This is a genomic window from Vibrio sp. 397 (assembly GCF_033339395.1).
GTDB classification, from domain to species: Bacteria; Pseudomonadota; Gammaproteobacteria; order Enterobacterales; family Vibrionaceae; genus Vibrio; species Vibrio alginolyticus.
Genome location: NZ_JAWOUN010000002.1, coordinates 114,574 through 172,244 on the forward strand (window position 1 = coordinate 114,574; position 57,671 = coordinate 172,244).

The window sequence follows — 57,671 nt, forward strand, 5'->3', positions numbered from 1 at the left end:
TAAGTAAGTTTAAGTCGAGATCTTTGTTCACGTGCGACACCAGATGTAAGGTCGAGAATAAATAGAGCAATCACTATTTGTTGACTGCTCTAATATAAAAGACCACTCATTCTGTTTGGTCAAATTAATCAAACAGTTATGTCATGGTTATGTTCCGTAACTTAACATTGAGTCAATACCAGACCTGCTTAATGGGACTTTTGTCTGTGTTTTTTCATCTCATAGAGATCTTCATCTGCACGTACAATAACGTCCTGAAGCGTTTCGTGTAATTCATTCGCCGCGATACCAGTACTCACACTAACCTCGATATCCAAGGTCTTTAGTCGGTTATCTTTAACGACACTACGAAGCTTCTTCGCCAATATTGAAGATTGACTGATACTGCAACCCGGCAGAATCGCAACAAACTCATCACCACCAGTTCGAACTAGATAATCACTATTTCGAAACACTTTAGACATAGCATCAGCAATAATTCCAATAACTTCGTCCCCTACATGGTGACCGTAATGGTCATTGATTCGCTTGATCCTATCGCCATCTATTGCAATGACGGAATATGGCGCGGTTTCCAAACGACGTTTGAACTCGCTATCTTGAAAAACTCTGCGGTTAAACAATCCCGTTAAATCATCTTTCGTCACGTTCGTCAGTGCTTTCGCGAGGCGAAGTTTGCTCTCTTTAGATTCATAAGCTTTGTTGTAATACGCTAAGGTTACGAAAAAGAAGATGATAAACAAGAACACGTAATCCAATACAATTTTACTGAATGGGTACATGTAAACGATAAGATTGTTGTTGTCTGCGACATATGATTGGGTGTACGCGAATGATGGAAAGGGGTAGCCAGCGAAATAAATCACCATTTGTTTGTTCCCATTCGCTATTTGAACATCCACCGCTTTCCCATCATTATAAAGCGGCGAGAGGTATAATTGTTCCGAGAACTCTCCCACTAACTCACCTTGAAAGTAAACCGGACTCATGATGCTTATCGCCATGTCATCGGAGTATGTCGTTTTAAATGGTAGGGAAAACAATACCCGGTCCGTTAGTTGCTCTTTCCACGCGGCTAACACACAAGAATAGTTACTTTTACACCAATCAACATCAAATGTGGCTTTCACTCCCTCTAGCGCTTCAATCGGTCTCTCTAAGATGAGTTTGTTTCCAGTATAAGAACGAAAATACATAACGGCATTTTGTCGATTGAACGCATTTGATAAATACGCTTCAGCCTGATGAAGCGATTTCCGTGCAACAGCTTCAACGTAATTGAGTTTTTCATAAGGTGACAGGGAGTAAATCGCATCTTGAAAGCTCAGCTCTGTTTGCGCTTCTACTTCACTCACGCTCATGCCTTTGTATTGCTCGAGCTGCGCTTCCGTCAATAGCCCCATGAGAATTACTTTTTGTTTTATTTTGGCTAAATTATTCGCGTAAGTGTTGAACTGCTTTACTTCATAAGAAATTAACACCGCACCAATCATTGTGACAGAAGTGACGAATAGTAATGTTGCGATGAAAAGAGACAACGCGATACTTTTAAGTGTCATGATGCGGTCTTACGCCCCCGCCACTCTTGTTAGCTCAACAATGTTCTTTACGTTAAATTTATCCAATAGACGGCGTTTGTATGTGCTGACTGTTTTGTCACTTATTGATAGCACTGAAGCGATTTCTCTATTGGACTTTCCTTGTAGTAAATACTTCATTACTGCACTTTCTCTGCTTGAAAGTTGTGGCATTTCTCGAACGCTGTTAACAACTTGCTTAAATTTGAAGAAGGTATACCCCTTCTCTACCGCTTCTATCGCGTCTTTAAGAATGTCGTGATTTTCCGATTTACACACATAGCCATCAGCGCCAGAACGAAAAGCCATTTGGCTGTACATTTGGCTAGTTTCAGCGGAGAAGAAAATGACTTTGCCTTCATAACCATGGGATTTGATACGTTTGTAGAAATCAAACCCATCGCAATCTGCCAAGTTCACATCTAAGATCAACAGTTGAATTTCTTCCTTTTTCAATATTTGTAATGCCATCTTCGCTGATGTTGCAGTAAATACCCCATTTGTTTTCCCTAACTCTTCCAACAACGACTTGATTGCAACACAAACGAGAGGATGATCGTCAAAGATCAAGTAATTCAATTTATTCATATCTTTCATTTAGTATGGTTATGGCTTCTAGTGGCATGGGTTTATCAATGTAGAAGCCTTGGCAAAGATCAATCCCATACTCACGTATCGCTTGCAGTGTGACTTCGTCTTCAATACCTTCCGCGACCAGTCGTATATTCAAACTTTTCGCTAACGCGCAAATAGCAACAACGATGTTGCGTTTTTTGATGTCGCATTCGACACCTTGTACAAACGAACGATCGATTTTTAACTCGTTGAATGGCAGTTGAGCCAGTTTTTCAAACGTTGATGAACCCGTGCCAAAATCATCTATTGAGACAGTGACACCGTTCATCCTCAACTTGAGTAAATTCTTGTACAGGGACGCGCTAGTCTGAAATGTATCTCGCTCTGTAATTTCAATGGTGATTTGTGATGGGTCAATCTCGCTCTCTAAACATTGCTGTAAAAAGTAATGAGAGAACGCCGTATCTTCTAAATTTTCATGGTCTACATTGATGGATACGTTTTGCGTCAATCCGCGGTGTTTCATGTCATAGATAACATTACTCAATACAGCTTGAAACAACTCTCCAGAAAGGCGGCAACGCTCTACAATTGGCAAAAAATAATGAGGGGGTAACACACCATAAATAGGATGATTCCAACGCGCGAGCGCTTCATACCCAAGCACTTCCCCACTTTGCACATCGACTAAAGGCTGGTAATAATTTTTCACTCGCCCTTCAGCCAGAGCAAACAGGAATTCTTGATCTTCCACTTCAATAGGTTGAGCAAAGCTGACTTGTTTCGCTTTTTCATCTTTTATTTTACCCAACAAATCAACGACTTCATTTTCATCGTATGGCTTAGGCAGCTTCCCTAATACTTCAAAGCTAAATCCCTCGCACATGGCTCTTACCGCAGAAATAATGGTCAATTCCATTGCACTGACCAGTACAACTTGCCCCTGGTACTGGACTTTATCGAGCATTTCCATCATATCGATGCCGTCTTTTCCGGGCATTTGGATATCACAAAAAATTACGTCAAAATGTTGTTCCTGCACACTCTGAATAGCGGCATCCACACAGTTAAAAGGGATGACTTGCGCGCAATAGCGATCCAATATTTGCGTAAGTATTGTGGTTTGTAGCGGATGGTCATCAATCACCATCACATTAAATTGTGTATTCATTTGTCTCTACCCAATAGTTTATGTTTTCGATCTCCTGCTCGATTCGTAAAATTAGCTCCGCTGTTCGCCTGTCAAACTCCGCAGCAGTAACTCGTTCTGCCTCAATGCAAAGCTCAGTCAGCATGCTTACCCCTATCGCCCCAACCGCTCCTTTGATGCCATGAATGACCCGTTTTTTGTCTCGCTCAGTCGATGCGGCGTTTAAGTTTTTTATATCTGTAGACATTGATTGACTAAACACGCGCGCAATCTCTTTTGCGTCCTGTGCTTTGAACCGTTTAATCCAGCCGGGCAGCCTACCCCTCTCTTTTTCGCCAATAAATGGAATCAAAACGGTTTTTAATTGATTAAGGTCATAGGGCTTGTAGAGCACATCATCAATGCCGATATCCTGTGTACGTTCAATGGCAAGACGAGCATCTTCTGCTGTCACACCGATGATTGGAATTGCTTTAAATTCGGAGTTTTTCACGTGCCTAACAAGCTCATAGCCATCCATTTCTGGCATATGAAAATCGGTCAGCAGCAACACAACGTTTTCATCTTGGTTGATGTATTCCCATGCTTCGCGGCCGTTATTCACAATGACAGGTTCGATTCCAAGTTCATGAAGCTGCATTGCTATCACACTTTGGTTAATGGGATTATCTTCTGCGACCAGTACCGTGCCGAGAACCCAAGAAACCACTTCTTGATTTGCGTCACTAAGCTTGGTTTCTTGCTGCGTTTGGCTGAGCAAATTGAACAATGTATCTGGATATTGAAGCTCTCTTAGCGTAAGACTGCCAAGTACCCTTTGTTCGTCACGCAGCATTAGGCCATTAAAACTGGCATCGCTGTCGTGTATAGGGTGAAGGTTCGCCACCATTGTTTTTAACGTCGCTGGACGCATTTTCCACGCGTCACACCACTGGCGAATATTAAGTGGTAAGCTCTCGCTATACGTCCAGTTCAAACAAACGTCTGGCTCAGAGTCGCAATGCTCAATTGGCAGTTTGACGGTAATCGTCGTGCCTAAGCCAAATTGTGAATCGATGCAGAGCACGCCGCCCATGCAGTCGATCAATCGGTCAACAATGCTCAGCCCCAATCCAGTGCCGCCATATTTACGCGTAATAGTGTCATCCGCTTGAACAAAAGGATTGAGAATACCTTCGAGTTGGTCATCCGTCATGCCGATACCTGAATCCGCCACTTTCAAAATAAGCTGCTTTTCATGAAGAATGACACTGATTCCAACCTCGCCTTCCGCAGTGAATTTCACCGCATTGGAGAGTAGATTGGTGGTAATTTGCACCAATCGCAGCGCGTCGATTTCAATGAAAGCATTCGAAAATGGTTTGATTGTCACTTTGTAATCCAAACCTTTCGCGAGCGCTCGTGGTTCAAAGCTTCGAAACACATCGCACAAGGTTTTAAGCAAGTCGGTCTTAACTGGGGCGACGGTTAAGTGCCCTGCCTCTAACTTTGAATAATCCAGTACTTCGTCTACTAGCGTATTCAAATGATTGAGCGAGCGTATGGCTTGGGCAATTAACTCGCGATTTGAATCTGCCGTCACTTGGCGATTTAGCAAATCGAGGATGCCGTGTGCTGCCGACAATGGCGTTCTTAATTCGTGACTCATGGTTGCCAAAAAGTTTTCACGCGCACGTACCGCGGTTTGCGCTTCTTTTTGCGCATCGATTAACGCCTGCTCACGTTCTTTTTGCTGGGTAATATCTTGAATAACAGTCAGTACAAACTTGTTCTTACCGCTAGGAGAAGCGATGACTTTGCGTTCTCGATATACATGTTTAATATCAAGTTCACAGCCCGACGAGGCAACCTCTTCTGAAATACGCTTTCCAGCAATAACAGTGGTTAGTTCATCAAAATTATTCACCAGAGGAGCGTGCGCAGAATCACTTTTCAACTTACATTGTTGGCACTGTTTACTGTTGTAGTTGGCACAATTGCTCATCTCCATATGGTTATTTTCACTATGGATAAAAACCAAGCTATTGATCTCTTTGATGATGTCCATCAGCCATTGCTTTTCCGCTTCCTCATTGTCAGCATTAAATTCGGCTAACCTCACTTTAAGTCGCATGTGAGATAAGATGAAATACGCCGCAATTAACATGAGACAGAATATGAATGAACCAGCAACAACAAATGTAGCGATCTGCTCCGCGTCATAGCCATAAGTCAGTTTGAAGCTTCGGTGAGAACGCAGCAGTTTTTCGATCTCGTTAGAATCAATGGTTTCGATGATGCTGTTCAACATGTGTTGCAGTTGTGTATTGTGGTTTGCAACCGCAAATGCATTAGAGAACGTCAAAACGTCCTCCGCATTGATCACCAAGCCATCGACTTGATCTTGTGCAATCATGTTGTGAACGATGTCGTCAGGAATGTAAGCCACATCCAAAACGCCCGATTTCAAATCGGTAAGCAGCTTTTTCAAATCATCATAATGATCAACTTGGCCTTGCTGCCAAGTGCCCAAATGAACTAACCCTTGCTTTTTCAAAGTGAGCAGAATACCCGCTTCTTTCAGTGCAGATTTATCGCGCTTGCTCTGCTCCGCTTGGATAGCCACGTAATTACTGTGCATGAATGGTTTAGTGAACAACCAATCTGACTTAGGTAGCTCACCCACATAAGAGATGGGGACTATATCGGCATCAAATGCCGTTAATCCATTGGAAAGGCTCGACGTCGGCTTCACATACTTAAAGCTCAAGCCAGTACGAGACTGCAATAAGTCGACAAAATCTGGAAAGAAGCCATCTAACTCGCCCGTTTGCGAATCTCGGTAGAGAAACGGATAAGCTTCGTCACTGCTGCTGTAAGTTATCACTAGTTTGTTTTGATGACTACGTCGGTAATCTACCAATAACTTATCACTGATATGGTAAGGATTTTTCGAGGCGACGGAGCGAATGTTTTTTCCATTTTGCTCCCACTGAAGGATTTTGTTGATGTCATCGATCAGACTCTGTTTGTCCAACGAAGCGATAAAACTCACCTCTTCGTTTTTCAACCAACTGGGAATATCGACAACCCCTTTTACAATGTTATTCAAATCCAAATATTGGGTAATACCAACATAAGTGTAAATCAGCGCGTTCGCTTTACCTCGCTTAACTTCATTAAACGCCTCTAAACGTGTTTTAACATAATGTATCTTATCGATACCACGTTCAGTGAGGTTGTCACAATACACACTGCCCTCAACACACACCCATTTAAGATCACGCGCATCACTATCTCGGTAAGTGGCATTCCGATACCAAACAGCGATAGTGCTCGAAAAGAAAGGCATCGAAAACAAGAAACGCTTTTCTCTTGCTGCTGTTTTACTAAATCCAACCGCACCATCAATCCTCTTGCTTTCGACATCCGCAAGTAAAGACGGAATATGCTTGTAAGTCCGAAGTTCTAACTCATAATCCAAAGCTTTAGTAATGTTAGACAAATACTCAAGACTAATTCCGTACGAAGGACCAACGCTACCGTCAAACGAGTCTTTAGCTTCGTCTTGCGCAATAACACCAACGATGACCTTCGGTTTAGGACTCTGTTTGGCAGTTGAGCAAAAAGAACTCGCTAAAAAAATTAAGGCGACGGACGATACCGTAATACTTCTAAGAATACTGAGCATGACTGCTTCCTCTGAATGGAAGCTCAGACTAGTTTTTGTCAGATAAAAGTCAAACTTCGCTCAATAGCGAAATAAAAATAAAACTTTGATATAAAAAAGAAAACCAAAATTCGTCAGAACAATCTGACAACACAATCCACCTTTGACTACACAGCGTTTGCGTTCGGTCTCTCACCCAGACGGATATTCACTGCGAGTCGGTATACATAAGGGATGTGTGCTTTTAGGTTTGCACGCCATAGCTTTTTACTTTCATCTTGAATGATTCATCATCATTCCATGATAAACTGACGTATTAACATGAAAGAAAGCTCAACTCCGCGGTTTCGAGCAGCTTGAAGTAAACACAGTTTTAGAAAATGCGTTCTAGTATTGTGTCACTCAAGATTCACATTGCTACTTTTACAACCGCTGGAGCATTAGAAAAATTAAGGTATTAAATTCAAATGGTTAATAACTCAATCCAGTGGTTTCCTGGCCACATGCACAAAGCACGTAAAGAGATCGAAGAAGCAATCCCTCAAGTGGATGTGATCATCGAAGTACTGGATGCTCGTATTCCTTTCAGTAGTGAAAACCCTTTGATTTCTCAAATCCGTGGTGACAAACCTGTCGTTAAAGTTTTGAACAAACGTGATTTGGCCGATCCAGAGTTAACTCAACTGTGGATTGAGCACTTGGAGCAAGAGCAACATGTAAAAGCAATGGCGATCACGACTTCTGAACCACAAGAAGTACATCGAATCATGGAGCTTTGCCGCAAACTTGCCCCACACCGAGAAGAAATTGGTAAAAACATTCGCACCATGATCATGGGTATCCCAAACGTTGGAAAGTCGACGATCATTAACACCCTCGCAGGCCGAACAATCGCTGTAACAGGTAACCAACCCGCGGTTACACGTCGTCAACAACGTATCAACCTGCAAAATGGCATCGTATTATCTGATACTCCAGGGATTTTATGGCCAAAAGTGGAAAATCCACACAGTGGCTTCCGCCTTGCGGCTACTGGCGCGGTAAAAGATACAGCGATGGAATATGACGAAGTCGCATTCTATACCATTGAATACCTAGCAGCTCATTATGCAGACAAGCTTAAAGAGCGTTATCAAATTGAAGAGCTTCCAGAATCAGATATCGAGATCATGGAAGAAATTGGTCGCCGCCGCGGTGCACTACGTGCAGGTGGACGTGTTGACTTGCACAAAGTATCAGAGATCTTATTGCACGAACTTCGTCAAGGCACTTTGGGCCAAATTACATTAGAACGCCCAGAAATGATCACTCAAGAACTGATTGAAGTCGAGATTGAAACCGCCCGTAAAGAAGAAGAGAAAGCGAAGCGTAAAGAAGAGCGTCGTAAGCGCTATTTACGTAATAAGCGATAAGCTTGTCTCTTATCTACTCATGTTTCAAGGCGCGATTTTCGCGCCTTTTTTGTTATCTAATGCGCCCATTTTTTTCACTTTTCAAACTTTATATTCCTCATCCAAAATCCCAGATATGAAGCACGAAAAAACACCGAAAAATCGCCGTATAAACTTTAAGCACAAACTAGTTTAGACCCCGGGCCCCTATAGAGTTACAGCCACCATCCAACCCTCAAATGTCGAGTTTGCAAGGGTCTGCAAACTTATGCAACCTGGTTAGTGACACTCTCCCCAAAATCCGCAATATGAATAAGTGTCAGCGCTGGCGTTTTTCCATATGAAGAAGAGATTTATTATGAGTGAAACTATACAAAGCAAACCACTTCCCTCCTTTATCGAGGAACGCCTAGATTTTTATATTCAAGATCTAATCGAACCGAATGAGAACAAAAAACACCTTGTTCTTGGTAAACGCCCACCGTGTAATGCCGTTGTCCTGCAAAGCAATGATTACCTTGCACTGTCTCATAATAAGGAGATTCAAAACGCGCATCGTGATGCGATTTCCCAGCACGATGACAACGTCGTGATGTCCGCGATTTTCTTACAAGACGATGAATCGAAACCTGTATTTGAAACGCAACTAGCCAGTTTCGTTGGTATGCCTAGTTGTCTACTTTCTCAATCTGGTTGGGCTGCGAATGTCGGTTTATTGCAGACTATTTGTGCACCGAACATACCTGTGTACATTGATTTCTTTGCACATATGTCTTTGTGGGAAGGCGCACGTATTGCCGGAGCACAAATTCATCCGTTCATGCATAACAACACCAGTCACCTAAGAAAACAGATTTCACGTCACGGTTCAGGGATCATTGTTGTGGATTCGGTTTACAGCACTATCGGGACCATCGCTCCTCTACGTGATATCTACGAAATAGCACAGGAGTTTGACTGCGGCCTGGTTGTAGATGAATCACACTCTTTAGGTACACACGGTCCACAAGGTGCGGGGATACTGCAGGGTCTTGGCTTAACTCATAAGGTAGATTTTATTACCGTTAGTCTTGCCAAGACATTTGCTTATCGTGCTGGCGCGATTTTAGGCCCAGAAAAACTGGCGAAGACGCTTCCATTTGTGGCGTACCCTGCAATATTTAGTTCTACCGTATTACCGCAAGAGATCATTCGGCTAGAGAAAACACTGGACGTCATAAGAAAATCAGATGATAAGCGAGATATTCTGTTTGAAAGAGCCAAGTCTTTAGCCGTTGGTTTAAAACGCATTGGATTTACTATTCGCAGTGAATCACAAATTATCGCATTAGAATGTGGTAACGAGAGAAACACTGAGCGAGTCCGCGACTTTCTCGAAGAGCGAAATGTTTACGGCGCAGTGTTTTGCCGCCCTGCAACTGGAAGGAACAAAAACATCATCCGTTTTTCAGTCAATGCAGACATGACAGCTGCTGAAGTTGATCATGTACTCACTGTCTGCCAACAAGCATTTGCACACCCTGACTTAGAGTTTGTGTAAGTTAGTGTGTAGATAAAACTAAAGAGCTCAACAGTTTTGCTGAGCTCTTTATTCGTGTTATTCGTTGTGAGCAACTCGCCTCAAGAAAACAAGTCGCGAATGATTAGATCCAGTTTGCGATTTTATCGAACAAACGATTTTTATCCGCCGGTTTTACGATGAAGTCAGACATACCCGAAGACCCAATTTTGTCCAACGTGACAGGTGAACTATCCCCTGTATGTGCAATAATAGGTACCGACGCATAGTTTTTATCCGAGCTTCGAATTCGCCTAGACGCTTCTACACCATCCATAATTGGCATTTCGATATCCATCAGAATGAGATCAACATCTTCTTGCTCTAGTGTATCCAGAGCCTGCTGCCCGTCTTCTTTCTGAATCACTTCAAAGCCTTGCTTTTCAAGTAACATTGCCGTGAATTTACGCAAAGATTCATTATCATCCACGACCATAATTGTGCGCTTATTTGAATTATCTAACGTCACCGAGGCCGTTGGTGTCGATACATAGCTTGAATCATATAAGAGACGCTCAATAGTTGGTTTAGTATTCAATAACCAGGCTTGCGTTTCGATCCAAATAGGTTCATATGCAGCCTTACGTGCTCTCTGAGTCGGATGATGCTCAAAAAGATAAACTATGCGTGCTTCAGTGAAAGACAAGAGAGATTCTAATCTATCCAATTGGTTTGCTCTTGGATCTAAGCGCTCAAGATCGATAAAAATCAGATCGAATTCGAACTCGTACTCTTTCTTTTTGAGTACTTGGTTGGCATCTAAAATCGTCGAGTCAAAGCCCATAAAACGGCTAATATCTGTTACTTTAGACACCAAGATATCTTGGCTAGTCACCGTTAGAATGGTTTTGAGTTTAGTCAGATCGTTTTTGATTTCAGTAACGGTATCAGATGTCGTTAGTGGGAAAGTTAACGTAAATTGAGACCACTCCCCTAACTGAGATTGACACTCAATGTTCCCCCCAAATGAACGCATGACTTTTTTACAAAACGGTAGACCCAAACCATAACTTCCTGATTTGCCAGTGGTGTAAAAGTCTTGAAAGATATTGCGTAGAACATCAGGAGCAATGCCAGCACCATTATCGGTTACAACAATTTGATTAAAGCGTTCTGAACTTATCATGGATACATGTATGTGAAAATCTTCAGATTTACGGTGATGGAAGGCATTCTTGAAGAGGTTATACATAACGTATTTAAGTAATGTATCACTACCTAGAAACTCAAACTCACTTCTCGCATCCAGCGATATGGCAAATCGATCAGTGGCACGTTTATAACTGAAGCTTTCAATTGCCCGTTCAACGACCGAGTGAACTGAATATTTTTTGAAGCTAGAACGAGAAACTCGATTTTCATCAATCGAAGTTAGCAATAAATCGATGGTTTCATTACCCGATTGGATAATGTTCATTGCATCCTGACTCACTTCACGTAATAAGGTGACATCCTCTACACTCATGACGTACTGCTCTTTTCCTGCCTCTTTCATGTTGGGCAAGATCGACTGGATAACATCTATTGAAGTGCAAAGCCCACTCAACGGGTTACGCATTTCATGTGCGATCCCTGCCCCGAATGATTTTGCCAGCGAGACTTTCGCTTCATGTTCAACTTGGTTACGAAAATAGAACAAATTACCGAAGACATAAATAAACAGAAAGATTGGCACATGAGTCCAATCCATGGTCAAGTCAAGATGGAACCCTTTTGCAACCCAAGCGAAGAATGTTGCTAAACCTATCCCAGCAAAGGTTTGAGCAAACATGACCCTAGTAACATGAACCAGTAAAATGTGTAAGAAAATTGCAGACATAAACGACATAACCCATACATTGGACCAGTCATTCATCAGTAACATATAAAAAAAGAAAAACGGTAAGCACAGCGTTATCGTCACTTGGTAGTAAATAGGAACATAATCTCTCCAAGTCGATGATAAGCGGTTTCTAAAAATGATGCCGAAAAACAATAACGAGCAAAACAATCTAAGAGGTAAATTTTCATAAGCCTGTGGAAAGGCAAACTCCCAGACAAAGTAGTACAGCGGAAAGCCAAGAAACCCCATCCAGCCAACGAGAGTTAGGTTTGGTTCTGCATATTGATAAACCTTACGTATCGAGTCCATATAATCTGTTTTGCTTACTCCGCCTGACGCACAATAGTGTGATTTTGATTCACTTTTATCGTTTTATTATTAACTAATTATATATTAATCATCATTTATAAGCAGCGCGAAATGACGTAAACAGCTCGCAATACTTATCTTTAGTTTCAATCTTTTAAGACAGCTACACTTGATTTACAACCAAATAAACAAAGTTGCATATAGTTTAGTGCAATTTTGCGATAATCGCTCTGTATCCAATTGGATGTTAATCTCATTTTGTGCAAGAAACTTAAGTCGCGCCTTTGGCACGACTTTCCAACGATTCAAAAACAGTACTCACCGCATATAGCGTGGTGAAGAACAATTGGCTTGGGATGTGTTATGAATTCTGTCCAGATAAAAAATGTCATTTTTGATGTAGGTAATGTATTGGTACGCTGGTCTCCAGTAGAAATCGTTCGCTTAACATTTGGTGGTTCCGTAGAGTCAGAGAAAATGGCTCAGATGCTATTTTCATCACAAATCTGGAAAGATTTAAATAAAGGGACGATCTCCGAAAGGGAAGCAAAACAGCGTTATCAACGTGAACACCAAGTAACGACGGAAGAAATAGACCGCTTCTTTTATTATGTAAAACACACTCAAATACTACTTTACGGCAGTATAGAGCTGTTAAAACGAGTAAAAAGTGCCGGATATGGCGTATATGCGCTCACAGACAACATCAACGAAATTGTGGAACATCTTCGTACTACCTATGAGTTTTGGCCACTGTTTGATGGAGCAATCATCTCTTCTGAAGTTCAATTACTAAAACCACAAGCGGAGATCTACCAAACTCTACTTTCAAAGTATCAGCTTAACCCCGAAGAGACAGTATTTATTGATGACATGCCTTACAATGTTGAAGGTGCCCGAGCAGTTGGCATGGCTGCTATTCAGTTTGAAAATGCTCAGCAATGTGAGCTCGAACTAAAAGCCATGGGGGTTAACTTCTAGAAAGCTTTTAATAAAAACATAACGTTAGGGTGCATAAACAAAAAAGAGCAGTGTTGAGACTGCTCTTATCTAATGTTTTAGAACGCTAGGTTAGGAGTAAATCACGTTTTCCTCAATCCCACTAACTAATGACTGGGCGTTCTTCCAACGGAATACTTTTTCTAACACCTCTTTGCCATCAGGTGCGCGCCAAGTTCGCTCTTGATCCTCTTGTCCACCAATGTGGCGATAGAATTCAATCGCAGAAATGTTTTGCGACACAACTTCTAAATAAAGACCTGTGTCTTTAAAGTACTGCTGTTGCCATTCTGCGACAGCAAGTAATAGCTGCTTACCAATCCCACGACCACGGTAACTGTCATCAACATGCAATGCGTCAATAAAGGTTCCACGCTCGAAATCATGGTTGCCGAACACACAAACAAAGCCAAGTAGCAAACCTCCCTCCTCCGCCAAGACAATGTGCTGATTGAATGGTGGGTTGGTCAAACGGGTTTGCCAAATCAGTAGTTTGTCGTCAATCGCTTCTTTCTCAAGATAGTTATCACTAAGAATGCCACGGTAATGACGCTTCCAGCTATCCGCATGAAGATGCGCAATGCGCTCGTAGTCCTTATATTCCGCTAATCGTAAATCCATTACGTATTCCTATTTTCTTACATTTTTGCTTCTTTATAGAGTCTCGGTATATTCCACCTTTATAACACTTGTTTCTTGGCAGATTTTATACACCTTAAGCCAGAGCTCATTTTTTAATACTACTCATTATTCAATTAAAAGCAAAATATCCCATCAAGTTCCTTAATCTACACCCAAAGGAATAGTCACATTTGTCTAACTTTAATTTGACTTACATGTGTACGCTGATATTCTGGCGAACAGTTGTTAGCTCAAAGTTAGGGATACACCTGTGACTCAAAACAAACCACCTGTTATCTGGTTGAATACATTAATATTTTCTGCCAGTTTTGTTCTGACTTTTATTGTAATGCCTTGGTATGCATATCATTTTGGACTGGGTTGGGAACATCTAATTTGGGGAGTGATTGCATTTAGTTTTACTAACCTTTCTATTACAGCAGGCTATCATCGTCTCTGGAGCCACAAAACATACGAAGCTCATCCTATTTTGCGCGCCATTTTTGCGATTGGAGGAGCATTTTCTTTGCAAAATAGTGCATTACATTGGTCTTCTGATCATCGTGTGCATCACAAACATGTCGACAATAACGATAAAGATCCGTACTCAGCCAAGCGGGGTTTTTGGTATTCTCACATTGGGTGGATGTTACGTGATTACAATAAATCAAAGGAAAACGAATATACAAACTGCCGTGACCTAAAGCGCGACAAAATCGTCATGTGGCAGCATAAGTATTATGTTCCACTTGCCCTACTGACTAATATTGGTTTCCCAGTCATACTAGGACTGATCTACGGTGATATCTGGGGGATGTTATTGGTCGTTGGTGCAGCTCGACTCTTTATGAGTCACCATACAACTTTTTTCATTAACTCCCTCGCACATATTTGGGGTAAGCAAACTTTCACAGACAAAAACACTGCTCGCGATAATGGTGTACTCGCCTTTTTCACATTTGGAGAGGGTTACCATAATTTCCATCATATTTTCGAGAATGACTATCGCAATGGCGTGTATTGGTGGCATTACGACCCAACGAAGTGGTTGATAAAGTCATGTTCTTGGCTAGGACTCACATCTAAGTTGCGCACAACGCCTACATTTAGAATTGAAAAAGCCCGTGCGAGTCAACTTTTGAAGAAAGCAAGAGAAAAGCTAGAATCGAAACCGAACACGCAAACAATCCTCGATCAGCTACAGCACGAGTTTGATACTTTAGTTCATCACATGCAGGAATACTACGAGATGCGCAAAGAAGTACTCGGTGCCAAAACTGCCAGTGTGGTAAAAAAATACGAATGTTCTGTAACGAAAATGAAGTACCAGCAAATTAAAGCAGAGTTCGAACGGCAGCAGCGTAGTTGGAACCTTATGGTTCGTCGATACGCATAGTTTATCCTCATTCTTACGATTACTTAGCTTCGCTTCGGCGAAGCTTTTTTGTTGTGAAGAGTGTTTTCCAATAATTGCTTACTGAGTAAAGTCTTTTTCCTATTGTGAATCAATTCACTCTTTATTCATTCACTTTCCTAGTCATATTTTCCTTCCTATAAATAGCTTCAAACCAGCACATAACACTTAGAAAACCAAATTCCAACAATACAATCTAACGAAATTATTTATTAAATTATTATTTGTCTCAGATCATGCAAGCCCCATATTTGTCTCGTGCCACAGCTAAGAATTCTGTAAATTCCTTGTCATAAACTGAAACAGTTTCTTTCTTTTTCACATAACATTCGGAGATCCCTATGTTAGAGCTCTTAATTGGCTTAGTGGTTACCATTGCGGTGGGTTACTTTATTGTCAAAGGCTATAAAGCTGCGGGCGTGTTACTGACCGCTGGTATTGCTTTACTTCTTATGACTGGCGTTTTGGGGCACGACGTGCTGCCGTCAAAAATCACCTCAACTGGTAACATGGTGACAGATGCGCTTGAATACGTGAAATACATGCTTCAATACCGCGGTGGCGGTCTTGGTATGCAAATCATGCTGCTTTGTGGTTTTGCGTCATACATGACTCATATCGGCGCGAACAACGTGGTAGTGAAACAGTTCTCTAAACCGCTTTCTGTCATCAAGTCTCCTTACGTCCTTTTGGTAGCGGCTTACATTGTGGCGTGTTTAATGTCTCTTGCGGTAAGTTCTGCAACAGGCCTTGGCGTACTATTAATGGCGACATTATTCCCAATGATGGTCGCGATGGGCATTTCTCGTCCAGCAGCCGTTGCAGTGTGTGCCTCTCCAGCGGCAATCATCCTTTCTCCTACTTCTGGTGATGTTGTTATCGCAGCAGAAAAGTCTGGTTTAGAGCTTGATGTGTTTGCGGTACAAACTGTGTTGCCTGTTTCTATTTGCGCAATCATCGTCATGGCAGCGGCAGCGTTCTTCTGGAACAAATACTTAGATAAGAAAGAAAATACACCAATGGAAAAAATTGATGTATCAGAGATCAAAGCTGACGCACCAGCGTTTTATGCAGCTCTTCCTTTTCTACCTATCATCGGCGTTTTCCTATTCAACGGTCGTACCATTCCAGGACTTAGTCTAGACATCTACACTATTGTGGTTGGTTCGATTTTCCTTGGAGCTCTGATCCATTATGTTGTAAATAAGTTCGATGGTAAGAAATCACTAGAAGATTTAGATTCTTGTTACGCAGGCATGGCTGACGCGTTCAAAGGCGTTGTGATGCTTTTGGTTGCCGCTGGGGTTTTTGCACAAGGTCTGATGTCTATCGGAGCTATCGATAACCTACTTCATCTAGCAGATAATGCTGGTGCAGGCGGCGTTGCTTTAATGCTTATTCTAACTGCATTGACAGTTGCAGCAGCAATTGCAACGGGTTCGGGTAACGCGCCTTTCTATGCGTTCGTGGAGTTAGCACCATCTTTGGCTGCGAAAATGGGATTAAACCCTGCTTTCCTAATTATCCCGATGCTTCAAGCATCAAACCTAGGCCGTACTATCTCACCAGTATCTGGCGTAATCGTTGCGACATCAGGTATGGCAAACATCAGCCCGTTTGAGGTTGTAAAACGCACATCCGTTCCAGTTCTAGCAGGCCTTATCACGGTGATTATTGGGACTATGGTGCTTGTTCCAATGAGTGCCTAACGGTATTGCCACGATCAAACTAAAAGCAATATCCGAACAAAATTACGTTTAATTAAAAACGCCAGCAAATGTGCTGGCGTTTTTTTATTCTAATGTGTTGATTTACGCTGACTTAAATCGGTCAGGAATCTTAGTGATGCTCTCTCTGTAGCTAAACCATAAGTAGGTAACGGCAAGCGAAAAGAATAAATATGAAAGTGCGAATACGATTGGAGACGTGATTAATTCCGCGGACATTCCCCACATCACACCGACTACGGTTATCGTCAACTTAGAAAGCATACCGCAAATGAGTAGGAATAAAGCAAGCTGTGGAAAGCGCGAGCTGCGAAATGCGAAGAAATAACAGCTACCTACCGCTAAAGAAGCAATAGATAAGCCCAACATAAATGAATGGATGTGGTCTGCTGATGCGATACCAGCGGATACCGAAGCCATGAGTAATAGGAACAGTTTCATAAGTCACCTCACAACAAATCTAAAAAGCATCCCTTCATAAATGAAAACTCATTTTTCACTATATTCTGCGCCTAAAATCAGCAATTACAAGTTACTTTTTTGCTCACTTAATGAACACAAAAGCTAATCAGCTTCAATTATTACAAAAGGTTAACAATTAAAAATTAAGAAACCCTTTGCATCTGATACTTACGACAGTTAGATGATAAATTCGCCATTTTTGTTACAGATGGTTAACATGGAAACATTTTGAAATTTTTTATTTGAAATGTGAACTGTGCACTCAACAGCGTAAAACCTCTCTGTCTTGACTCATCATTCGTTATTAGCGAACAAAAAATATCACTTTTTTACAACGTTCTTACTACATACAAAACCATGAATTCACATCCACTTTTAATGTTGCAAATTATTTTATCAGTAACCGTAAAAAGAGATTCCAATCACATATTTATTGGTTATAATCCGCGCTCATTGCGTTAAACGTTGAAAAACGCAAACTAATTTTGAGAAAAAACATCTTTAAACCAACCTTCTTTGCGGCATTGCCAATAAGAGGAAAAACTGAGAATAAAAATGAGCAAGATTGATAAAGCTATGCGCATCCTGTTAGCAGGGTTCTGTATCAACCTTTGTCTTGGCATCCTGTATGCTTGGAGTGTATTCAACAAGGCACTGGTAACTGAATCAGGCTGGAGTGCTGCAGAAGCTTCTGCACCTTACGCAACTGCAACCATCACTTTCTCTATCTGTCTTCTTATTGCAGGTATTCTTCAAGACCGCATGGGCCCTCGAATGATCCTTATCCTAGGTACTGTTCTTACAGGTCTGGGCATGATCGCTTCTGGCTTTGTGAACTCTCCACTAATGTTGAACATTACATTCGGCGTGATCACAGGTGCAGGTATCGGTTTTGGTTACGCATGCCTATCACCTTCTGCGATGAAGTGGTTCCACGCTTCGAAGAAAGGTATGGTTAACGGCATTATTGCGGCAGGTTTTGGTCTAGCGGCTATTTACCTTGCGCCAGTAACTTCTGCGCTAATAGACAGCATGGGCATTCAAACTAGCTTTATGGTTCTTGGTGTTGGTATCCTAGCGATTGCGGTTCCTCTTGCAGCAACCATCAACAACCCACCAGCAGACTACACACCTGCGGAGCCTAAAGTAAAAGAAGGCCAAGCACCTAAAGCGGTGAAAAAGTCAGATGACTTAACTTGGAAAGCAATGTTGAAAACGCCACAGTTCTACTCTCTATGGATCATGTACGCGTTTGCAGCTTCTGTTGGTCTAATGATCATTGGTAACATCACGACAATCGCAAGCGTTCAAGCAAACTTGCCAAACGCGGTTTACCTAGCGTCTATTCTTGCTGTATTTAACTCTGGCGGTCGTGTTGCCGCGGGTATGCTTGCAGATAAAATCGGCGGTGTTCGTACGCTTCTACTCGCGTTCGTTCTACAAGGCGTAAACATGGTGCTGTTCGCGACGTTCGACTCTGAGTTTACACTGATCATCGGTACAGCAATCGCAGCGGTAGGTTACGGCACACTTCTAGCGGTATTCCCTACTCTAACGGCTGAGTTCTACGGTCTGAAAAACTACGGCACTAACTACGGCGTGCTTTACACAGCATGGGGTATCGGTGGTGCAATCGGCGCAGCGGTTGTTGGTTTCTCGATGACAAATGGCGACGGCTACACCTTGGCTTACACAATTTCTTCAGCAATGATGGCAGTATGTATCGTACTTGCGTTCATCACTAAGCCATTGTCTGATGCGAAAGTAGCACAGCTAAAAAACGCATAATTGCGAATTGATTTGATAGCAAAAAGGCTTAACCTATGGGTTAAGCCTTTTTGTTATCGGTCGTTTATGGAAAGCCCTATCGAACTTGCACCAGACTACTATCTAGAGAACTTCTTTAAGCTGACTCATCACGCAGTAACTTGGTACAGCGATTTACTGACCAAGGAAGAACGCGCATGGCTTTGCTCGTTTGATTCTTTGAGCAAACACGCCCAGTGCCTTTTGGTACGTTTATACAGCCGAAAGGGATGTTGGTTTCGAAGTGATAAGCTGAGTTATCAAGAAATACCTTCTATCAATGAAGCGCTGGCGGAATTGAGTCAACATGAGTTTGTAGCCCTTTCCCCACCCCTTTCTCATCAAGAGTTAGCGGCCAATTTACTGACCAAACCAGAAATCTCTGCGCTTTATCCCGAACTGCCGAAATCACTCAAGAAAGACGCCCTTGTCGAACGTTTGAGTAATACGGAATTTGATCGTATAGAGAAGCTTGAGTTTACGATCGTCAAACTCAATTCAGCTCATATGATCGACGTGTTGCTCACTCTGTTTTTTGCCAACACCCATCAAGACTTAAGTCAGTTTGTGCTTGATGACTTAGGTTTGCATCAGTTCGAGCAATATCAATTGAGTAAAGTGCGCCGTTTCTTTGATTCACGTGAGCAAATAGACCGTTTAATTGAACTGAGCCAGTTGGCCAACCTGTACTGGCAATTTGACCGAAAAGACAAAGCCAATCTCGACTTATTAATTGAGGCAATGCCTCAGCCCGTTAAACACCGTTACGTAGATCGTAAACGCGAGCACATGTTGAATGACATAGCACGTGATTACGAACGGCTTAATGATCTAGAGACCGCCCTATCTCTATTTGGCCAAACTCAACTCACACCGAGCCGAGAACGACGCGCACGTATCTATGACAAATTAAACCATGATGATTTATTTGGTGACATTGTCACAGATATGCTTAACTCACCGATCGATGTGTCTGAGCTCGAAGTTGCACAAAAACTTGAGCAACGGTTAAAACGAAAACAAGGCGAGAAAGTGCCAAGAGTGACGAAGCCAACCTGTACGGAATACCGCCTTGAACTGGATTTATCTCAACAGAGAGTCGAACTCGCCAGCAAAGCGTATTTTGAGTCCTTAGGCTGGACTGTATTTTACGCCGAAAATGCACTGCTTAATGCATTACTTGGTCTCACTTTTTGGGATGCGATTTTCGCTCCCATCGAAGGCGCATTCATCAATGCCTATCAACACCGTCCTTTAGATTTGTACCATTCTGATTTTGTTACCAAACGCCAAGCTTTGATAGATGCGACGTTTGATGAGTTGGAAACGGGCAATACTCATACGTTGTTAACTAGGTACGATGAGAAGTTTGGTATCAGCAATCCATTTGTGCATTGGAGCTTAATAAGTAAAGAGCTACTCGAAACGGCACTCGATACAATCCCAACTAGCATGTTGGTGGCGCTATTTAAAATACAATTGAGTGACCTAAAGCTTTACCGCAATGGGATGCCTGATCTGATTGCTTTCAAAGGAAACGAGTTCGAATGGATTGAAGTAAAAGGCCCAGGAGATAAACTCCAAGACAACCAATGGCGTTGGATTAAAGAGTTTACTCGCCTTAATGTGCCATTTGCGGTGTGTTACGTCGCCGCAAGTTAACTCTCTTTATATAAAGAGCTTGGCGCATATTCATTAAAACAATTTCTTTTTTACCGCACCTTGCTCTTTTTCTGAAATATTTTTGTTTCTTCACGATCACTTCACGCTTCATCACACACAATGCGCTTCTACTCATTAAGTTGATTTGAAGAGGCAAAATAAAATGAACAAAACCATTCTTGCGTTACTCGTTACCTGCTCAGTTTCGGTATCTGCGGCTCCTTATGTAGGTCTGGAATATGGACTAGGCACCACTGACCATGACTTGGAACCTCACTTTTCAGCTGAAAATGTAACACTTAACCCAGAACTTGAGGATGGTATTTTCTCAGGATTTATCGGTTACTCGTTTAATGACAATTGGGCAATTGAGCTAGGTTACAGCCAGTTTGACCTTGATGACGGCCGTTCTAAGGACCTTGGTATCAAGACAATTGATGGCAAAGATTACAATCATGAAATGGATTGGGATTCCTCTATCACAGCCAAACAAGTCTCGCTAGCACCAGTGTTTAGCTATGCATTAAGTGACAAATGGACAACAAAATTCAAAGCGGGTTTAACTTACACACAATACGACGCCAAGGTTGCTCAACATCAAGAATATGAGCTTGTCGTGAATGACGATGTGGAAATAAGCAACACGCTTTTCCATAGCTCAGAGAAAAACAACGAGTTAGGCGCAATGTTCTCTGTGGGCGCGGAATACCAAGTGTTGCCAAAGCTCACCATTGGCGCAAACGCAAAATACCAACTAGACAGCTACGCAAACACTGCATCCTTTAATGTAGGCACAACTTATTACTTCTAATATCAGGAGAGGATAATGAAAAGAGTATTGTTAACATCCATGCTTGCCCTACTTTCAAGCTCGGTTTTCGCCGCGTTTAATGGTCCAGAAGTCAGTGCAATCAATACGGTGAAAGAGGCGCGCAACGCAACCGACGACAGCGCTGTAGTGCTAACCGGGCATATTGTTCAATCATTTGGTAACGAGACTTACTTGTTCAAAGACAACACTGGTGAGATCGAAGTAGAGATCGACAACGAAGATTGGATGGGTCAAGAAGTGACACCAAAAGATACCGTAATGATTCGAGGAGAGGTTGATTCAGATTGGACAACTACGCAAATAGACGTTGAGACCATTCAAAAACGTTAAGAAGTTGACTAATACCTCAACACAAATAACACAGCCACATTTTAGTGGCTGTGTTACGCAATAATCATGGAAAACGCTCGTTTAGCTAGTCAAGCAAGGGCAATCTTGCGGTACGACTAATCGTATACTCTTAGGCTGAACATCAAATCTAATGGTTCTCGAATGATAAGGTTCTCCATCTAAATTAAGAGGCAATGGATTCGGAAAATCTATCTCCAACCAGCTTGCTTTAGTGTACTTCACAAACTCTCCTTTCTCACTCGGGTTATTGATCTCGTCGATTACTTTAGGCAGCTCATGAGGTAAAAATGGGCGCACCAATGTTAGATCCATCATCCCATCATTAATCATCGCTTTTGGAGCTAACTCTTGCCCACCTCCAGCAAGGCGCCCATTACAAAACGCACCGAGCAACATTTCTCCCTGATACGCGCCACCTTCAATCTTTATTGTTCCGTCATATGGTTTAAAGCCAAGTGCTTTTATAACACCAGTTAACGTGTAAGCTCCGCCGCCAAGAAAGTTTTTGAGTTCAACAGGCGTTTCTGCTGTAACTTCTGCACCAAACCCTGCTGTTGCCACGTTAATAAAGCAGCGATCGTTCGCTTTGACGCAATCGACCAAAGCGGACTGCCCCTCAACAGCAAGAGATAAAGACGCCTTAATGGAATTAGGTACTTGAATAGCGGTAGCAAAGTCATTGGCGGTACCAAGGGGAATAATGGCTAACTCAGGGCGTTTTTCTTCGTCAATTTGAATAATCGCAGAAGCCGCCTCATTGACGGTCCCATCGCCACCAGCGACAACAATACGTTCAATGCCTTCATCAACCGCTTCTTTCACTAGCCGCGGCATGTCTTGAGATTCCCACGTCACACGCACCTGTACGTCGATGCCTTTTTCTCTCATTTTCATGATTGCATCTCTTAACTCTGGATTCCCAGCTTTTTTTCCGTTAAGGATGGCACGTATTGTCTTTTTCATTGCACTTCCTATTGGTTGATGACTTTTCCTGCTTGCTTAATCTGTGAACGCAACCATTGATGGGCGCTGTCGTTTGTGCGACTAGGATGCCAGATTGTGCAAAGCTCATACATTTGTTCATCAAATGGCATTGATAAAGATTTAACATGATAGGTGTTATTGAACAAGTTGATCATCGACTCTGGCATTAAACCAATGTATTCACTACCACAAATAATTGGGAGCATTTCTAGTACGCCTGAGGCTCGATACTTAATCTTTCTCTTATCCAAGTCGACAATGTCATCGGCGTTTAACAAGCTCTTACGACTCTGCCACTGCGAAACCACTACGTGTTCTTCTTCAAAAAATTGTTCAGCCGTAATCTCGTCATTCAGGCGTGGATGCGTTTCGCTACATACCACCACCAAACGCTCTGTAAGTACAGTTTCCAGTTTTAGCACCGTTCTTGCTCTTGGTGTGATATCAATGATCAAATCGTATCGTTGTAACCGCAGATCACTTTCAAAATCTTCCGTAAAAAGCGGATGTACTTCTAATGCAACATTTGGCGCCGACACACGGATTTGTTTCATGACTTGAGGTAGCAACTCAAAGCTCGCAACGGACACACAGGCAATAGAAAACACTCTATTCGACACTTTAGGGTCAAACTCACTAGAGGCCGATAATGTCGAAGTGAAATTTTGTACTGAAGCTAGAAGAGCAGGATAAATATCCATCGCAAACGAGGTAGGCTCGACACCTTTAACGCAACGATGAAACAATGGGTCATCGTAGATATCACGTAGCCTTGCAAGCGCTTTACTCACCGCAGGCTGGGTGATGTTTAAACGCGACGCCGCCCGAGACAAGTTACGCTCTTCATAGATGGCAGTGAAAATGGGAATAAGATTAAGGTCGGTCGGTTTCATGCTATTAAATTTTTCAAAAGTCACTTTCTCTATTTTAATCTAACAGCATGATCCTTCACGTAGCCAAGTGCAATAAATGGGCGGTATCGCTTGTTTTAATGAGTTTTAACTCAATTTTGACGCACTTCATTCACCACATAAACTGGCACCATAGTGCAACGTAAAGCTTGACTTAGGCTTTGCCTAGGTAAGGGGTAAGAAACTCGCTGACTTCCTCGCCGCACAAACCCGTTTCTACCTCTATACCTGCTTGTTTTAGAATCTCGATACCTCGACCACTGTTGCGCGGGTCGGGGTCCAATATGGCTACGACGACTTTTCTTATGCCGGATTTGACTAATGTCACCGCGCAAGCTGGCGTGCGACCAACAAACGAACACGGTTCCAGCGTAACGTATGCCGTCACCGATTCTAACGAGCCTTGATACGCATTCAGCGCTTCCACTTCCGCGTGATTGCCACCAATCGCTTGAGTATGACCTTCAGAAACGATTTGATTGTCTTTCACTAACACGCAGCCAACCGGCGGGTTGGGTTGACATTCAGGAAGCGCATTTTTGGACACTTCCAATGCGCGGCGCATAAACTCTTGGCTCATTTGAACTCTATTCTCTAATAAAAACGAGGCGCTATATTAGCGCCCCGTTTTATTCATTGCCATCTCTTCCAATGACTTTGTCCAGTTCTGGTAACGCTCGCAGAGTACGGAATTTAAAGCGTTTTTGTTTGGTCTGGATTTTGCGCCACATCGACTTCAGTAAATGAGCGCTATTTTCACCATTTTGCATTCGCGACGCACTTTTTTGCCACGATTCACTCGTATCGGCTTTGTTCATTTCCAGCTCTGCCGTATTTAAACGCAATTGTTTGTACAATATGGTCCTTGCTTCAGACCAACGTTTAGCCTTTAACAAACGGTGGAACGTCAACCATGCTGGTGTCGGTCTGTTGCGGTAGTAACGTTTAATGGCTACCAATGAAATAATCACAAAACCCAGCAACACAAGCGTGGAAACAATCCATGCAAAGTACGTTCTGATGAAGGACTTCAACGTGTGCTTCGCGGCAAAAGTTTTGCCCTCTAACATCACCGTTTCCACTTGCTGAGTCTTACTGTTCCACCAACGAAACTCATAATCAGGCAGGGTTAATTCACCACCTTGTTGAATCACGTACACGCTCTCTTCTGTGCGTGTTGACTGGTAATCACCACGTGTTTGCGTATCTGTCAAACGGTGGGGTTGAGGATACGCTTGATAACGGGTTGTTGATTCTCCTTTCAACAAGTCTGGTAGCAATACAGATAGTGAATCTTGAGCCGAAATGGTGATTTTACGCGTGATTGCATCCCCAACTTTGAGTGACTCGGTGGAGGTATCCCACTCTTGCTTTACCTCTACATCTGTTGCAGAAAACCAAGGTGTCTCACCACTCAGCAGGCCCGATGGCAAGACAGTTTTGAACTTAATCGGCTGCGTATAAAGTGTGCCTGACACCTTCTCGCCATCCGGCGCCGACACCTGAACGCCCACAGCGACAGGTGGAATCACAAAATCACCAGATGCTTGTGGATACAAAGTCACTTCCCAGCGTTGACGCGACCAAGTTTGTCCCTCTTTTTGCTCAGTAAAGTTGGTTGCTAGTTGATTACGCTGTTTGGCGATAACATTGGGTATTTCAATATTGCCAATTCTCGTACCACCCGTAAACCAACGCGGCGTTGCCACTTCGATGGTTAAAATAACTTGCTCATTGACGCTAAAACTTGGTGTTTTACGCTTCTCTCCAGCCGTTGGTTGTTTACCAACCCACGCTTGTAACTCAACACCATGCTCTCGTTGAACGTCACGAATATCTTGAGCCAACACACTACTGCTCAGGAGGAAACCGAAACAGATAACTAACCACAAGGGTAAAGCAAAGGGCGTAAAACGGTGGCTTTTCATCATTGCACCGCCTCCTCTGTATTTTCGTTCGCAGTAGAGGTTGATTCTCCGGTTTCTATTGAACGCAATTGAATCTGAAACTTCGCATTTAAGAAGTATTTAGGATCCGCTTCGACTCGCTTTAACCATTTGTCGGCTAATTCTTGGCTACCTAAGATGTCGTCTGCACTTAACGTCTCTTTAATCATCAACTCCGCTGACGTTTTTTCATCCGCCCCTTCTGCGGTTTGAGGGTTGTCGCCTAGCTCGGTTGACGCCTCTTGCTCTGTTCCGGCTTGACTTTCACTCATCTGATTTATCTCATCGACGATGCCAGCAATCACTTTCAAGTTGTGCTCAACATCAGGTCTTAACGACTCGCTCAACGTTGGCTTACTGGCTAGGGATTTTAACAAGTCACGAGCAGCCAAATATTCTCGCTGACGCGCCAATGCGCTCGCCGCATTGTAAAGACCGTAATCTCTAACCTCTTCGGACGGGTCGTTTTGCATTTCCAAAAACGCACTGTGCGCGAGCTCAAACTCGCTAGCGTAGTAGTACGCCGTGCCTTTACGTAATGGATCGACAAAGTGTTTTGCAGCTTCTAAATACGCTTGTTGGTTGAACAAACGCTGTCCTTGTTGATCTGGCGTTAGCCACAAATCCCACCACCATTGCGCCACCTTGTCGAAAGCCGTCACTTTTTGCACAACTTGTGGCTGCTCGGCTTTAACTGAAATGTTCTCGGCCAATGCACTTGTTGGCATCAATAACGTGCCGCTCACCATTACAATCACGCACCACTGCACTAACCACCCTTTTCTAAACCACAGCATCATGATCAGCGCGATTGGGAACAGAATTTGATACCCCATGTCTTTCCAAGGCATTGAAGATTCGCCATTAAGCTGCATATTGCGCTCAACGTATCGATTCAGTTGCTCGATATCACTATTATCGACGGTCACTTCCACCAATCGACCGTTAGCCTGACTAGCCAGTTCTTGTAGAGAATCCAAATCCATTGGGTTGTTACTCACAATGTCAGCATTCCCTGCCGCAAGAATTAACAGTTGATAAGGTTTGCCCGAGAAATACGCTTGGTATTGCTCAATCGTGGCTGGATTAACGCCATCACTCACCAACAGAACAGTGGAGCCTGGTTGACCTTGCAATTGTTGGTCAATTAACGGCAATGCTTTTTCGGCAAGCTTACCTTGCACGGGCATAATTTCTGGCGTAATGGCCGCCAAAAACGGGTCAAATACTTTGCTGTCTTGAGTTATAGGCATCGCGACATGAGCACTGCCCGCGAACACGACTAAACCCGTTTTTCCGCCTTTTCGCGCGGCTAGCAAATCGCGTATTTTCTGTTTGGAACGCTCAAGGCGGCTTGGTGGGAGATCTTTTTGCAGCATCGAGTCACTGTTATCAAGCACCACAAGCATAGAGGCTTTATCTTCGCCAAAGGGGGAAGATTCACGTTGCCACGTTGGGCCTGCACAAATCACAATGGCGATGAACACAATCAGCATCAAGAGCTTAAGCGGCAGTTGCTTACGCCAGCCTCGCTCACCTATCGTCAAAGCATTGCGTAAATGTTCGGGCAGAATATCCTTCCAGCTTGGCTTGCTTTCTTCTCGCCAGCGTAACCACACCAAGAAAAACATGGGGACCAAAGCCAGTAACCACTGTGGTCGAATAAAATGAAACTGCGTAAAGAATTGCGTCCAACTAAGAGAATCAAACATCGCCCTCTCCTAATGATGATCGTGTAACAGCCCTTCTTTTGAGTGTTGCGACGCTGAACGCGAGCAAATGCATGATGACCACTAACGCCATCAAGTAATGATGAAGGCTTTGTTTTGGGCGGTATGTAGTGCTTTCGTAAAGTTGAGGTTCCAGTTTGCCAATTTCGTCGTAGGCAGCCGATAGTTCATCACGGTTGAGTGCTTCAAACGCTTCACCGCCGGATTCTTTCGCAATGCGATGAATCGTGTCCATATCCAACGCGGTTTCACCTATCGTTTCCGGATCGCCCATCGCAATGACGTGTACTCTCACGCCTTTGGCTTTCGCAACTTTCGCCGCATCAATCGGTTCAACAAAACTGCCCGTGTCGTTACCATCGGTTAATACAATCGCGACTTTTTCACGGTTTTGGTCTTGTTCTAAAGCACTACGCGACTTATCGCTTTGCTCAAAAACTTTAATCGCTAAGCCAATCGCATCACCAAGATGGGTACTCTGCCCTGCCATTGCCACATCGGTTTGGTTAAGCAGTTCGAGCCACACTTTTTGGTCTGCGGTAAATGGCGTTTGCACGAAAGCAGCATCACCAAAAAGCACCAAGCCTAATCGGTCACCTTTACGAGACTGAACAAACTCCGACAGCACTTCTTTTGCCGCATCAAGACGAGAAATTTTTTCGCCTGTACGTGAGGTGAAATCTGGCTCGGCCATGGAGCCCGAAAGATCCACCACCACCATCACATCGCGCCCTAAACTCTCGCGAACTTGAGGCTCGCCTAACACGGTGGGTTTTGCCATCGCACACACCACCAAAAGCCATGAGAGAATTAACGTTGCTCGTTGCCACCAGCTTGGGGTTAACTGGCTTGCACCTTCTGACGGCGTCTCGCCAATCGCTTCCACCAACTGACTAAAAAACGGCACTTTGATCGCCATTTGCTTAGTGCGATATGCAGGCACCAAGTAGTATACCACCAATGGCAACGGCAAAATCAGAAACCACAGTGGGTGAGCAAATTCAAAACCAGACAAACCAGTTAGCGATACAAGAAGATCATTCATGTTGACCTCCCTGATTTGCTTTGCGTTTCAATAGTGGTGATTTCTTTGTTGTGCCTTTTTGAGCATCGCAACGGTGTTCACTCACCCAGTTTTTCGCACGAGCAATAAGCGTTACTCGCTCTTCGTTGGTTAGCATAACGCTTGGGTCAACAATACTTTGTAGCCAACGCTTTGAAAGCTCATCGTTAAAGACCACTTGCGAGTTTGCTTGAGAATCTCCGGTTTGCAGATATAGCGCATCGAGCTTGCGCAAAAAGGCGGTATCAAACAATTTCGCGTTACGGCTATCAACATGAATCAACACAATTTTAAGCACAGAGAACAATGCTTTAGGCATGCCTTTGTCGCTCGGTTTGATTTGCGAAATCGCCAACAGAGCTTCTTGTCGGTAGCGGTTACACCACCACTGTTGAGCCAAACGATACGCGACATACACCAATGCAATGAGCGCAACCGCCGCTAAAATTTTCCAGCCAATAGTTTGCGGATACCAACTCACGCTTGGTGGCACGGCCACATCATGTAACTCTCTGAGTATGTAGGTACTCGGAGGCGTAGGAAGACCACTCATTTAACGCCCTCCTACCAGTTTTTGAAATTGTTTAATGTGCTCGCCAGTCGTATCGAGTTCAATGTGCGGAAGGTGTTTCATCGCCATAAGTTGAGAGAGTGATTGACGCTGTAAGCTGGTTCGAGCCTCAAGCTTTGCGCTCGCGGCTTCTACCTTTGCTTTGCTGTCTAAATTGAGTTGATACTGCCCATCACCAACCACCCATTTCGATTTTGCCAAATCGTCTGGTAACGTTTGTTCTAATGGGTCACTAACCATCACTGCGAGAACATCATTGTGCTGTTGCAGCTGTTTAAGGTGATCAAGATGGTGCTCCTCGCAGTCGCTCCAGTCGCTGATAAAAATCAAAGTGGATTGCTTGAGCTTCATGCGTTTAATGAGCTCAATCCATTGACTGAACGTTACTTTTTCGGAGTTGCGGGAGTCCACATTGAGCGATTTATTGGCTTTAGCGAGACGTTTAAGTTGCGCCAGAAGATCGTTTTGCGAACGCTGTGCCTTGCTGTGAAACAACGCCTGCGGGGATGCGATGACAAAACCGACTCGGTCGCCATCTTTTAATACTCGCCACCCACACATCGCTGCGATCTCTGCCGCGACAACTGATTTCATTACTTGCGTCGAAGCAAAAAACATTGTGCTTCTCTGGTCGACACACACGATTACGTTGCGATCTTTTTCTTCTGTATAACTGCGTACATGCGGCTTACCCGTACGCATCGTAACTTTCCAATCAAGGTTACGAATATCATCACCTAATTGGTAATGGCGCAGCTCTTCGAAGTTCAATCCACGACCGCGAAACAACGAATTGTGTCGGCCAGAGAGAACGCTACCCGCCTTTAGGTGAGGAAGTAAACTGAATGATTCTGCTTGTGCTTGAAGACGTACTAAACGAGCGTAATCGCAGTACAAACGAGGATCCATCCCCTGTGATTTTGGCGCAAGAGTTGGCTTAGCCATAATGCCTCCCACTTACCCAATTTCTACACAATCTAGCAGCTCTTGTACGACTCGTTGGTGATCGACTCCGTCTGCTAGTGCATCGTAGGTCAAAGAAAAACGGTGGCCCAATACAGACGGAACCATGGCACGCACATCGTCAGGAGTCACATGGTCACGTCCTTGCATCCACGCATACGCACGAGCGCATTTGTCGAGTGCGATGGAAGCACGAGGACTAGAGCCAATCTCAATCCATTTTGCTAAGTTTGAATCGGCATAACGCTCTGGCTTACGAGTCGCCATCACTAACGCAACGATGTAGTTTTCCACTAGGTCTGATACCACGATGTTTGGTAACTGACGACGCGCTTCTAGCATCACGTCTGGCTCGATGTGTTTTGGCGTAACAATTTCGCTGCTGGTTTCCGCACCCAATTCTTCACTGCGCACCAAACGAATGATGTCACGTTCGGCGTCATCTTCTGGATAATCGACGGTAACCTTCATTATAAAGCGGTCCATTTGCGCTTCTGGCAGTGGGTACGTGCCCTCTTGCTCTACTGGGTTTTGCGTTGCAAGCACCATAAATAAGTCTGGCAATACGTGAGTTTTATCGCCTACCGTGATTGTGCCTTCGGCCATGGCTTCAAGCAGTGCCGCTTGTACTTTGGCTGGTGCACGGTTGACCTCATCAGCAAGTACAATGCTGTTAAAAATTGGCCCTGACTGAAAATGGAGTTGCGGCTTACCATCCAGCTCTTGATAAACCTCAGTACCCGTCACGTCAGATGGTAAAAGATCCGGTGTAAACTGGATTCGACCAAAACTGGTGTTTAACAAGTTCGCCAACGATTTTACGGAACGTGTTTTTGCCGTTCCCGGTAAACCTTCTAGCAGAATATGCCCATTTGTTAATAACCCAATGACTAAAGCTCGAACCACGTGGCTTTGTCCAATGACGCTTTTTTCTGTTTGTTCGATGAGTTCTTTTATCGCTTGTTGTGCGTGGTTCATAGGATACCTTTTCAATGGTTTAAGCCGTCTTTTCGATAGTTAAGTATAAGAACAAATGAAATAACTTAAGGTTATATTCACTATGTTATCTTTGCGGTTCTTGAGATTGGAGAAGTTGTGCAAGACCAACCAACATCGGTAACGCATAATCAAAGAACATTTTGATTCCCGAACACAAATAGTTTAGACCACTCTCACCATTCGGCGTTTTGATCAAACGGTTTTTGGGGCACTCACCCCAACAATAAGGCAAGTAAGGGCATTGCTTACAATACGTCGGCAATGAATCGCGTTTTGCCATGCCAAAAGTATATTGTCTTGTAGAGAAGGCCATTTCATTCAGTGAGTGTTCATGAATGTTGGCGAGTTTGTATTCTGGATACACATAGTGGTCGCAACTGAACACGTCGCCATTGTGCTCAATCGCCAACCCTTTGCCACAAAACTCCGCCGTCATGCAAAGCTGAGACGGTTTCCCCATTACTTGCGCCACCGCGGTTTCAAACAGATTAACCAACACACGGCCAAGATCGTTATTCACCCACTCTTCAAAGGTCGCCATTAAAAAGCGTCCCCAGTCTTCAGGATCGACTGACCAATCCGTTACAATCGACATTGGATGCCCCGGTTTAGCCAGATCACTGCCTTTGGTTGGGATCATCTGTTCGTTCCAAAACTGCGGCGCGGTTGTTTGGAAGTTGTTGGCTTCTACCACCGGCGCAAACTGAATATAAGTCACACCCAATTCTTGGGTTAAAAATCGATATACTTCGAGCGGGTATTTCGCATTGTGACGATTCACCGTGACCAACGCGTTGAATTTCACGCCATGCGCTTTGAGCTTATCTACCGCTTTCATCACGAGATCAAACGTTGGCTTACCGCTGCGGGTTTTGCGATATTTGTCGTGCAGCTCTCGTGGTCCATCAATCGACAAGCCAACTAGGAAGTTGTGCTCTTTTAAAAACGCACACCACTCATCGTTTAGCAAAATGCCGTTGGTCTGAAGATCGTTTTCAATGCGAACGCCTTTCGGCTGATGTTTCTTTTGCAAAGCTACGACATTGCGGAAATAGTCCAACCCAAGCAGCGTCGGCTCCCCGCCCTGCCATGAGAATACAATTTCTTCGCCATCCTGACTTTCGATATAGCTTTTCACGAACGCTTCCAGTGTTGCGTCGTCCATTTTTGGCTGCTTTTCTTGGTGCAGTAGATTTTCTTTATGCAGATAAAAGCAGTACTGACAATCGATGTTGCACTTTGCTCCGCCTGGCTTTGCCATCACATGGAATCGACGGTCATACGCGCCCAGAACCGGCGCTTTAGACGCCGTTTTAAGAGGAACAATAGGCATAGTAGTAGAATGGCGAGGGGAAATCTTACTCATACGTTTCTCACTATTACATATACCCAAATAACCTCGTGAGCGCTGTACAGCAAAAGTGAAGCTATTTGGGTATATAGCGCTCCAAAAAGCGCTATATAATCTTAATTTACTTAGAAGACTTAGGTACGAACGAACCTGCTTCCATACGAGGCGGGAATTCTTTGAATGTACCCATCACCTCTTTCACTGTATCCATTGCTGGCATCATTAAGAATGAACGCTCGTACATCCAACGAGAATAACCCATGCCTTGATCGCCTCGTTCAAATGGATCAATGCTCAAGTCAAAGATCAGTGGCACACGAAGTTTAGTGAACGGCTTACGCCATACATCCATACCCGTTTCATTCTCTTGAATCATAAAGTGGAACTTGTACTTTCCTTGGCGCAATGCCACAAGATCGCCGTCGTCGCTCCAGTAAACGAACTCATTTCGTGCGGATTTGTCTGACTTACCCGTTAAATATGGCAGTTGGTTGTAACCGTCTAGGTGAACTTTGTAGTCCATATCGCCAACTTTTTTGCCTTTTAGCAGTTCGTCTTTAACTTTGGTATCACCTGCCGCAGCAACTAGTGTCGGGAAAAAGTCCTCTAATGACATCATGCCGTTGAATGTTTTACCTGCCTCAATTTTTCCAGGCCATTTAATCAACATTGGCACACGGAAACTCCCTTCCCAGCCAGTGTTTTTCTCTGAGCGGAACGGTGTCATCCCTGCATCCGGCCACAAATCAACCATAGGGCCGTTGTCAGTGGTGTAAACAATGATTGTACTGTCATCCACACCTAACTCTTTGATCTTGTTAAGTAGCTGACCGATTTGGTCATCGTGCTGCTTAACACCATCCGCGTAGAAACCGGCACCTGTTTTACCTTGGTATTCTTCAGGAACATGTGTGAAGTTGTGCATGCGAGTGGTGTTAAACCAAGTAAAGAACGGCTTGTCCGCTTTTACTTGCTTTTCTATGAAGCTCTCTGCGGCATCAAGAAACTCACCATCAACATTTTCCATACGCTTACGCGTTAGTGGACCGGTATCTTCGATTTTGCCGTCAGCGTAAGAATGGATAACGCCACGAGGGCCAAATTTCTTCTTGAACTCCGGGTCTTTAGGGTAATCCACGTTCTCTGGCTCTTCTTCTGCGTTCAAGTGGTATAGGTTGCCGAAGAATTCATCAAAACCGTGGTTGGTAGGAAGATGCTCGTCTCGGTCACCTAAATGGTTCTTACCAAATTGTCCGGTTGCGTAACCCATTTGCTTAAGCACGGTTGCAATCGTCGGATCTTTTTCCGAGATACCTTCCGGAGCGCCTGGTAAGCCCACTTTTGATAGACCTGTACGTTTTGGCATTTGACCAGTGATGAATGCAGAACGGCCTGCTGTCGAGCTTTGCTGTGCGTAGAAGTTAGTGAACTTCGCACCCTCTTTAGCAATGCTATCGATGTTTGGCGTGTTGTACGCCATCATGCCTTGGTTGTAGGTACTAAGGTTCCAGTAACCAACATCATCACCAAAGATGACAAGAATGTTGGGTTTGTCTGCTGCATGTGCAACTGCAGATGCAGCGCCCAAAGCTAACGTACATGCGTTAAGTACGAGTTTTTTACTGCTCGTTTTGGTCGCATTTTTCATATTATCTCCAAGAGTTCGCTAGTGCGTAAAAAATGGTATTCGCTTTTCAATACCATTGTTGATATAAGATAAAGCACTAATTTAAGGCGATAAATGCAGTCAAAATTAGTTAACCTATAAATTAAATTTATGAGTGACGTTATGGACTTGAATTTGATCCAAACTTTTCTTGTTGTTGCGGAGTTTCAATCTTATACAAAAGCCGCGGAACAATTAGGGCTTACACAACCTGCTGTGAGCGCTGCAATAAAGCGTTTAGAGCAAGTCGTAGATAAGCAATTATTCGTTAAAAAAGGACGAGGGATCGCACTAACCTCCACCGCTTATCAATTACTGCCGCAATTCCAGCAAGCGGTTAATATTATTGACAATGCGATATCTGATAAAAATCATTTTGAAGTGTGTTGTTCGGAAATTTTGTTGCACATTATGGACCCGATAAAGAACACTATTTTTTATGAATCACCACCCGAAAAATTCCTATTATTTGAGCTGTTAAGACAACAAAAAGTCGATCTAGTAATCGATACGGTGATCACGAAAGATGCAGCGTTTATTATTGAAGATGCTTATGAGGAAGAAGCCGTGGTTATCTGTAGTGAGAACCATCCCCGTGTACATGGCACGCTCACAAAAGAGCAATTTTATGAGGAAACTCACTGTTTATTTTCAGGAAAATGGAACAACATGTCGGGGTTCGAGCAACTAGCAAAGGAAACAATTCAAGAAAGAAAAGTCGACTTGATCACATCTTCGCTAGCGGGCATGGCGCTGTATGTCGCCCAAAGAGACAGTTTAGGGATCGTGTCTCAATCTTTTGCAAACAAGTGGAGCAAAGCGCTCAAGCTTCAAATTTTGCCCTGCCCCATTTCGATACGCTCTATCCCTTACAAGTTCGTCTACCATAAGCGAGAGGTAAACAACCCAGCCCACATCGCTCTACGTGAAAAAATCAAAGCCAACTTAACGGCAGCCCACTACGAACCAATTTGTTTATAACTCTTGTCAATTGAAGCGTTAGGCGTTTTCGTCATCAAGCTTTCTACAAACCTGAATAGATAGAATTTTACAGATAAAAAAGAGGCTCATTTTAATGAGCCTCTTTCTATATGTGATACTTCACTTAGCTTTTCCTACTTATTTGGGTTCTCTTTTAGTTTCTCCATCACTTGATCGAGCGAGAAGCTTGCTGCTTTTTGCCTTGGTGGGAACTCTTTAAACGTTTCAAGGAATCTGCCTACGTAAGCTTGCGCAGGAACAAGCATGTAAGCACGGTCTAGCATCCAATCGTAGTAAGTGTTAGAAGTGATATCAGCCACTTCGTAAGGATCCATACGCAAGTTGAAGATCTTAGGAACACGAAGTGTGGTGAATGGTTCAGCCCAAATACGCAACGTACCTTTTGCTCGTTGCTCCATAAAGACCAGCTTCCATTTGTTATAGCGAAGTGCAGTTAAGTCTCCATCATCTGAGAAGTAAAAAATTTCTTCTCGTGGGGCCTTATCCTCTTTACCAGTCAAATATGGTAGGAAGTTATAGCCGTCTAGGTGAACTTTGAATTTCTTACCATTCGCACTATAACCTTTGAGCAATTTCTCTTTAATATTGTCATCACCCGCGGCAGCAACGAACGTTGGCATCCAGTCCATGTGATGCATGATATCATTCGAAACAGAGCCAGCTTTAATTTTACCCGGCCAACGTACCATCGCAGGAACTCGGTACGCACCTTCCCAGTTGGTATTTTTCTCTCCACGGAATGGCGTTGTACCTGCATCTGGCCACGAGTTCATGTGTGGGCCATTATCGGTGGAGTAAAAGACGATTGTGTTGTCTTTAATACCCAAATCATCCACTTTTTTCAGTAGCTGACCTACATGGTTATCATGCTCGACCATACCATCTGCATACTCGCTGATACCTGTTTTTCCAGAGTTCTCTTCTTTCACATGAGTACGGAAGTGCATACGAGTTGCGTTCCACCAGACAAAGAAAGGTTTTTCAGCCTTGACTGCACGATCCATAAAGTCGAGTGCCGCATCTAACGTCTCTTCATCCACGGTTTCCATGCGCTTGCGGGTTAGAGGTCCTGTATCCTCAATTTTGCCATCAGCGTACGAACGGATAACGCCGCGCGGACCGAACTTTTTACGAAACTCAGGATCTTTAGGATAATCGACGTTTTCTGGCTCCTCCTCGGCGTTCAAGTGATAAAGGTTGCCAAAAAATTCATCGAAGCCGTGATTAGTAGGAAGGTGCTCATCTTTATCACCTAAGTGGTTTTTACCAAATTGCCCTGTCATATAGCCCATCGGCTTCAGCATTTCGGCAATGGTTGCGTCCTCTTCCTTCAAGCCAAGATCAGCACCTGGAAGCCCCACTTTACTCAAACCTGTTCTAAGAACGGTTTGGCCCGTAATGAAAGTAGAACGGCCCGCTGTACAAGATTGCTCACCGTAATAGTCAGTGAACATCATGCCTTCTTTGGCGATACTGTCTATATTTGGTGTTTTGTACCCCATCAAGCCAAACGTGTAAGCACTGAGATTGGACTGGCCAATATCATCACCCCAAATGACGAGAATATTTGGTTTCTCTGCTGCGATACTGCTACTTGTCGCACCGATTAAAGCGGCGGCAAGAATCGCTAATCGGCGTTTAACGCCATATTTCGCTGTCATATAAACCTCTGTGTGTATTAGAAAAGTGCTTCCTGCAACAGAATGTATAGTTCACAAATAGCGGATAAGCGAATTTACTAAATGAGAATTCTTTCTATCTTCGCCTAACATTACACCGTTATTTGTAGCTAATACGCACTCCAATAGCACTTTAGTTCAGAGCGCCATCGCACCATTCATCACTACTGTTAATCTCAAATATTAAGATTGTCTACGCATATCACAGTGCCCATAAAGTACCTGATTGCTTTTATATAAATATTAATGATAATACGTTTTACTACCATTAATAATTAAGGTGCCCGCGTGCTTGACTCCAAGGTTTCAAATGGAAAAACTTACCAATGCCAACACAACGGCGTTCACCATAATGATGAGGAGCTATTACTAGATAAGCGCACTCACTCTGTGATACTCAATTACTTGCCAAACAAGAAATCTGTTCAGTTAACAAGCATTCAATTTAAGCTGCTGCAAACTCTCACTCACCATCAAGATCAAGTACTTAGTAAGCATTTTCTTTACGAAACAGTACTAAAACGTGAATTTACTGAACATGATCGAGCACTCGATATGCACATGAGCAGAATGAGAAAGCGTCTAGTTCACGAAGGCGTTCCAACAGACAGAATTCAGACAGTCCACCGCCAGGGTTACATTTTCAAGCGCTCAGACAATCAACAGAAAAATTAACGCTAATTGGCCCAACTTTTGGTAATTGACCGCTTATTTTGCTTTAATTAATGCAAATTCGAATCACGTAAAATAACTCAATGAATTTGCGCTTAATTTTTACACTTTGCATTGCTACTTTGTTTGCCGGCTGTGCAACCTATGCTGGTCTTAACTATGACCAACTGTTTGGTCCACAGCTCGTGCGTGAACGCACAGTTGACGTGGAAACCCCTCAAGCAAACTTCTTCCAAAGCGAAGTTAAACCCATTATGGATAACCGCTGTGTCGTCTGCCACGCGTGCTACGATGCACCATGTCAGCTTAAGCTCTCTTCTGTTGAAGGCATTGACCGTGGTGCGAGTAAAGCACTGGTATATGAAGGAACAAGACTCACAGCCGCAGCACCAACACGCTTATTCGAAGATGCAGAAACAACCCAAGAGTGGCGCGATGCGGGTTTTCATCCGGTTCTCAACGAACGTGATCAAAGCATGGCAGCCAACATTGACGCAGGCCTTATCGCACGTTTGCTACAGCAAAAAGAGCGCCACCCATTGCCTGACCAAGTCCAGTTAGAAGGCTTTGACTTTTCGATAGACCGAGAGCAAACCTGTCCAACGATTGAAGAATACGAGCAATACGAAAAGGATAACCCAACCTGGGGCATGCCTTTTGGTATGCCAAATCTATCAAACAGTGAATACCACACACTCATGACTTGGTTGGAAAACGGCGCAATAATGAACGTTCACCGACCTGTTAGTGAGAAAGAGCAAGCGCAAATAGATAAGTACGAAGCATTACTTAACCACTCTGATTTGAAAAATCAGCTGATGGCTAGGTATATATATGAGCATTTGTTTTTATCTCATCTCTACTTTTCGGAACTCGATGAAGATCCCCGATTCTTCACGCTCGTCCGCTCTGCTACACCACCAGGACAGCCCGTCAAACGTATTTCAACGCGTCGCCCGTACGATGATCCAGGGGTTGAACGTGTGTTTTATCGAATTATTCCAGAGCAAGGGACCATAGTAGATAAAACTCACATGCCATTCGCGTTAAACAAGCAACGCATAGAGAACTGGAAAACTTGGTTTATTGATGCTGATTACATGGTTAGTCAGCTACCGAGTTATGAACCAGAAGTTGCTGCAAACCCGATGACATCATTCATCGACCTTCCAGTGAAGTCGCGCTTTAAGTTCATGCTAGATAATGCACAAAATACAATAATGGCATACATCAAAGGCCCAGTTTGTCGTGGCCAACTGGCATTGAATGTTATCAATGATCGCTTTTGGGTGTTTTTCCTTGATCCAGATAAAGCAGACATCCCAGAAGTAAATGAGTTTTACCGATCTCAGGCTGATAATCTAAAACTACCGGCAGAGCAAGAAAGTAACACGCTACCTGTTACCAACTGGGTCAAGTACGCGCGTCAACAAGCTCGCTACCTAGAGGCTAAATCTGAGTTCACTAATAACTGGTTTAAAGAAGGTGAAAACCTATCCACCAATGTAATTTGGGATGGTAATGGCACCAACCATAATGCGGCATTAACGATATTCCGCCATTTTGATAGTGCTTCTGTTGTTCAAGGGTTAGTTGGTGAGCAGCCTAAAACAGTGTGGATTCTTGACTACGCGCTACTAGAGCGTATCCACTATTTGCTTGTTGCTGGGTTTGACGTTTACGGTAACTTCGGCCATCAGCTCATGACACGAATGTTTATGGACTTCTTGCGTCTAGAAGGCGAAAGTAACTTTATCTCGTTGTTACCCGCCGATATGCGCCATGAACTTCAATCTAGCTGGTATAAAGATCAAAGCCCGCAGTTGAGTGACTTTTTACAACGAAATGTGAAGCCGTTTAACCAACCAACCAGCGTTCAGTATAAGAGTGACGATCCAAAAACGGAGTTGGTGGAGTTCTTGAGAGAACATGTCTCAGGTGTGCTTCTGCCTCGCTACGAAATTCAAGATACGGCTCTTTCTGCGAGTAATGAAAAACAACTAAAACGCATTGACCACGTTCGTGGTGAAGGCCTGAAAACCGTTCCGCAAATCACTATGCTTATGGTGAGAAGTAAATCAGGGGAAGATGAATTGTTCACCTTACTTCACAACAATGCACACACAAACATCTCTAGCTTGTTTGATGAAGAAAGTAACCGTGACTTTGCTAACGATGACATGACCATTGTACGCGGCGTTGTGGGAAGCTACCCTGCGGCATTTTTCTCGATCAACGAAAACCAAGTAAAAGATTTTGTCGATCAATTTAGTGCCATCCAAAACGAGTCCGATTACGTTAAGTTATTGGATAATTTTGCGATTCGTAGAAGCTCAGAAAAATTCTGGTCATTTAGCGATCGTTTACACAATTGGTACCGTACAAAACAACCGATCGAATTTGGATTACTTGACTATAATCGTTTTGAGAATCGATGATGATTTAAGGGGGTTCTCATGGGTATCCGAGATAACATTGCCGCTCTTGAACAACAGATTTACGTTGCTTGTTCTGAGGGAGACTACGAAACGGTCAATATGCTTGAGCATCAACTCGAATACTTGCGTGGCAAAGTGGAACATCCTTTTGATGATGACCCTTATGCCCTAGACACTCGATTCGAGTGGGAAGATGACATGACCGAATAGAAAAAACCTCCGGAAAGCCGGAGGTTTTTTTATTTTCAATGCTCGATGGATTACTTCGCCATTAACTCATCCAGAGCTTGAATTGATGCAGACACTTGAGAAACTAAATCATCTTTAGTCGCATTATAGGTATCTAAAGGTTGAGCCGCGGCTTCAATTGCTTGGCAAGCGTTCATTAATGCAGTTAGTCCTAAACTTCCCGCGCTGCCCTTTAATTTATGGGCAAGGTTCTTTACTTCTTTACTATCATTGTCCTCAGCAGACGCTTGCAGTTTGCTTAATACATCAGTGCTGGTGGATCTAAACAGATTAATAATGTGCAACATCTTATCTCTGCCCAAGATTTTCATATCGGACTCAATCACGCTCGGATTAATGATAACCACATCGGGTTCCTTTTTTTGGGGTGCTTGAACGACCTTTGATTGTAGCTCTTGCTCTTGAGGCGAAATTTGATCAAACGGGGTACAGTCGGCATTTTGTGGCAACAACAACGGCTTTCCGTCTAGCGCATCCTGGATCAATGCCGCGAGTGCCTCTTTTGCCAATGGCTTAGGCAAGTATCCGTCAAAACCAGCGGCTAGATAGCGCTCAACTTCTTCCGCAAAAACGTGCGCAGACACTGCAATCATTGGCGTGACGGCAAGCGCTTTATTGGCCGGCTTATCACACTCAATCCGCTTTAAGCGTTGGATCAACTCAGTTCCATCACAATCAGGGAGGTTGATGTCGACCAAAGCGATATCAAAATCTTGTGTGCTGATCAGTTGCTCTGCTTGTGAGCCGTTTTCTGCCATCACGACTTGGTGCCCCATGCTTTCTAGAAAACCTTCCGCGACCACTCGGTTGACTTCATTATCTTCTACTAGCAAGACCTTTGCTTTCACTTTGCAACGTGCGGTTGCCACGGTTCCTGTTTCAACAGGTTCGCTTTCCTCTAACGGAATAGAGAACCAGAATCGGCTACCATTTCCCTCTTCGGAATCAACTTCTAAAACACCGCCCATCGCTTCAATGATTCGCTTACTGATGGCAAGTCCAAGCCCCGTGCCTCCAGTTTGGCTCATCCCACCTTCAGCTTGCGTGAAGGCATCAAACAACGTTCTCTGGTATTTTTTGGCAATTCCTATTCCAGTGTCTGATACTTCAAACAGGACTTGCGACTCGTCCTCAGGGTTCAGGCTAACGTAGATATCAATTTCTCCTTCGTCAGTGAACTTAATCGCGTTACCAACGAGATTGTTCAGCACCTGACTGATTCTGGTGACATCCCCTTTCCAGTAGCGACTAACATCACTTTCAATATGGTAGGAGAACAGCAGCTTATTCTCTTGTGCTCGACTGTTCATTAACTGGAAAGTGTCCTCCACCATTTGGTGTAAATCAAAGCCCATGTGACGAATTTCTAAATGCCCCGCTTCAATCTTGGAGTAATCCAGTACATCATTAAGGATCGCGAGCAACGTTTTACCACTACGATTAATGATTTCCGCATAACGCTTTTGAATTGGGTTGAGGCCTGAGTCAATCAACAAGCGTGCTGTCCCCAACACTCCGTTCATTGGCGTTCTTATCTCATGGCTCATCGTCGCCAAGAATGCCGATTTTGCTCGGCTCGCTTGCTCTGCTTGCTTGCGAGCTTTAGCGTGATTCAAAACCTCTTCATTCAAACGGCGGTTTGCTTGTTTTAACTGCGAAGTGCGCTGCTCAACGAGCTCTTCTAAATGCTCTTTATGCTCCTCAAGCTCTCGCTTGGCTTGAGCTTCACCCTCTGCTACCACTTTTAGTGCTTGCGCGGTATTACGAGCCGTGATGATGGCCTGCCCCATATGCGCCAACTCATCTTTGCCTTTCACTTCCAACTCAACCGCTAAGTTACCCTGCGCCACAGACAGCAACGCAGCGGAATATTCAGCTAACCGCTTCACAACAGAAAGGTACACCACACGCCATAAAATCAGCACCAATACAATCAAACCAACAATTGAAATAACGGTTAAAGACCACTGAGCGAATTTCAGTGTGCTGGTCAATTGGTCTACAGCGACGGTAGTGGTTTTGTTTGAATCATCAACCAATTTGTTGACCGTGCCATTAAGCTCTGAGAACAACTCTAATGTCTTTTGCATCAGCTGTTGTGACTGTTCGTTATTCTCGTATTGCTGCATCAGTATAGAAAATACGACCTGACGCTTACCAAGCTCTATGAGCAGTTGGCTCATTTGCTTAGAGCGCGTAGGATCTTCCACAGCGAGTACACGGCGTTGCATGATTTTGAGGTTGCTATCGAAATCACTTTGAACCTGTTGAATTCGCTCAATATTCGTTAATGTCCGAGCCTCTTCAATCTGATTCAACATTTTAAAGGCCAACAAGTGCAGTTCATGCAATCGCTCAGTCAGATCAAGATCGACCTCCACCAGTGCATCTAGCGCCTGATAAACTTGCGATTTTTTATTCGATTCTAATAAGTCATAAATATGCGTGACGTTAGCAACAGCAATGGTGCTTGTATTCTGAACTTGCGTACGAGTTAGTTGTTCTAGCTCTTCACTGAGCAGACGCATTTCTTCAACACGAGTATCTATCTCTTTTGCAAGCCACAGCTTTTTTTCAACCGAAACACCGAGTTCTGCCAAATTGTCGATAACGTTCTGGACGTTATTCTCTAAAGCTTCTAACAATTGAGAATCGAACGACTCACTCCCGAGCTCCTTGATGTGAGTGAGTAAAGACTCGAGCTGTTCGAACAGCACTCGCCCTGACTCCTTTCTTTCCTGCTCGTTTCTTGCGTTCGACAACATTTGTACAGACGAAATAATACGAGTACTCAACTCAGAGACTTGTCTCGCCTCAATCATGGCGGGAATCGCAGAATCCACGACATTTCTTTCGGTTTTGGCAACCAAAGAAAATCCAGACACACCAATAAGTGCCGATAACATGACCAGTATTGCCATCGCAATGAAAGACAACAAAAGTTTACGACCGATGCTTGCAGTTGCTAGCAGCATATTTTCATGACCTTAATGTTCGTGTTCAGCGACATATTACGTTATATTTTGCAGTGTTTACTTAATCTATGCCAACGAACTTCATTTCATGGTTAAAAATCAACACGCATTTCGCACATTTTTCAAACATTCTGCAGCCATTTTAACCCTAGTTGCTTCTTTGCCAGCGGTTGCCGCAGAGAAAATATGTGCAATATACCCTCACCTAAAGGATTCATACTGGTTGTCAGTAAACTATGGAATGGTGTCCGAAGCGAAAAGAGAAGGTGTCGAGCTACGAGTCCTTGAAGCGGGCGGCTACCCAAACAAAACCCGTCAAGAACAACAACTCGCACTGTGTAACCAATGGGGAGCAGATGCGGTTATCCTTGGGACCGTGGACCCACAGGCTTACGAGCATTCACTTAAAAATTGGGTGGGGAATACTCCCGTTTTTGCTACTGTGAACCAACTCGACTTGGATGAAGAACAAAGTGAGTTGCTAAAAGGGACTGTCGGTGTTGACTGGCATTGGATGGGATACGAAGCGGGTCAATATTTGGCAGCTCGCCATCCAAAGGGGTCAGGAAAAACCAACATTGCCTTACTTTTGGGGCCGCGAACTCGTGGTGGTACGAAACCCGTTACTGCCGGATTCTATGAAGCGATACAAGGAAGTGATATCAACATTGTTGACTCATTTTGGGCAGACAACGACAAGGAGTTACAACGTAACCTAGTTCAACGTGTGATCGATATGGGAAATATAGATTACATTGTTGGCAGTGCAGTGGCGATTGAAGCGGCCATCAGTGAGCTGCGCAGTGCCGGCAAAGCTGAGGAGATCGGTCTAGTTTCTGTGTACTTAAGTCATGGTGTATATCGAGGCCTGTTACGTAACAAAGTGCTCTTCGCACCAACAGATAAAATGGTGCAGCAAGGTCGGCTTTCCATGATGCAAGCAACGCATTACTTAAGAGGTAAAACGTATGACAAACATGCCTCACCAACCATCAAACCACTGACTCCGAAGACGCTTCATGACGACACGATCGAAGAATCGTTATCTCCGTCAGAATATAGGCCGACATTCCGTGTTAAGGCTGTTGATTGAAAGACCAAAAACGTGTTCTATTGAGTCACAACAATTTTAAAATCATACAAACGGAAACATCTTGATGCAAAAAACCATTCGTACCATGCCAACCCATAAACATGTGGCTTTGGTTGCTCACGACAACTGCAAACCTGAGCTACTTCGCTGGGTAAAAGAAAACAAAGAAAAGCTACAGAGTCACTTCCTTTACGCAACTGGCACGACAGGACACATGCTAAGTAAAGAAACTGGACTTGCGATCAAGAGCATGATCAGTGGTCCGATGGGCGGTGATCAACAACTAGGCGCTCTTATTTCAGAAGGCAAAATCGACGTTCTCGTTTTCTTTTGGGATCCACTGAATGCCGTACCTCACGACCCAGACGTTAAAGCGCTTCTTCGTATTGCTAGTGTTTGGAATATTCCTGTAGCAACGAACCGAGCCACCGCTAAGTTCCTGTTTAACTCCCCTCTTCTTGAGCAAGAAGTAGACATCGAAGTGCCGGATTACGAAGCCTATCTTGCTGAGCGCATGTAAGCTTTGATGCTAACCAAATAAAGCAAAGGCGATACCAAGTATCGCCTTTACTGTTTTTAACATTCTAAACGTTGCATTTAACGAGAAGTCACGATGGGATAGTCACCATTAACGAGCTCTTGAACGAATGCAGATCCCGCACCAGTATGCGTAATCCAAACCTTCTCTTTCGCACGTGTAATCGCCACGTAAAATAGCCTGCGCTCTTCTGCGTAAGGGAATTTGTCTTTGGACTCCGTCAACGCACCATCAATGTGAATTTGCTTCTTCTTAGCGGGGAATTGCCCCTCATCCACAGAAAGAATAATCACAAAGTCAGCTTCGCGTCCTTTACTCGCATGGCAAGTCATAAAGCGAATATCGAGATTAGGGAAACGTCGCAACCAATCGTCGAACAAATCGGGCTTATGATAATGGTTACGTCCTAGCAATAAAACTGACTTGGTTTGCTTGGCTTGTTGATTCAAGTGGTCCAAGATCTTTTCCACTTGATTGCTCGGCGCGGTATGTACGCTCTTCTGCTTGCGTTGTTTGTGGCTGTTTAGTGTTTTCGGCAACTGCGATGGGTTTTGCTGCACGAATGTATTCGCTACATCACCAATCTGATTGTTGAAACGATAAGTTGTATCTAAGTGATGAACGGTTGAGTGAGCAAAGCGTTCTTTAAAACCAGTGATAAGATCGACATCCGCTCCTGCAAACTGATAGATCGCTTGCCAATCGTCGCCAACAGCAAATAACGTGGCACCTGCTTGTTTCTGAGTGGATTCACACAGTGCTTCAATCAATGCCAGACGATCTGGAGAGATATCTTGATACTCATCGACCATAATAAAGCGCCATGGCGAGACAAACTTCCCTTTATTCACATAATCTGTCGCACGACTGATCATGGTTGGGAAATCCACTTGGTTGCTTTCTTTAAGCATTTTCTGCCACGCTGTAAAACATGGCCAGCATAAGGCGAGTTCACTATTTAAACGCGTATAGTCTTGGTGGTTTACGAGCTTTTCTTGTACTTGCTTTTTGGTCAAGCCCACCGCCGCTAAATGAGACAGCTGCGAATCTAGCCAAGCGATCAGTTTTGGATTTTCTGAATGGCTTCCTAACTCATCATCCCCTTTTAGGTACGCAATCGGCCATTTGTCTAAATGTTTTTGCCAACGTTTAAAGTTGGTGGGTGTCATCCAATGTTTTTTCAACCAGTCTACACACCATGCTGTTCGTTGATTTTCGTCCAACGCTAAAGGACTAATTTCGACAGGTTGCTGTTCGACTTGTTTAAGAATATACAAGCCCAACTGATGGAATGTGTTGACGCGCACACCGTCTGCCGCCATGCCCACTTTATCTACTAAGCGTTCTTTCATTTCAGTCGCCGCATCACGACCGAACGCTAACATGAGAAGCTCTTCTGCTTGAGCCTGATGGCTTTGCAACAAATAGGCAACTCGTGCGGTTAAAACGCTGGTTTTGCCCGAGCCGGCACCAGCAAGAACTAAGTTGTGGTCGTCGTTGAGTAATACCGCATATTGCTGGGATAAATTCAAAGGAGAGGATTCAATTTGATTAAACAGCACTTCCCAATTTGGACGTTCTGCTTCTAGCCAATCGCGATTACGCTCACCAAGCGCCTCAGAGGTATCAATGAGCCAAGGCTCTATTTGCGACATACGATTCGGCATTCGCATTTTGGCTTCTTCTAGGGTGGTTTTCATCTCGCTTAACTCTTGGTTAAGACTTTCAACCCAGGAGACCACTTGAGAATGCGATAAGTAAGCGGGCAAGTGCTTTAGTTTGTAAAGCTCTTCTTCCCACTTAGGTAGATACTCAGCCAGTTTTCGGCACTGAGTGTTGTGCCATTCTTGATACTGACGAACAGCTTCAAGAGCAAACTTACGGCATTGTGGCCACGGTAGTCCTTGTACTAGCCAACTTTGTTGTTTGCCTTCGTGCTCATGAGCAAAAAACTGCAAAGAGCTCCATAACAACCCACGCTTTACGCTAACTTTGCCATTCCAGATCGTAAAAGGAATATGTTCTTCACTGCCTATTGAGCTTAATAAAACACTGTTCTCTTTTATTTCGACGTGATGGTACTCATTTTGAATAAAAAACTGTGCTTTGCTAGTGGCAGTGAGCTGCATGAAACGTGCGCCTTTTAATTTAGAAGTTGTCGATTTATATCATTTTAAGGCGCCAAATTGTAGCAATGGCGAGCACCTAAGTAAGCATCTTCTTTTATTCTTTAATAAAATTCACATTACTGTCGATTTAGTAACCTAAAGCTCATTCTATTTGAAGCTGACTTTACAATTATAGACACATTGCGTGGCTGCTTTAGTATAAGTCAATGACATCCCTGTTGATTTTATCAGCAACAACGAATTTTTCTTAAAGTAAATCATAAACGCGCTATAGTGGGTTTGGTAGTATTCCCCCGTTCTTCATCGGAAACATAAGGCGCATTGTGCAAGCAACTTCTAAATTTCGGCTCTATTGGGCAAACAAGACCATAAATTACAGCGTTCTTATCCTAATCACCTTACTGGGTGTAGTTATCCCGACTTGGTACTTCGAGCAAAACACGCTGATCACGCCGCTAATACTGGGCGTTATTGCTGCTGCTTTGGCAGAGAGTGATGATAGTTTCACTGGGCGCATCAAGGCGCTGATTCTGACCTTTCTCTGTTTTGCGCTCGCCGCTTTCTCAATTGAAATCTTGTTCGACACCCCTTGGGCATTTGCATTAGGGTTATTTATCTCAACCTTTGGTTTTATCATTCTTGGGGCGATAGGTCCTAAGTACGCGAGTATTGCTTTTGGTTCGTTGCTGATCGCTATTTATACTATGCTTGGCGCACATGAAAGCACCGACATTTGGTTTCAGCCACTACTGCTTTTGACTGGTGCCGCCTGGTATTACTTCATGTCCATGATTTGGCAGATATTTTGGCCTCTTCAACCGGTGCAACAAAGCTTAGCCAATGTGTTCTTCCAAATGGCGAATTATCTTGATGCGAAAGCCAAGCTTTTTCACCCTGTGACCAACTTGACGCCACAACCGCTACGGATTGAAGCTGCAAAATGCAATGCTGCCACGGTTACGGCACTAAACGCTTGTAAAACCACATTACTTAACCGATCGAAACGGGGTCACATTGATGGGCCTAGTGACCGATTTTTAAATATTTATTTCATCGCTCAAGACATTCACGAACGAGTCAGTTCTAGCCATTATCGCTATCAGGATTTAGCGACCGAATTTGAACGTTCTGATGTGCTGTTTCGTTTTAAATATCTTTTGGAGTCTCAAGCCCAAGCGTGTCGTGATATTGCACTAGCCATTCAGCTAGGAAATGAATACTCCCATACCGATCAATCTATTCTGGCATTAGCTGAAGTACAAAACTCTCTTGCTTATCTAGAAGAACAAAAGCAAGGGCACTGGAAACGTCTTCTGATGCAGTTAACATATTTATTCAATAACTTAGCGACGGTAGAAAAACAGCTTAATAACATTAACAACCCAGATGTTGAAGGCCTCGAAGAAGATACTCTCGCCGATACCAACCCACACACGCTAAAAGCGATGTGGCAGCGTATATCAGCAAATTTACACAAAGATTCGATGCTGTTTCGGCATGCATTACGTATGTCAATTGCCTTAACGATTGGCTATGGAATCATTCAAATATTCAACATCGACCGAGGTTACTGGATACTCTTAACCACTTTATTCGTATGCCAACCGAACTACAGTGCCACTCGCCAAAAATTGACGGCAAGAGTAATAGGTACATTAGCTGGTTTGTTGATTGGTGTACCATTGCTGACTTTTTTCCCTTCTCAAGAAAGCCAGTTAGTATTTATCGTTATCTCTGGTGTGATGTTTTTCGCCTTCCGGATGAACAACTATGGGTACGCGACTGGTTTTATTACACTGCTCGTCCTCTTCTTATTTAATCAACTAGGTGAAGGTTACGCAGTTGTCCTTCCTCGACTAGCAGATACCCTCATCGGGTGTGTACTTGCAGTAGGAGCTGTATTAGTTATTTTGCCCGACTGGCAGTCGAGAAGGCTTCACAAAGTTATGTCGGATGCGATAGAGGCAAACAAGCAGTATCTCGATCAGATCATTGGTCAGTATAGAATCGGCAAGAAAGACAATTTGAGTTACCGTATCGCTCGCCGCCAAGCCCACAATAATGATGCCTCACTCTCTTCTGCGATTAGTACGATGCTGGCGGAGCCTGGCAAATATCGCGCAGCTGTTGATGAAAGTTTTCGCTTCCTAACGTTAAATCACGCAATGTTGAACTATATTTCTGCATTAGGCGCGCACAGAACTCGCATCGAAGATGAGTCAATTCATAAACTCGTTTTAGATGCTCACCGTTGTATTCATCAGCATCTGGATGTACTTCATAAACAGCTTCACCAGCATTGTGAGGAGTGTGACCTATCTAATATTGATGATGCTGGACTCGAGCAACGCTTAAACGAATGGCGCGATGAAGACGACAGCTCTGCCCGCATGGTATTGCAGCAACTTCATCTTATCTATCGCATGCTCCCAGAGCTTCATTCACTTGCTAGTAAGTTTGCCGTCAGGGTAAGTTAGTAACATTCAAACCATATGTAAGAGGGAAGCGCTATATCGCTTCCCTTTTTCTTTTTACGCTTCCATCTACCCCAAAGTGGGTAATTATGTACCTTCTTAGGAAAAATCTGACGTATCACTTAACACACCTTGACAATATTCGGACAAAAAGCAATCGATCAAATTCTAATCTATTTTGGTTGAATAAATATGTTGTATCCAAAGGATGAAGAATTTCGGGCAACGACGGATAAACCGAATCACGACGAAGGTATTGAGATGAACGCACAACAATTTAATGAACTTAAACAAAAGCTCAGTGATTTAACGGCAAGTCAGTTAAAGTCATTACAAGGTGAGATCAGCGTGAAACTAAATAAAGCGCAAAAACCGGTTCTATCTGGTGAAGAAAGAGAAATGCTTGCCAAACTGTTTGCCTAATCAAGTCATTGATATAAAACACCTGAACGTTTTATAAACTCCACCTATGCTCTCACTATCATAATGTTGGGAGTAGTGATATGCCTGTATCGGGAATTCAATCTGGACACCACATCGTTCAGATGTCACAACAAATGGCCGAGAAAGCTGCACATGGCATTTACAATAATGTAAGTAAGGTAAAAGAAGAGCTTTCTGATCACAACATCGATTTAGCTGCGGTTGCGGATGTCGCAATAACAGCCTCAACACCTAGCCTTCCCTCTCAAAAAGTTGAATCTCTCATCAACCTAGCACAAGCCGCTGGTTATAACCGAGTTGGCGCGTCTGTCATAGAGAAAAACAATGAAATCATTGGCAGCTTGCTAGACATCCACGTTTAGGCGATTTAACGTCAAATTATCGCTATTTTAATTTCCAACTATCACTATAACGTCGTAACAAGATAACCCCTTTGCTTCGCTCTTTCTTTCTATTTCGATTCAAATATCTCCTGTTTAAAATCAAGCTTTCCCGAAAAAAATGGGCGGCTTATCAGAGCCGCCCATTTTTATGTTGCATACAGGTTTATCCGTTATCAATAACACCGTTGTTGAGCAATGACTCTACAATCTCGTTGGAGCTGAGACCGTTGAAGTCGATTGAAGTACCTAAGTTTTCCACGACAATAGTCTGTTGAACATTTGCATCCGTCGTAATGTTCAGAGAAACACTTTCCGTCGATGCATCGTAGTCTGCCGAAATGTGACCAAGCAGATCATCCATGTCGATCATTGAGTTATTGAGATCAGAGATAACTTCACGTAAATCGATACTGTCTTCGTTAACAGTGAAGTCAGTAATGGTATCCACTGCCCCTTCATCAACGGAGTCTACCGTCCACTTGAAGATATCGCTGCCGTCTCCACCCGTTAAGATATCTGAGCCTAAGCCACCGATAAGAACGTCATCGCCATCGCCACCCAGAATAACGTCGTCACCGTCGCCACCAATCAAATTGATACCTGTGTCTCCACCGACTAAATAGCTGTCGTCCACTGCGGTTGACTGGTCAATATCGTCGCTATCACTACTCACATCCAAACTAATTTGGACAGGTGAAGACTGCGCTTCATCGCCATTAGATTCCGTTGATATCGCCGTAAGCGAAATATCGTAAGAACCGACATCAATACCACTGTTAGTATCTGTTGCGACAATTTCTAGCGTATCAATTTCATCGCTTGGTACTGTCCAAGTGGTACCATCGAAGCTAATGCCTGATGGAGAAACGCCACTTGTTACCTCAGCACTAGCTGGTACGCCCGTTAGCTCCAAAGACAGCACCTCGTCAATATCAGTAAGCGCCGCCATGATTCCGACAATCGCTAAACCTTGACTGCTCGCGGTTTGGCTAGCCGCAATTTGACGAATGTAATTAAACTGAGGATTGATACTCAATGTAGGTGCATCAGCTACAGGTGTCACATTGATAGTGAAATCTTGATTCGCTTCCAATGCGGTACCCGCATTTTCGAAGTACACGCCGTTGTCTTCGACTTTCACCGATAAAGTGATTGAAGCTGCGTTGACATCTCCTGCATCCACAAATACACCCTCAGAAGCGTCTGTTGCTCCAAGAACAGAGTTAATATTATCTGGTGTGCCCATTAGGGTTATTTCACCAGCCATCCCCGCCCCAACAGTCACACCACTACCTGCTGGCGGCTCGACACGAAGGTCGCCCTCGGTAACTGTAAGAGTCACGGTCATGCTTTCATTTGCTTGTGCGCCCGCAAAGTCGACGTCACTCACACTAATACCCGTTACTTTCTGGCCATCAGCTTCATTGATCGTATCCGTTACCGACGTTGCAGTGATTTCAGGTGCGTCATTGGTAGCTTCAACATTCAACACTGCTGTGCCCGAGATTGTAATTGGGTCTGGAGCGCCGTTAGTGGTTCCGTCATCTGTGATTTCATAAGTGAAATTAACGTCACCAAAGAAATCTGCTGCGGGTTCAAACGTCCACTCTGTCGCACTCACTTGAGTCAACGTGCCGGAAGTTGGGTCCACTAACGCAACATTATCGACGGTCAAGTTGTCTGACTCAGGATCACTTGCGTTGCTCAGCAACTCAGTAGCCGTAATAGTTACCGAACCACCATCTTCTTCGGTACTACTCAACGTTACCTCTGATGTTACCGGTGCATCGTTCACCTCAGTGACTTCGAAGGTCGCCGTTCCTGACACCGTTTGAGGATCTGAAACACCGTTCGTTGTACCGTTGTCGGTAATGTCGTAGGTCAGATCGACCTTGCCGTTGTAGCCAGGCGCAGGAGTAAATGACCATGTACCTGTTACGTTGTCGAAATCCAATGTGCCGCTGCTTGGTTCAACCAACTGGACATTGCTCACCATCAAGGTGTCGTTTTCAATATCAGACGCATTCGCCAACAAATCAGCTTGGGTAATATCAACCGCCGTACTGTCTTCTGCGATATCAGAAAGTGTCACTTCAGACGTCGTTGGAGCATCATTGACTTCCGTTACGTTGAACGATGCGCTGCCGTTAACCGATTTAGGATCGGATGCACCATTTGTCGTGCCATCATCTGTAATGGTGTACGTGATTTCAACTGGACCGTTGTAATCTGGTGCAGGGGTAAATTCCCACTCTCCCGTGCCACTGTTGAAAATAATGCTGCCCGAATTCGGATCCGTTAACTGAACATTGCTAACCGTGAGATTATCGTTCTCTACGTCTGTCGCATTCGCAATAAGATCCGCTTCAGAGATGGAGAACACACCACTATCTTCTTCAATATCCGGTAGCGTCACTGGCGTAGTTTCTGGGGTATCATTCACCGCTGTCACTTCAATATTGAAGCTGCTGCTGTTGGTATTTAGGGTGTCATCTACCCCACCAATTACGATACCTTCATTACCTTGGTCATCGACTGTCACGTCCACCTGAACGTCACCAAAGAAGTTCAGGTCTGGATTAAACTCAATCAGACCGTCTGCAATGGCATTGTTTAGATCGGCCACTGTACCTTTCAGTTCAACGGAGTCCGTACCATCACCGCTCACGGTTAGGTTGTAAGTAGCGATGAGCGTTGGATTAAGCTCCAAGATACCGCTGTCGACGTTCACATTGAGTACATATTCAGCATTCGGATCATCGAGTACGGCATCAATATCGGTAATGCTGAAACCATCAAGCAGCATTGGCGTATCTTCTGGTGTTTCCACATCCACGGTATTGACGAACTCTGGACGATCGTTCACTGCTTCAACATCAACAGTGACATCAAACTCCTCTGCGGAGCCCAAGCTTTGACTGCCATCGAGCCCAGTATCAACGGCTTGCACTTTGAAATGCAGCGAACCATCCCATGAGTTATCGTTGCGATCCCCAGAATTAAACACCACTTGATCCAAGTCTTGAGCATTGATTTCTAAGACAAAAATTCCGCCGCCTTGGTCAGTAAACACTGTCCCATCAGGTAATGAAACACTCGCCCCATCAGGGACATTGGAGACCTCAACTCTCAGCGTCTCTGGATCATTTTCCTGGTAGTTTGCACCATCTCCGATGGACTCTTTGTTATCAACCACTAACGCATTTACATTAATAACAATGTCTTCGCCCTCATTACCTGCAGCCGAAGTGTCGGGGTTCACATCAACATCATCACCAATAGGATTGACAATAAGCGTAAAGTTGTTGTTTCGTTCCGTTGGAACTTGTAGCAACTCCTCTTGAATGAAGACCGTAATACCTATCTCAGCCTCGCCACTAAAGTGTTTTGGCGGTTTAACTTGGATGTCACTCAGGTCAATGGACGTCTGAGTGAGATCTTTTAGTTGAATACTCCATTCGCCCCCACCGTTGTTCTTAACAACATAATCAGAGGAATTGGATTTAACGATAAAGTCATCAGGAAGCCCCGTTAACTTGAGTGAAACGAAACTCTCAGAACCGTCATTATCGTTCAGGCTGATCGAAACACCAGAGCCCGATTGATTCAGCGAAATTAAAGTATCTTCGTCACCAATCACCGTGATTGGCTGCGTCGGATCGGCACCTGTAATGGTAATGTCATCAACGACTGGCGTAACTTCAAATGTGACATCGTCAGTGAAGGTTCTCACATCTATATTATCGCCAGAGTTATTCAAGATAGACTGATCAAACACAGCTTCATCAGTAATTTCTCCCTCGATATTAATCTTGACGGTATTTTGGCCACCACCTACGGGGTAATTTTCTTTTGGCTTAAACAGAACATTGTCAAGCGCACCAGCTAAAATCTCAGCTTCATTAAACTCAATACTGGTTCCTAAGCTGTTACCATTGGCATCAACAAACTCACCTAATGTTGTGTCATCAAGCTCTAACTTGATGTTCGTTAGTGTTTCTCGACCACCTTGAGTGTTGTTAAATTGATCGGCAAAATCAACACTCAAGTTAAGTTGGATTAAGCCATCTTCGTAACCAACACCATCCGCCGTGGGAACGTCGTTATTTAGATCAGTCACAGGTTGTTTGTTTGCATCCAAGCCGAAAGTACCGACGATATCTACTCTTACATTTGGTGTGACATCGCTATCCAACGGCTGATCCCCGGCTGAACTCGGAACGTCTGCAACCGGTAAAACCTGAACTGGAAACTGGACATTATTTTCTTTTTCATCACCGGACTCAGTGTCTTTAGTGACAAACCGAATTGGCAATTCGAAATCACCTGCGTAATCTTCTGCCAAGTGCATCGTCAAACCATCAAGGCCAGTAATATTTCCACTCGCATCGATATGGGCTTGGAACACGTATTTACCATTGACAAAATCAACATCCGTCCCCGTGATCACCAAACCAGGAGGAATGCCAGGAGCTGTCGGGTCGACGATAATAGTCAAGACATCCTCCACACCATCTGCATTAATCGCATCGACTTTCGACGTCAACTGAGCACCAAGGTTAATAGAATTGTCTTCCAACGCTTGAATTTGAACATCATCAGCCACCTGAATCTCTGCCGCTACACTCATTTTCGGTGTGAGGACGGTTGGAAACTCTAGTGTCACATCCGTTTGACGCACGACCGTCGCATCTTTTTCGTTGCCCAAATCTTCGCCCAAATCATTCACTTCTGCGTAAATGGTTAAGCCAATTTGAGAGAGACCACCGTTATCGCCATCGTCGCTGTCATCGTTTGGTGTTAAATCAAGTCCAGACGGCGCTTTAATTGAGAAGTTGTCTTCATTAGTTACTGTCCAACGACCTCCACCTTCATTTAGTGCACCGACGATAACCAATTGGTTGAGGATCTCAGGGTCCACATTGTGAAATTGAACAACAAGTTGAGTCACCACTTCATCTGAAGACGCATCAAACTCTTGGTATTTAATGATATGAGCGCCAGATTCGCCCCCCATAGAAGTGTTGATCGTAAAGTCAATGTTACCTTGATCGTCTGACTTCACGATATCGGTAGCACCACCACCACTTTCAGTGACAAGCAGACGGGTTTGGTCGTCTATTGCCCCCGTCTTATCCTCTGGCTCAACGATTGGATTAACTTGGACATTCACCGTACCATTGATGGTTTTCTCAGCGATACCTTCACCGGGATTCGAAGCGTCAACATATTCATGGTCAATCTCTTTCACAGTGACGGTTGTGGTCAAGTCAAAGTCAGTACTTGAATCCTGCTCCAACTGAACTTGAACATAGCCACTTTGAGAGATTTTAGCGGAAAAATCTTGTTCTGATTCACCGGCTTGCGGTGAAAGCGTTAGTGTTCCAGAAACAAGCGTTTGTGCCACACCATCTACATAGACCGTGCTGCCTGGAGGAAATCCAGAGATGGTTACATCACTAAAGAATTCATCGGTATCAGGGCTTTGTACGAGCGTCGGTTTCCAATCGATGTCAAAGCGCGTATCTTCATCTCCCTCCGATCGGACAACGTAGTTATCTTGAGCGTCAATAACGGGTTCGACCTTGATCCTTACCTCTCTTTCAATCACACGACTATGACCATCATTCTCGGTAACAATGATCGTCCCTGTAATCGCAATGTTTTCAGTTGAAGAGGCTTCCGGAATAATTTGAATACCGGAATTAAAATTCAGCCCAGTGATGTTTGCTTCGTAAATCGGTTGACCGTTACCATCATAGCCAACAAAGGTGAGGTCAACGCTTGAACCGTCTGAATCTACGACACGAACACCGTCGGGGATGTTGGACAGGATAACAGTAATGGCTTCTGAATCATCCTGTGGTCTATCGGCAACTTCACCTGATACAACCGAGAAGTTGAGGTTTACAACACCATTCTCTTCAATAGTCGTCTCTATCCCGGCCACATCTCCGTCTACGAATCGGTTCCAAACGTTCCCCGCGTCAATTAATACCGTGTCTGGTATGTCAGCAACACCTTTTACACCAACGATGACGGTCTTACTGCCCAGTGACAACACATCTTCTGTCGTACCGGTAGACAATGATGCTGTGTCTTTCACAATTCCTTCGACATTGAAAGTAAAGTCATCATTGCTGTGCAAAGGAGGAAGAACTTCGACGTTCGCTAATTCAGACTCTGGCACTTCGTAATAAAGTACATTGCCGCCTGAATCGGTCACTTCTACTATCTGACTTGGGTTTGCTGAGTCCAGCCACACCAAAGTAACCCCATCAATTGAGAAGTTAGAAATGCGCACAAATAACGCTTCAGAACCATCTAAGTCCGCTGATGGTTTCATGGTGATCACTTCACTTAATTGGAGTGGGTCGTGATCAGTGACAGGGTCTACCGTATTTTGAGTTCGAGCATTATCCTCAAACACATTAATTCGGTTTACAGTAAAACTACCTTTATCCGCAACTGGGTTTACATCAATAATGATGGTTTCGGTTTCTGAGCGAGCGGTATCTTTCCCAAGCAGTGGATTGTTGTTTTCCGTCGTAATAGCGGTGACATCAATTCTGATTTCGCCCGAGAAGTTATCTATCGGATCAACTTGAACTTCATCAATTCGGCTTGCATCCACCAGATAAACACCACCGGATTTTGGTATCGCACTACCATCTGAATAGACTAACTCTGCGTTACCTTCTCCTTGTGTAAAGACAAGCTCGTACACAATGCCTTCTGGGTTACTAGTGTCTTGGGTTTCAGCCGTGATGTTAAGTGCGACATTGTTTCCATCTTCATCAACCGAGTAGTTAAATTCGCTGCTTGCCGTCCACGTTGCAATATCTGCGACGGCAGCAACTTCAATGTCTAAACGACCATTAATCGTATGATCTGGCGTACCATTGTTAAGAATTTCCACGCGGATACGAGGATCGATACCAGAAGCATCGGTTGATGTATGACGATCTGGTACGAAGTACAAGTTATCTAACGAGACAAGCTCACCATTGAATGACTGCTCAACATTTGATGCGTCGAGAACAACCGTATTGCCCACAGATGTTAATTCAATGTAGTTGCCACTGCCGTCTCTGTAGTAGAACGTACCGTTGTGAGTATCAGCATCTCGAATAATGATGTCACCTAAGCTCTCGTTACGGTCGATATCGTGTAAATTGATAACCAAGTCGACTTTCGCAGGGCTAACATCCAGCGTCGACAAGTTGTCCTGAGTATTTGCAGAGTCAACGCCCACAACGACACCATCACGCCCTTGGTCTTCGAACGCAGTAACGGTAGACGTGTCAATTTGCGCATTGCGGTCTCTTATCGAGATATCCACATCGGCATCTGCGATATCGCCATCACCATCGGTTGCAACAACGTTGATGGTGAAATCAATCGAGTCGGTTTCGGTATGGTCAAGATCGTCATTCGGACGGAATGACACACTGCCATCGGTTCGAACAACCAAACGACCGATTTCAGTATCCACTCCGTCAAGA

The 57,671-nt window shown here is 43.9% G+C and carries 41 protein-coding genes (2 of these 41 only partly in view); 18 read left to right on the forward strand and 23 right to left on the reverse strand.

Going from position 1 to position 57,671, the window contains the following annotated elements; genetic code table 11:
• The 5 genes from R7P36_RS03640 to R7P36_RS03660 all read right to left on the reverse strand — a co-directional run.
• A protein-coding gene (locus R7P36_RS03640) for a LysR family transcriptional regulator (protein WP_033906494.1) crosses the window boundary here: on the reverse strand, window positions 1-31 show its 5' end (the start). The gene continues 857 nt to the left of window position 1, outside the view; 31 of the gene's 888 nt are visible here — the first part of the coding sequence; its start codon is at window positions 29-31; its stop codon lies beyond the left edge, outside the window.
• A gap of 157 nt (window positions 32-188) precedes the next feature.
• Window positions 189-1,559: a GGDEF domain-containing protein gene (locus R7P36_RS03645; RefSeq protein ID WP_005376517.1), complete on the reverse strand. Its 1,371-nt coding sequence runs from the start codon at window positions 1,557-1,559 to the stop codon at window positions 189-191.
• A 9-nt stretch (window positions 1,560-1,568) separates the two neighbouring features.
• Window positions 1,569-2,165: a response regulator transcription factor gene (locus R7P36_RS03650; RefSeq protein ID WP_017635347.1), complete on the reverse strand. Its 597-nt coding sequence runs from the start codon at window positions 2,163-2,165 to the stop codon at window positions 1,569-1,571.
• Window positions 2,158-3,324 carry an EAL domain-containing protein gene (locus R7P36_RS03655; protein WP_017821555.1) on the reverse strand — a complete coding sequence of 389 codons (1,167 nt, stop codon included), beginning with the start codon at window positions 3,322-3,324 and terminating at the stop codon, window positions 2,158-2,160. Before R7P36_RS03655 ends, R7P36_RS03650 begins: the two co-directional genes overlap by 8 nt.
• Entirely contained in the window at window positions 3,308-6,973 is a 3,666-nt protein-coding gene (locus R7P36_RS03660; protein WP_213899151.1) for an ATP-binding protein, read from the reverse strand. Before R7P36_RS03660 ends, R7P36_RS03655 begins: the two co-directional genes overlap by 17 nt.
• Before the next feature lie 446 nt (window positions 6,974-7,419).
• Between R7P36_RS03660 and ylqF the strand changes: the two genes are divergently transcribed.
• Window positions 7,420-8,364: a ribosome biogenesis GTPase YlqF gene (gene ylqF / locus R7P36_RS03665; protein WP_005376521.1), complete on the forward strand. Its 945-nt coding sequence runs from the start codon at window positions 7,420-7,422 to the stop codon at window positions 8,362-8,364.
• A 337-nt stretch (window positions 8,365-8,701) separates the two neighbouring features.
• Window positions 8,702-9,883: an alpha-hydroxyketone-type quorum-sensing autoinducer synthase gene (cqsA, locus tag R7P36_RS03670; protein WP_017635350.1), complete on the forward strand. Its 1,182-nt coding sequence runs from the start codon at window positions 8,702-8,704 to the stop codon at window positions 9,881-9,883.
• A 103-nt stretch (window positions 9,884-9,986) separates the two neighbouring features.
• On the opposite strand, the gene R7P36_RS03675 is transcribed toward cqsA, so the two are convergent.
• Window positions 9,987-12,032, reverse strand: coding sequence for a response regulator (locus R7P36_RS03675; RefSeq protein ID WP_213899152.1), 2,046 nt, complete (start codon window positions 12,030-12,032; stop codon window positions 9,987-9,989).
• Window positions 12,033-12,395: 363 nt separating this feature from the next.
• Between R7P36_RS03675 and R7P36_RS03680 the strand changes: the two genes are divergently transcribed.
• Window positions 12,396-13,013: an HAD family hydrolase gene (locus R7P36_RS03680; protein WP_171345646.1), complete on the forward strand. Its 618-nt coding sequence runs from the start codon at window positions 12,396-12,398 to the stop codon at window positions 13,011-13,013.
• A 90-nt stretch (window positions 13,014-13,103) separates the two neighbouring features.
• On the opposite strand, the gene R7P36_RS03685 is transcribed toward R7P36_RS03680, so the two are convergent.
• Window positions 13,104-13,652 (reverse strand): GNAT family N-acetyltransferase, encoded by a 549-nt coding sequence (locus R7P36_RS03685; RefSeq protein ID WP_005376525.1) that lies wholly within the window; start codon window positions 13,650-13,652, stop codon window positions 13,104-13,106.
• Between the two features lie 271 nt (window positions 13,653-13,923).
• On the opposite strand from R7P36_RS03685, the gene R7P36_RS03690 reads away from it, so the two are divergent.
• The gene (locus R7P36_RS03690) at window positions 13,924-15,048 is read left to right on the forward strand and encodes an acyl-CoA desaturase (protein ID WP_005376527.1); all 1,125 of its coding nucleotides are present in this window, start codon (window positions 13,924-13,926) and stop codon (window positions 15,046-15,048) included.
• A 359-nt stretch (window positions 15,049-15,407) separates the two neighbouring features.
• The gene (gene dcuC / locus R7P36_RS03695; protein WP_005376528.1) at window positions 15,408-16,775 is read left to right on the forward strand and encodes an anaerobic C4-dicarboxylate transporter DcuC; all 1,368 of its coding nucleotides are present in this window, start codon (window positions 15,408-15,410) and stop codon (window positions 16,773-16,775) included.
• Window positions 16,776-16,877: 102 nt separating this feature from the next.
• Here dcuC and R7P36_RS03700 read toward each other — a convergent pair whose 3' ends face one another.
• Window positions 16,878-17,234 (reverse strand): hypothetical protein, encoded by a 357-nt coding sequence (locus R7P36_RS03700; protein WP_005376535.1) that lies wholly within the window; start codon window positions 17,232-17,234, stop codon window positions 16,878-16,880.
• 576 nt (window positions 17,235-17,810) lie between these two features.
• On the opposite strand from R7P36_RS03700, the gene R7P36_RS03705 reads away from it, so the two are divergent.
• The 4 genes from R7P36_RS03705 to R7P36_RS03720 all read left to right on the forward strand — a co-directional run bounded on the left by R7P36_RS03705 (window position 17,811) and on the right by R7P36_RS03720 (window position 21,885).
• Window positions 17,811-19,043, forward strand: coding sequence for an OFA family MFS transporter (locus tag R7P36_RS03705; protein ID WP_053349165.1), 1,233 nt, complete (start codon window positions 17,811-17,813; stop codon window positions 19,041-19,043).
• Window positions 19,044-19,109: 66 nt separating this feature from the next.
• Window positions 19,110-20,723, forward strand: coding sequence for a VRR-NUC domain-containing protein (locus R7P36_RS03710; RefSeq protein WP_213966178.1), 1,614 nt, complete (start codon window positions 19,110-19,112; stop codon window positions 20,721-20,723).
• Between the two features lie 163 nt (window positions 20,724-20,886).
• Window positions 20,887-21,534 (forward strand): AcfA family outer membrane beta-barrel protein, encoded by a 648-nt coding sequence (locus R7P36_RS03715; protein ID WP_053349167.1) that lies wholly within the window; start codon window positions 20,887-20,889, stop codon window positions 21,532-21,534.
• A 15-nt stretch (window positions 21,535-21,549) separates the two neighbouring features.
• Window positions 21,550-21,885, forward strand: a complete 336-nt coding sequence (locus R7P36_RS03720) for a YgiW/YdeI family stress tolerance OB fold protein (RefSeq protein WP_005376539.1) — start codon at window positions 21,550-21,552, stop codon at window positions 21,883-21,885.
• Window positions 21,886-21,966: 81 nt separating this feature from the next.
• Here R7P36_RS03720 and yegS read toward each other — a convergent pair whose 3' ends face one another.
• The 11 genes from yegS to R7P36_RS03775 form a co-directional block, all read right to left on the reverse strand.
• Window positions 21,967-22,869: a lipid kinase YegS gene (gene yegS, locus R7P36_RS03725; RefSeq protein ID WP_053349168.1), complete on the reverse strand. Its 903-nt coding sequence runs from the start codon at window positions 22,867-22,869 to the stop codon at window positions 21,967-21,969.
• An 8-nt stretch (window positions 22,870-22,877) separates the two neighbouring features.
• Window positions 22,878-23,783 (reverse strand): LysR family transcriptional regulator, encoded by a 906-nt coding sequence (locus tag R7P36_RS03730; protein WP_318122014.1) that lies wholly within the window; start codon window positions 23,781-23,783, stop codon window positions 22,878-22,880.
• A gap of 172 nt (window positions 23,784-23,955) precedes the next feature.
• Window positions 23,956-24,381, reverse strand: a complete 426-nt coding sequence (locus R7P36_RS03735) for a bifunctional diaminohydroxyphosphoribosylaminopyrimidine deaminase/5-amino-6-(5-phosphoribosylamino)uracil reductase RibD (protein WP_213971538.1) — start codon at window positions 24,379-24,381, stop codon at window positions 23,956-23,958.
• A gap of 49 nt (window positions 24,382-24,430) precedes the next feature.
• The gene (locus tag R7P36_RS03740; RefSeq protein WP_213971539.1) at window positions 24,431-25,732 is read right to left on the reverse strand and encodes a BatD family protein; all 1,302 of its coding nucleotides are present in this window, start codon (window positions 25,730-25,732) and stop codon (window positions 24,431-24,433) included.
• The gene (locus tag R7P36_RS03745; protein ID WP_213971540.1) at window positions 25,729-27,459 is read right to left on the reverse strand and encodes a vWA domain-containing protein; all 1,731 of its coding nucleotides are present in this window, start codon (window positions 27,457-27,459) and stop codon (window positions 25,729-25,731) included. The genes R7P36_RS03740 and R7P36_RS03745 overlap by 4 nt, the downstream gene beginning before the upstream one ends.
• Window positions 27,452-28,522: a VWA domain-containing protein gene (locus R7P36_RS03750; protein WP_318122015.1), complete on the reverse strand. Its 1,071-nt coding sequence runs from the start codon at window positions 28,520-28,522 to the stop codon at window positions 27,452-27,454. The genes R7P36_RS03745 and R7P36_RS03750 overlap by 8 nt, the downstream gene beginning before the upstream one ends.
• Window positions 28,515-29,093: a DUF4381 domain-containing protein gene (locus tag R7P36_RS03755; protein WP_213971542.1), complete on the reverse strand. Its 579-nt coding sequence runs from the start codon at window positions 29,091-29,093 to the stop codon at window positions 28,515-28,517. Before R7P36_RS03755 ends, R7P36_RS03750 begins: the two co-directional genes overlap by 8 nt.
• Window positions 29,094-30,056, reverse strand: a complete 963-nt coding sequence (locus R7P36_RS03760; protein ID WP_213971543.1) for a DUF58 domain-containing protein — start codon at window positions 30,054-30,056, stop codon at window positions 29,094-29,096.
• A gap of 12 nt (window positions 30,057-30,068) precedes the next feature.
• Window positions 30,069-31,052: a MoxR family ATPase gene (locus R7P36_RS03765; RefSeq protein ID WP_318122016.1), complete on the reverse strand. Its 984-nt coding sequence runs from the start codon at window positions 31,050-31,052 to the stop codon at window positions 30,069-30,071.
• A gap of 85 nt (window positions 31,053-31,137) precedes the next feature.
• Entirely contained in the window at window positions 31,138-32,439 is a 1,302-nt protein-coding gene (locus R7P36_RS03770) for an anaerobic sulfatase maturase (protein ID WP_213971544.1), read from the reverse strand.
• A gap of 106 nt (window positions 32,440-32,545) precedes the next feature.
• The gene (locus R7P36_RS03775) at window positions 32,546-34,072 is read right to left on the reverse strand and encodes an arylsulfatase (RefSeq protein WP_213971545.1); all 1,527 of its coding nucleotides are present in this window, start codon (window positions 34,070-34,072) and stop codon (window positions 32,546-32,548) included.
• Between the two features lie 141 nt (window positions 34,073-34,213).
• Here R7P36_RS03775 and R7P36_RS03780 point away from each other — a divergent pair, with 141 nt between their 5' ends.
• Complete coding sequence (locus tag R7P36_RS03780) at window positions 34,214-35,071, forward strand: LysR family transcriptional regulator (RefSeq protein ID WP_017635364.1); 858 nt, start codon at window positions 34,214-34,216, stop codon at window positions 35,069-35,071.
• Between the two features lie 134 nt (window positions 35,072-35,205).
• Here R7P36_RS03780 and R7P36_RS03785 read toward each other — a convergent pair whose 3' ends face one another.
• Window positions 35,206-36,753: an arylsulfatase gene (locus R7P36_RS03785; RefSeq protein WP_005376560.1), complete on the reverse strand. Its 1,548-nt coding sequence runs from the start codon at window positions 36,751-36,753 to the stop codon at window positions 35,206-35,208.
• Between the two features lie 306 nt (window positions 36,754-37,059).
• Between R7P36_RS03785 and R7P36_RS03790 the strand changes: the two genes are divergently transcribed.
• The 3 genes from R7P36_RS03790 (at window position 37,060) to R7P36_RS03800 (ending at window position 40,091) form a co-directional block, all read left to right on the forward strand.
• Window positions 37,060-37,446 carry a winged helix-turn-helix domain-containing protein gene (locus R7P36_RS03790; RefSeq protein WP_213899159.1) on the forward strand — a complete coding sequence of 129 codons (387 nt, stop codon included), beginning with the start codon at window positions 37,060-37,062 and terminating at the stop codon, window positions 37,444-37,446.
• Window positions 37,447-37,526: 80 nt separating this feature from the next.
• Window positions 37,527-39,881 carry a fatty acid cis/trans isomerase gene (locus R7P36_RS03795; protein WP_318122017.1) on the forward strand — a complete coding sequence of 785 codons (2,355 nt, stop codon included), beginning with the start codon at window positions 37,527-37,529 and terminating at the stop codon, window positions 39,879-39,881.
• 18 nt (window positions 39,882-39,899) lie between these two features.
• The gene (locus R7P36_RS03800) at window positions 39,900-40,091 is read left to right on the forward strand and encodes a hypothetical protein (RefSeq protein ID WP_005376565.1); all 192 of its coding nucleotides are present in this window, start codon (window positions 39,900-39,902) and stop codon (window positions 40,089-40,091) included.
• 50 nt (window positions 40,092-40,141) lie between these two features.
• On the opposite strand, the gene torS is transcribed toward R7P36_RS03800, so the two are convergent.
• Window positions 40,142-43,105, reverse strand: a complete 2,964-nt coding sequence (gene torS / locus R7P36_RS03805; protein WP_213899161.1) for a TMAO reductase system sensor histidine kinase/response regulator TorS — start codon at window positions 43,103-43,105, stop codon at window positions 40,142-40,144.
• A 43-nt stretch (window positions 43,106-43,148) separates the two neighbouring features.
• Here torS and torT point away from each other — a divergent pair, with 43 nt between their 5' ends.
• Entirely contained in the window at window positions 43,149-44,198 is a 1,050-nt protein-coding gene (gene torT, locus R7P36_RS03810; protein WP_258659335.1) for a TMAO reductase system periplasmic protein TorT, read from the forward strand.
• 64 nt (window positions 44,199-44,262) lie between these two features.
• Window positions 44,263-44,718 carry a methylglyoxal synthase gene (locus tag R7P36_RS03815; protein WP_005376571.1) on the forward strand — a complete coding sequence of 152 codons (456 nt, stop codon included), beginning with the start codon at window positions 44,263-44,265 and terminating at the stop codon, window positions 44,716-44,718.
• Window positions 44,719-44,795: 77 nt separating this feature from the next.
• On the opposite strand, the gene helD is transcribed toward R7P36_RS03815, so the two are convergent.
• A complete protein-coding gene (gene helD, locus R7P36_RS03820) occupies window positions 44,796-46,865 on the reverse strand; it encodes a DNA helicase IV (protein ID WP_005376572.1) in 2,070 nt (689 codons plus the stop codon).
• Between the two features lie 323 nt (window positions 46,866-47,188).
• Between helD and yccS the strand changes: the two genes are divergently transcribed.
• The 3 genes from yccS (at window position 47,189) to R7P36_RS03835 (ending at window position 50,145) form a co-directional block, all read left to right on the forward strand.
• Window positions 47,189-49,342, forward strand: a complete 2,154-nt coding sequence (gene yccS / locus R7P36_RS03825; RefSeq protein WP_213899162.1) for a YccS family putative transporter — start codon at window positions 47,189-47,191, stop codon at window positions 49,340-49,342.
• 189 nt (window positions 49,343-49,531) lie between these two features.
• Window positions 49,532-49,762: a hypothetical protein gene (locus R7P36_RS03830; protein ID WP_005376575.1), complete on the forward strand. Its 231-nt coding sequence runs from the start codon at window positions 49,532-49,534 to the stop codon at window positions 49,760-49,762.
• Window positions 49,763-49,842: 80 nt separating this feature from the next.
• On the forward strand, window positions 49,843-50,145 hold the full coding sequence (locus tag R7P36_RS03835; RefSeq protein ID WP_017635368.1) for a hypothetical protein: 303 nt from the start codon (window positions 49,843-49,845) through the stop codon (window positions 50,143-50,145).
• A 184-nt stretch (window positions 50,146-50,329) separates the two neighbouring features.
• Here R7P36_RS03835 and R7P36_RS03840 read toward each other — a convergent pair whose 3' ends face one another.
• Window positions 50,330-57,671: the 3' end of a retention module-containing protein gene (locus R7P36_RS03840; protein ID WP_318122018.1), read on the reverse strand. 11,276 nt of this gene lie beyond the right edge of the window; the window shows 7,342 of its 18,618 coding nt (coding positions 11,277-18,618); its start codon lies beyond the right edge, outside the window; the stop codon is at window positions 50,330-50,332.

Excerpts from the sequence above, each read along its gene's own strand:
- cqsA (WP_017635350.1), top strand. The coding sequence starts at position 8,702 with ATGAGTGAAACTATACAAAGCAAACCACTTCCCTCCTTTATCGAGGAA.
- R7P36_RS03740 (WP_213971539.1), bottom strand. The coding sequence starts at position 25,732 with ATGATGAAAAGCCACCGTTTTACGCCCTTTGCTTTACCCTTGTGGTTA.
- R7P36_RS03770 (WP_213971544.1), bottom strand. The coding sequence starts at position 32,439 with ATGAGTAAGATTTCCCCTCGCCATTCTACTACTATGCCTATTGTTCCT.
- R7P36_RS03710 (WP_213966178.1), top strand. The coding sequence starts at position 19,110 with ATGGAAAGCCCTATCGAACTTGCACCAGACTACTATCTAGAGAACTTC.
- R7P36_RS03730 (WP_318122014.1), bottom strand. The coding sequence starts at position 23,783 with ATGAAACCGACCGACCTTAATCTTATTCCCATTTTCACTGCCATCTAT.
- R7P36_RS03750 (WP_318122015.1), bottom strand. The coding sequence starts at position 28,522 with ATGAATGATCTTCTTGTATCGCTAACTGGTTTGTCTGGTTTTGAATTT.
- R7P36_RS03685 (WP_005376525.1), bottom strand. The coding sequence starts at position 13,652 with ATGGATTTACGATTAGCGGAATATAAGGACTACGAGCGCATTGCGCAT.
- R7P36_RS03655 (WP_017821555.1), bottom strand. The coding sequence starts at position 3,324 with ATGAATACACAATTTAATGTGATGGTGATTGATGACCATCCGCTACAA.
- R7P36_RS03680 (WP_171345646.1), top strand. The coding sequence starts at position 12,396 with ATGAATTCTGTCCAGATAAAAAATGTCATTTTTGATGTAGGTAATGTA.
- yegS (WP_053349168.1), bottom strand. The coding sequence starts at position 22,869 with ATGAAAAAGACAATACGTGCCATCCTTAACGGAAAAAAAGCTGGGAAT.
- R7P36_RS03795 (WP_318122017.1), top strand. The coding sequence starts at position 37,527 with ATGAATTTGCGCTTAATTTTTACACTTTGCATTGCTACTTTGTTTGCC.
- R7P36_RS03645 (WP_005376517.1), bottom strand. The coding sequence starts at position 1,559 with ATGACACTTAAAAGTATCGCGTTGTCTCTTTTCATCGCAACATTACTA.
- R7P36_RS03650 (WP_017635347.1), bottom strand. The coding sequence starts at position 2,165 with ATGAATAAATTGAATTACTTGATCTTTGACGATCATCCTCTCGTTTGT.
- R7P36_RS03700 (WP_005376535.1), bottom strand. The coding sequence starts at position 17,234 with ATGAAACTGTTCCTATTACTCATGGCTTCGGTATCCGCTGGTATCGCA.
- ylqF (WP_005376521.1), top strand. The coding sequence starts at position 7,420 with ATGGTTAATAACTCAATCCAGTGGTTTCCTGGCCACATGCACAAAGCA.
- R7P36_RS03705 (WP_053349165.1), top strand. The coding sequence starts at position 17,811 with ATGAGCAAGATTGATAAAGCTATGCGCATCCTGTTAGCAGGGTTCTGT.
- R7P36_RS03735 (WP_213971538.1), bottom strand. The coding sequence starts at position 24,381 with ATGAGCCAAGAGTTTATGCGCCGCGCATTGGAAGTGTCCAAAAATGCG.
- R7P36_RS03765 (WP_318122016.1), bottom strand. The coding sequence starts at position 31,052 with ATGAACCACGCACAACAAGCGATAAAAGAACTCATCGAACAAACAGAA.
- R7P36_RS03830 (WP_005376575.1), top strand. The coding sequence starts at position 49,532 with ATGTTGTATCCAAAGGATGAAGAATTTCGGGCAACGACGGATAAACCG.
- R7P36_RS03720 (WP_005376539.1), top strand. The coding sequence starts at position 21,550 with ATGAAAAGAGTATTGTTAACATCCATGCTTGCCCTACTTTCAAGCTCG.
- R7P36_RS03785 (WP_005376560.1), bottom strand. The coding sequence starts at position 36,753 with ATGACAGCGAAATATGGCGTTAAACGCCGATTAGCGATTCTTGCCGCC.
- R7P36_RS03715 (WP_053349167.1), top strand. The coding sequence starts at position 20,887 with ATGAACAAAACCATTCTTGCGTTACTCGTTACCTGCTCAGTTTCGGTA.
- R7P36_RS03745 (WP_213971540.1), bottom strand. The coding sequence starts at position 27,459 with ATGTTTGATTCTCTTAGTTGGACGCAATTCTTTACGCAGTTTCATTTT.
- R7P36_RS03815 (WP_005376571.1), top strand. The coding sequence starts at position 44,263 with ATGCAAAAAACCATTCGTACCATGCCAACCCATAAACATGTGGCTTTG.
- R7P36_RS03800 (WP_005376565.1), top strand. The coding sequence starts at position 39,900 with ATGGGTATCCGAGATAACATTGCCGCTCTTGAACAACAGATTTACGTT.
- R7P36_RS03780 (WP_017635364.1), top strand. The coding sequence starts at position 34,214 with ATGGACTTGAATTTGATCCAAACTTTTCTTGTTGTTGCGGAGTTTCAA.
- torS (WP_213899161.1), bottom strand. The coding sequence starts at position 43,105 with ATGCTGCTAGCAACTGCAAGCATCGGTCGTAAACTTTTGTTGTCTTTC.
- R7P36_RS03755 (WP_213971542.1), bottom strand. The coding sequence starts at position 29,093 with ATGAGTGGTCTTCCTACGCCTCCGAGTACCTACATACTCAGAGAGTTA.
- R7P36_RS03775 (WP_213971545.1), bottom strand. The coding sequence starts at position 34,072 with ATGAAAAATGCGACCAAAACGAGCAGTAAAAAACTCGTACTTAACGCA.
- dcuC (WP_005376528.1), top strand. The coding sequence starts at position 15,408 with ATGTTAGAGCTCTTAATTGGCTTAGTGGTTACCATTGCGGTGGGTTAC.
- R7P36_RS03660 (WP_213899151.1), bottom strand. The coding sequence starts at position 6,973 with ATGCTCAGTATTCTTAGAAGTATTACGGTATCGTCCGTCGCCTTAATT.
- R7P36_RS03760 (WP_213971543.1), bottom strand. The coding sequence starts at position 30,056 with ATGGCTAAGCCAACTCTTGCGCCAAAATCACAGGGGATGGATCCTCGT.
- R7P36_RS03835 (WP_017635368.1), top strand. The coding sequence starts at position 49,843 with ATGCCTGTATCGGGAATTCAATCTGGACACCACATCGTTCAGATGTCA.
- R7P36_RS03675 (WP_213899152.1), bottom strand. The coding sequence starts at position 12,032 with ATGGACTCGATACGTAAGGTTTATCAATATGCAGAACCAAACCTAACT.
- helD (WP_005376572.1), bottom strand. The coding sequence starts at position 46,865 with ATGCAGCTCACTGCCACTAGCAAAGCACAGTTTTTTATTCAAAATGAG.